At 70.8% G+C, this 56126-nt stretch carries 53 protein-coding genes and 1 pseudogene (2 of these 54 only partly in view); 22 read left to right on the top strand and 32 right to left on the bottom strand.

The genetic code is table 11. The annotated features are described in order from the left end of the window. Both HD557_RS15260 and HD557_RS15265 read left to right on the top strand, forming a co-directional pair. Positions 1 to 425: the 3' portion of a TetR/AcrR family transcriptional regulator gene (locus HD557_RS15260; protein WP_196874495.1), read on the top strand. 181 nt of this gene lie to the left of the window's left edge; 425 of the gene's 606 nt are visible here — the last part of the coding sequence; its start codon lies beyond the left edge, outside the window; the stop codon is at positions 423 to 425. 75 nt (positions 426 to 500) lie between these two features. Next, the gene (locus HD557_RS15265; RefSeq protein ID WP_196874496.1) at positions 501 to 1484 is read left to right on the top strand and encodes a DUF6528 family protein; all 984 of its coding nucleotides are present in this window, start codon (positions 501 to 503) and stop codon (positions 1482 to 1484) included. On the opposite strand, the gene HD557_RS15270 is transcribed toward HD557_RS15265, so the two are convergent. Genes HD557_RS15270 through HD557_RS15295 form a run of 6 tightly spaced genes read right to left on the bottom strand, consistent with a single transcriptional unit; the run spans position 1472 to position 6642 of the window. Continuing rightward, positions 1472 to 1978 (bottom strand): hypothetical protein, encoded by a 507-nt coding sequence (locus HD557_RS15270; RefSeq protein ID WP_196874497.1) that lies wholly within the window; start codon positions 1976 to 1978, stop codon positions 1472 to 1474. The genes HD557_RS15265 and HD557_RS15270 overlap by 13 nt on opposite strands. Next, a complete protein-coding gene (gene folP, locus HD557_RS15275; RefSeq protein ID WP_008361535.1) occupies positions 1975 to 2835 on the bottom strand; it encodes a dihydropteroate synthase in 861 nt (286 codons plus the stop codon). The genes HD557_RS15270 and folP overlap by 4 nt, the downstream gene beginning before the upstream one ends. Next, positions 2835 to 3749, bottom strand: a complete 915-nt coding sequence (locus tag HD557_RS15280; protein ID WP_040756235.1) for a glucosyl-3-phosphoglycerate synthase — start codon at positions 3747 to 3749, stop codon at positions 2835 to 2837. Before HD557_RS15280 ends, folP begins: the two co-directional genes overlap by 1 nt. 36 nt (positions 3750 to 3785) lie before the next feature. After that, the gene (locus HD557_RS15285; protein ID WP_196874498.1) at positions 3786 to 4298 is read right to left on the bottom strand and encodes a DUF3830 family protein; all 513 of its coding nucleotides are present in this window, start codon (positions 4296 to 4298) and stop codon (positions 3786 to 3788) included. Further along, positions 4295 to 5716, bottom strand: a complete 1422-nt coding sequence (locus HD557_RS15290) for an amidase (RefSeq protein WP_196874499.1) — start codon at positions 5714 to 5716, stop codon at positions 4295 to 4297. Before HD557_RS15290 ends, HD557_RS15285 begins: the two co-directional genes overlap by 4 nt. Further along, positions 5713 to 6642: a D-2-hydroxyacid dehydrogenase gene (locus HD557_RS15295; protein ID WP_231380306.1), complete on the bottom strand. Its 930-nt coding sequence runs from the start codon at positions 6640 to 6642 to the stop codon at positions 5713 to 5715. The genes HD557_RS15290 and HD557_RS15295 overlap by 4 nt, the downstream gene beginning before the upstream one ends. A 161-nt stretch (positions 6643 to 6803) precedes the next feature. Here HD557_RS15295 and HD557_RS15300 point away from each other — a divergent pair, with 161 nt between their 5' ends. From HD557_RS15300 to HD557_RS15315, 4 genes are all read left to right on the top strand, one after another. After that, a complete protein-coding gene (locus tag HD557_RS15300) occupies positions 6804 to 7514 on the top strand; it encodes a maleate cis-trans isomerase family protein (RefSeq protein WP_196874501.1) in 711 nt (236 codons plus the stop codon). Beyond that, positions 7496 to 8230: a maleate cis-trans isomerase family protein gene (locus HD557_RS15305; RefSeq protein ID WP_307785629.1), complete on the top strand. Its 735-nt coding sequence runs from the start codon at positions 7496 to 7498 to the stop codon at positions 8228 to 8230. The genes HD557_RS15300 and HD557_RS15305 overlap by 19 nt, the downstream gene beginning before the upstream one ends. Positions 8231 to 8399: 169 nt before the next feature. Continuing rightward, positions 8400 to 9764, top strand: a complete 1365-nt coding sequence (locus tag HD557_RS15310) for an MFS transporter (protein ID WP_196874503.1) — start codon at positions 8400 to 8402, stop codon at positions 9762 to 9764. A 164-nt stretch (positions 9765 to 9928) separates the two neighbouring features. Beyond that, entirely contained in the window at positions 9929 to 10585 is a 657-nt protein-coding gene (locus tag HD557_RS15315; protein ID WP_196874504.1) for a GntR family transcriptional regulator, read from the top strand. Positions 10586 to 10601: 16 nt separating this feature from the next. Here the strand turns inward: HD557_RS15315 and HD557_RS15320 are convergent, their stop codons facing one another. After that, complete coding sequence (locus HD557_RS15320; protein WP_196874505.1) at positions 10602 to 12068, bottom strand: NAD-dependent succinate-semialdehyde dehydrogenase; 1467 nt, start codon at positions 12066 to 12068, stop codon at positions 10602 to 10604. A gap of 107 nt (positions 12069 to 12175) precedes the next feature. Here HD557_RS15320 and HD557_RS15325 point away from each other — a divergent pair, with 107 nt between their 5' ends. From HD557_RS15325 to HD557_RS15335, 3 genes are read left to right on the top strand one after another with little or no spacing between them, the layout of a single operon-like run. Next, positions 12176 to 13429 (top strand): aspartate aminotransferase family protein, encoded by a 1254-nt coding sequence (locus HD557_RS15325; protein WP_196874506.1) that lies wholly within the window; start codon positions 12176 to 12178, stop codon positions 13427 to 13429. A gap of 18 nt (positions 13430 to 13447) precedes the next feature. Beyond that, complete coding sequence (locus HD557_RS15330; RefSeq protein WP_196874507.1) at positions 13448 to 13639, top strand: hypothetical protein; 192 nt, start codon at positions 13448 to 13450, stop codon at positions 13637 to 13639. 43 nt (positions 13640 to 13682) lie between these two features. Continuing rightward, complete coding sequence (locus HD557_RS15335; RefSeq protein ID WP_196874508.1) at positions 13683 to 14330, top strand: GNAT family N-acetyltransferase; 648 nt, start codon at positions 13683 to 13685, stop codon at positions 14328 to 14330. 7 nt (positions 14331 to 14337) lie between these two features. Here HD557_RS15335 and HD557_RS15340 read toward each other — a convergent pair whose 3' ends face one another. Both HD557_RS15340 and HD557_RS15345 read right to left on the bottom strand, forming a co-directional pair. Beyond that, positions 14338 to 15090: a DoxX family protein gene (locus tag HD557_RS15340; RefSeq protein WP_196874509.1), complete on the bottom strand. Its 753-nt coding sequence runs from the start codon at positions 15088 to 15090 to the stop codon at positions 14338 to 14340. Positions 15091 to 15121: 31 nt separating this feature from the next. Continuing rightward, the gene (locus HD557_RS15345) at positions 15122 to 16234 is read right to left on the bottom strand and encodes an FAD-dependent oxidoreductase (RefSeq protein WP_196874510.1); all 1113 of its coding nucleotides are present in this window, start codon (positions 16232 to 16234) and stop codon (positions 15122 to 15124) included. Positions 16235 to 16346: 112 nt separating this feature from the next. Between HD557_RS15345 and HD557_RS15350 the strand changes: the two genes are divergently transcribed. Continuing rightward, complete coding sequence (locus HD557_RS15350; RefSeq protein ID WP_196874511.1) at positions 16347 to 17630, top strand: endo-1,4-beta-xylanase; 1284 nt, start codon at positions 16347 to 16349, stop codon at positions 17628 to 17630. Here HD557_RS15350 and HD557_RS15355 read toward each other — a convergent pair. After that, entirely contained in the window at positions 17620 to 18312 is a 693-nt protein-coding gene (locus HD557_RS15355; protein ID WP_307785630.1) for a polysaccharide deacetylase family protein, read from the bottom strand. The genes HD557_RS15350 and HD557_RS15355 overlap by 11 nt on opposite strands. 110 nt (positions 18313 to 18422) lie before the next feature. On the opposite strand from HD557_RS15355, the gene HD557_RS15360 reads away from it, so the two are divergent. After that, positions 18423 to 18839 (top strand): hypothetical protein, encoded by a 417-nt coding sequence (locus HD557_RS15360; RefSeq protein WP_196874513.1) that lies wholly within the window; start codon positions 18423 to 18425, stop codon positions 18837 to 18839. 34 nt (positions 18840 to 18873) lie between these two features. Further along, positions 18874 to 19260, top strand: a complete 387-nt coding sequence (locus HD557_RS15365; RefSeq protein ID WP_008361565.1) for a nuclear transport factor 2 family protein — start codon at positions 18874 to 18876, stop codon at positions 19258 to 19260. Positions 19261 to 19264: 4 nt separating this feature from the next. Here HD557_RS15365 and HD557_RS15370 read toward each other — a convergent pair whose 3' ends face one another. The 11 genes and pseudogenes from HD557_RS15370 to HD557_RS15415 form a co-directional block, all read right to left on the bottom strand. Continuing rightward, positions 19265 to 19576: a hypothetical protein gene (locus tag HD557_RS15370; protein ID WP_231380307.1), complete on the bottom strand. Its 312-nt coding sequence runs from the start codon at positions 19574 to 19576 to the stop codon at positions 19265 to 19267. A 35-nt stretch (positions 19577 to 19611) separates the two neighbouring features. Next, entirely contained in the window at positions 19612 to 20871 is a 1260-nt protein-coding gene (locus HD557_RS15375; protein ID WP_196874514.1) for an extracellular catalytic domain type 1 short-chain-length polyhydroxyalkanoate depolymerase, read from the bottom strand. A gap of 131 nt (positions 20872 to 21002) precedes the next feature. Next, entirely contained in the window at positions 21003 to 21626 is a 624-nt protein-coding gene (locus tag HD557_RS15380; RefSeq protein ID WP_196874515.1) for a flavin reductase family protein, read from the bottom strand. 55 nt (positions 21627 to 21681) lie between these two features. Beyond that, the gene (locus HD557_RS15385; RefSeq protein ID WP_196874516.1) at positions 21682 to 22956 is read right to left on the bottom strand and encodes an HNH endonuclease signature motif containing protein; all 1275 of its coding nucleotides are present in this window, start codon (positions 22954 to 22956) and stop codon (positions 21682 to 21684) included. A 754-nt stretch (positions 22957 to 23710) separates the two neighbouring features. Next, positions 23711 to 24697: a hypothetical protein gene (locus tag HD557_RS15390; protein WP_196874517.1), complete on the bottom strand. Its 987-nt coding sequence runs from the start codon at positions 24695 to 24697 to the stop codon at positions 23711 to 23713. Between the two features lie 35 nt (positions 24698 to 24732). Further along, positions 24733 to 25116 (bottom strand): DUF6508 domain-containing protein, encoded by a 384-nt coding sequence (locus HD557_RS28270; protein ID WP_307785745.1) that lies wholly within the window; start codon positions 25114 to 25116, stop codon positions 24733 to 24735. A gap of 72 nt (positions 25117 to 25188) precedes the next feature. Further along, positions 25189 to 25665: pseudogene (locus HD557_RS28275) on the bottom strand (O-acetyl-ADP-ribose deacetylase); the annotation flags it as partial. Continuing rightward, positions 25662 to 28136: an AMP-binding protein gene (locus HD557_RS15400; RefSeq protein WP_196874519.1), complete on the bottom strand. Its 2475-nt coding sequence runs from the start codon at positions 28134 to 28136 to the stop codon at positions 25662 to 25664. The gene HD557_RS15400 and the pseudogene HD557_RS28275, both read right to left, overlap by 4 nt. Continuing rightward, positions 28133 to 29170, bottom strand: coding sequence for an ABC transporter ATP-binding protein (locus HD557_RS15405; protein WP_196874520.1), 1038 nt, complete (start codon positions 29168 to 29170; stop codon positions 28133 to 28135). The genes HD557_RS15400 and HD557_RS15405 overlap by 4 nt, the downstream gene beginning before the upstream one ends. Beyond that, on the bottom strand, positions 29167 to 30693 hold the full coding sequence (locus HD557_RS15410; protein WP_231380308.1) for an ABC transporter permease: 1527 nt from the start codon (positions 30691 to 30693) through the stop codon (positions 29167 to 29169). Before HD557_RS15410 ends, HD557_RS15405 begins: the two co-directional genes overlap by 4 nt. 20 nt (positions 30694 to 30713) lie before the next feature. Then, positions 30714 to 31724 (bottom strand): iron ABC transporter substrate-binding protein, encoded by a 1011-nt coding sequence (locus tag HD557_RS15415; protein ID WP_196874521.1) that lies wholly within the window; start codon positions 31722 to 31724, stop codon positions 30714 to 30716. A 200-nt stretch (positions 31725 to 31924) separates the two neighbouring features. On the opposite strand from HD557_RS15415, the gene HD557_RS15420 reads away from it, so the two are divergent. Next, positions 31925 to 33316, top strand: coding sequence for a purine-cytosine permease family protein (locus HD557_RS15420; RefSeq protein ID WP_196874522.1), 1392 nt, complete (start codon positions 31925 to 31927; stop codon positions 33314 to 33316). A gap of 33 nt (positions 33317 to 33349) precedes the next feature. Here HD557_RS15420 and HD557_RS15425 read toward each other — a convergent pair whose 3' ends face one another. From HD557_RS15425 to HD557_RS15445, 5 genes are read right to left on the bottom strand one after another with little or no spacing between them, the layout of a single operon-like run. Beyond that, a complete protein-coding gene (locus HD557_RS15425; RefSeq protein ID WP_196874523.1) occupies positions 33350 to 34267 on the bottom strand; it encodes a LysR family transcriptional regulator in 918 nt (305 codons plus the stop codon). Positions 34268 to 34287: 20 nt separating this feature from the next. Then, entirely contained in the window at positions 34288 to 35727 is a 1440-nt protein-coding gene (locus tag HD557_RS15430) for an aspartate ammonia-lyase (RefSeq protein ID WP_196874524.1), read from the bottom strand. Continuing rightward, positions 35724 to 36887, bottom strand: a complete 1164-nt coding sequence (locus HD557_RS15435; RefSeq protein ID WP_196874525.1) for a M20 family metallopeptidase — start codon at positions 36885 to 36887, stop codon at positions 35724 to 35726. Before HD557_RS15435 ends, HD557_RS15430 begins: the two co-directional genes overlap by 4 nt. Continuing rightward, positions 36887 to 37555 carry a DUF1028 domain-containing protein gene (locus tag HD557_RS15440; protein ID WP_196874526.1) on the bottom strand — a complete coding sequence of 223 codons (669 nt, stop codon included), beginning with the start codon at positions 37553 to 37555 and terminating at the stop codon, positions 36887 to 36889. The genes HD557_RS15435 and HD557_RS15440 overlap by 1 nt, the downstream gene beginning before the upstream one ends. Then, complete coding sequence (locus tag HD557_RS15445; RefSeq protein WP_196874527.1) at positions 37552 to 38001, bottom strand: RidA family protein; 450 nt, start codon at positions 37999 to 38001, stop codon at positions 37552 to 37554. The genes HD557_RS15440 and HD557_RS15445 overlap by 4 nt, the downstream gene beginning before the upstream one ends. 169 nt (positions 38002 to 38170) lie before the next feature. Here HD557_RS15445 and HD557_RS15450 point away from each other — a divergent pair, with 169 nt between their 5' ends. Together HD557_RS15450 and HD557_RS15455 are read left to right on the top strand one after the other, a co-directional pair. Next, positions 38171 to 39430: a flavin-containing monooxygenase gene (locus HD557_RS15450; RefSeq protein ID WP_196874528.1), complete on the top strand. Its 1260-nt coding sequence runs from the start codon at positions 38171 to 38173 to the stop codon at positions 39428 to 39430. 101 nt (positions 39431 to 39531) lie between these two features. Continuing rightward, entirely contained in the window at positions 39532 to 40470 is a 939-nt protein-coding gene (locus HD557_RS15455) for a helix-turn-helix domain-containing protein (protein ID WP_008361596.1), read from the top strand. Positions 40471 to 40768: 298 nt separating this feature from the next. On the opposite strand, the gene HD557_RS15460 is transcribed toward HD557_RS15455, so the two are convergent. Beyond that, positions 40769 to 41584 (bottom strand): alpha/beta fold hydrolase, encoded by an 816-nt coding sequence (locus tag HD557_RS15460; RefSeq protein ID WP_196874529.1) that lies wholly within the window; start codon positions 41582 to 41584, stop codon positions 40769 to 40771. Positions 41585 to 41651: 67 nt separating this feature from the next. On the opposite strand from HD557_RS15460, the gene HD557_RS15465 reads away from it, so the two are divergent. The 5 genes from HD557_RS15465 to HD557_RS15485 all read left to right on the top strand — a co-directional run bounded on the left by HD557_RS15465 (position 41652) and on the right by HD557_RS15485 (position 47797). Beyond that, positions 41652 to 44408 carry an AAA family ATPase gene (locus HD557_RS15465; RefSeq protein WP_196874530.1) on the top strand — a complete coding sequence of 919 codons (2757 nt, stop codon included), beginning with the start codon at positions 41652 to 41654 and terminating at the stop codon, positions 44406 to 44408. An 82-nt stretch (positions 44409 to 44490) separates the two neighbouring features. Continuing rightward, positions 44491 to 45315: an alpha/beta fold hydrolase gene (locus tag HD557_RS15470; protein ID WP_196874531.1), complete on the top strand. Its 825-nt coding sequence runs from the start codon at positions 44491 to 44493 to the stop codon at positions 45313 to 45315. A 24-nt stretch (positions 45316 to 45339) separates the two neighbouring features. Beyond that, on the top strand, positions 45340 to 46167 hold the full coding sequence (locus HD557_RS15475) for an alpha/beta hydrolase (RefSeq protein ID WP_196874532.1): 828 nt from the start codon (positions 45340 to 45342) through the stop codon (positions 46165 to 46167). Next, positions 46152 to 46922: an MBL fold metallo-hydrolase gene (locus HD557_RS15480; RefSeq protein WP_196874533.1), complete on the top strand. Its 771-nt coding sequence runs from the start codon at positions 46152 to 46154 to the stop codon at positions 46920 to 46922. Before HD557_RS15475 ends, HD557_RS15480 begins: the two co-directional genes overlap by 16 nt. A gap of 68 nt (positions 46923 to 46990) precedes the next feature. Continuing rightward, positions 46991 to 47797: an endonuclease/exonuclease/phosphatase family protein gene (locus tag HD557_RS15485; protein WP_196874534.1), complete on the top strand. Its 807-nt coding sequence runs from the start codon at positions 46991 to 46993 to the stop codon at positions 47795 to 47797. On the opposite strand, the gene HD557_RS15490 is transcribed toward HD557_RS15485, so the two are convergent. The 3 genes from HD557_RS15490 to HD557_RS15500 are packed head-to-tail and all read right to left on the bottom strand — an operon-like array spanning position 47781 to position 52876. Then, positions 47781 to 49850: an oxidoreductase gene (locus HD557_RS15490; protein WP_196874535.1), complete on the bottom strand. Its 2070-nt coding sequence runs from the start codon at positions 49848 to 49850 to the stop codon at positions 47781 to 47783. The genes HD557_RS15485 and HD557_RS15490 overlap by 17 nt on opposite strands. After that, positions 49847 to 51361: an APC family permease gene (locus tag HD557_RS15495; RefSeq protein WP_008361607.1), complete on the bottom strand. Its 1515-nt coding sequence runs from the start codon at positions 51359 to 51361 to the stop codon at positions 49847 to 49849. The genes HD557_RS15490 and HD557_RS15495 overlap by 4 nt, the downstream gene beginning before the upstream one ends. Positions 51362 to 51391: 30 nt before the next feature. Next, entirely contained in the window at positions 51392 to 52876 is a 1485-nt protein-coding gene (locus HD557_RS15500) for an aldehyde dehydrogenase family protein (protein WP_307785631.1), read from the bottom strand. Positions 52877 to 52975: 99 nt separating this feature from the next. Between HD557_RS15500 and HD557_RS15505 the strand changes: the two genes are divergently transcribed. Next, positions 52976 to 53629, top strand: coding sequence for a TetR/AcrR family transcriptional regulator (locus HD557_RS15505; protein WP_196874536.1), 654 nt, complete (start codon positions 52976 to 52978; stop codon positions 53627 to 53629). A 3-nt stretch (positions 53630 to 53632) separates the two neighbouring features. Here HD557_RS15505 and HD557_RS15510 read toward each other — a convergent pair whose 3' ends face one another. Both HD557_RS15510 and HD557_RS15515 read right to left on the bottom strand, forming a co-directional pair. After that, positions 53633 to 54259: a hypothetical protein gene (locus tag HD557_RS15510; RefSeq protein WP_196874537.1), complete on the bottom strand. Its 627-nt coding sequence runs from the start codon at positions 54257 to 54259 to the stop codon at positions 53633 to 53635. An 84-nt stretch (positions 54260 to 54343) separates the two neighbouring features. Next, on the bottom strand, positions 54344 to 55546 hold the full coding sequence (locus HD557_RS15515; RefSeq protein ID WP_196874538.1) for an MFS transporter: 1203 nt from the start codon (positions 55544 to 55546) through the stop codon (positions 54344 to 54346). A 24-nt stretch (positions 55547 to 55570) separates the two neighbouring features. On the opposite strand from HD557_RS15515, the gene HD557_RS15520 reads away from it, so the two are divergent. Then, on the top strand, positions 55571 to 56126 hold the 5' portion of the coding sequence (locus HD557_RS15520) for a FadR/GntR family transcriptional regulator (protein ID WP_196874539.1). 125 nt of this gene lie beyond the right edge of the window; the window shows 556 of its 681 coding nt (coding positions 1-556); the start codon lies at positions 55571 to 55573; its stop codon lies beyond the right edge, outside the window.

Here is a 56126-nt window from a genome sequence, read left to right on the forward strand (position 1 = left end):
CGATCGCCGAGTCAGGCCTGACGACCATCGCCGAGGCGATCACCCGGTTCACCCCCGACCCGGATTCCGGCTCGACCGCTCCCCCGCCCGAGGTGGCGATCGAGGCGGCGACCCAGCACCTCCTCGACATCTCGGCGGAGCTCGGCGTCGACCTCCCCAAGATCGCCCTGCAGACCTGGGCCGAGGCCGCGCGCGACCCCGAGGTGCGCGACCTGATGGCTCCCGAGGCCCGGCGGATCCGGGGCGCCTGGCGCACCTACGCCGAGGCCGCCATCGAGGCCGGCCGGTTCCGCGAGGACGCCGATCCCGAGCGCATCGCGATGGTGCTCACCGGCCTGCTGCCCGGCTTCATCCTGCAGCGGCTGATGCTGGGCGACGTCACCCCGAAGACGTACGCGGCAGGGCTTACCGACCTGCTCCGCTAGGCGCCCGCGGGAGTTCATCCCGCGCTCATGTGACCTCGCTTCCCTGAATGGACCAGCCATTCTCAGGGAGAGTCCATGCGCCTGTCAGTCCCCCATCTGCCAGTCCTCACCGTCGTCTTCACCGCCATCACCCTGATCAGCTCGTTCGCCCCGGCTCCGGCCGTCGCGCAACCGGTGAGCGCCGGGCCGTACGACATCGTGGTCACCGATCAGGCCAGCGACCGGATCATCGTCCTCGACCCCGACGACGCCGACTGGACCAGCGGCGCCGAGAAGTGGGCCTGGCGGCCGACAGCCGCCGAGGGCTTTGGCGACCTCACCGACAACTGGGGCCTGCCCGACGAGGCCAAGCTCCGCCACCACGACGGACGTCGATACCTGCTGACCACCGACTCCTACGGACTGGCCGCGGTGGTCCCCTACCCCAGCGGCCGCGGGTCCTACTGGGCCGCTGATGTCGGCCGCGCCGACAACGCGCACAGCATCGAGCTGCTGCCGGGCGGCAACGTGGCCGTCACGGCGAGCACGGGCGGCTGGGTCCGGGTCTACACCGCCTCGCAGGGGCGGCGCTCCGCGGCGTACGCCCAGCTTCCGCTCGCCGGAGCCCACGGCGCGGTCTGGGACCCGGCCACCCGGCTGTTGTGGACCCTCGGCGACCACGAGCTGGTGGGACTGAGGATCGGCGGGACGCGTGCCGATCCGACCATCTCGCGGGCGATCGCTCATCCGCTGCCGACCGACTGGGGTCATGACCTCCAGCTGGTCCCGCATCGTCCCGACCGGCTCTGGGTCACCACAGGCACCCGCGTCTACCAGGTGGACAAGGCCACCGGGACCTTCCACAGCGACTACGCCGGCGCGGAGACGATCGATGTGGCAGGGGTCAAGTCGGTCACCACCAACCCGGCGACCGGGCAGGTGATCACCACCCGGAGCGAGCCGGGCAACCCGTGTTCGTGGTGCACCTCGACCGTGCGGCTGCATCGCCCGACCGACTCCCGCACGCTTCCGGGCGGACAGATCTACAAGGCGCGCTGGTGGGTGGACTACGCCGGGTGAGCAGCCCAGCGGGCCACCCAGTAGCGCACGCCGTAGGGGTCGTCGTCGTAGTCGACCGCCACCGTCGCGACGCCACGCATCAGATCGGCGGCCTCCACGATCGGGCCGACGTCGGCCCACAGCTCGTCGGCCAGGCCGAGATCGAGCGCGGCCAGCGCCTCGGCGTCGGGCGTCGTCAACGCCTTGCCCAGGGCGTCGTCGAACTCGGCGGCCCGCGGGTCGAGGTGGCCGGGCGCTTTCTCGGTGCGGCGGGCCGAGCCGTTGCCGACGATGAGGTACGCCGCCTCCTGGTCGGTCACCGGAGCCGTGCCGACCTCGGCCAGCAGGGCGGCGGCGACCCGGGCGCCCTGCGCACCGGCGATCACGCGTACGTCCTCACCCAGCCAGGCCACCGCGGCCAGGCAGGCTGAGCGGAGCTCGTCGACGGGGTCGTCGAGCGAGGCGTACTCCGGCAGCAGGGCCAGGCATCCCGGAACCAGCGCCACTCGCGTCACTGCAGCCCCCTGATCGCTCGCGCCGGACGGCGGCGCCCGGCGATCGTCCAGACCATGTCGACGGTCTGCCGGGTCTCGACGACCTGGTGGACCCGGTAGATGCGGGCCCCGGCCAGCGCGCAGACCGACGTCGCGGCCAGGGTGCCGAGGAGACGCTCCCCGACCGGCAGGTCGAGGGTCTCCCCCACGAAGTCCTTGTTGGAGAGGGAGACCAGCACCGGCCAGCCGGTCTCGACCATCTCCCCCAGCCGTCGGGTGATCTCGAGGGAGTGGAAGGTGTTCTTGCCGAAGTCGTGGGCCGGGTCGATCACGATCGAGTCCTTGGCGACGCCGGCGTCGAGGGCACGCTGGGCGTAGGCGAGGGTGTCGTCGATCGCCGCTCGCACCACGTCGTCGTACTCGATCCGGTAGGGCCGCGTCCGCGGCGTCACGCCGCCGGTGTGGGTGCACACGATCGCGGCGCCGTGGGCGGCGGCGACGTCGACGAGCTCCGGGTCGGCACCGCCCCAGGCGTCGTTGATCAGGTCGGCACCGGCCGCGCACACCGCGTCGCCGACCTCGGCGCGCCAGGTGTCGACCGAGATCACCAGCGCCGGGAACTCCTCGCGCACCCGGGCCACGAAGTCGACGACTCGGGACTTCTCCTCCGCGGCGCCGATCTCGGCCCCGGGGGCCGCCTTGATCCCGCCGATGTCGACGATCTCCGCGCCCTGGGAGGCGACCAGGCGTACGCGATCGAAGGCCGCGTCCTCGGCCCAGGTCGCTCCCTTGTCGAAGAACGAGTCCGGCGTGCGGTTGACGATCGCCATCATCAGCGCGTCGTCATCACCGAATTCGTGTCGTCCGAGGCGCAGCATCAGGCGACCATACCGCCCGGGCCGTCACTCAGTGGCGGCCGCTCCAGCAGGCTCACGCTCCGGTCGAGCACCTTGGTGGAGCCGTCGATCGGGATGTACTGCCGCATCTCCACGTCGTCGCCCGCCGGGCCGGTGCCGAGGCGCCGCGACATCATGCCCACGATCTGCGTGGCCATCAGGCCGAGGTCGAAGAGATCCTGGTGGCTGTGGTCGCGCTGGCCGAGATCGACCTGCGCGATCGCGTCCATCCCGCGGGTGTCCAGGGTGTCGACGAGCGCGGCGAGCTCGACGCCGTAGCCGGTCGGGACCCGGAGCCGCTCGAACAGCGAGCGGCGGATCGACCACTCCCCCGCCAGCGGCTGGATCAGGTCGCGCAGCGGCCGGCGATGCAGGGCCAGCAAGGGGCGCGCGACGAGCTCGGTGACCCGGCCGCCGTCGAGACCGTGCTCGCCGGGGCGCCGGTAGAAGCCCTTGACCAGCTCGATCGTCGGATTGTTGACAAGGGGGCCGACCAGGCCGCGTACGAAATGGGTGTCCCAGTCGGTCAGGTCGGCGTCCATGAAGACGATGAGCTCGCCGGTGGTCACGAACTGCGACTTCCACATCGCCTCGCCCTTGCCGGGGTAGGAGCCGAGATCGGGCCGGATCGCGGCCGAGGCGTAGACGTCGGCACCCGCGTCCGAGGCGATCCGCGCGGTGTCGTCGGAGGAGTCGGAGTCGATGACGACGAGCTCGTCGACCAGGTCCGAGGTCTCCATCAGGCTGGTGCGCAGCGTGGTGACCAGGTCGCCGACGGTCGCGGCCTCGTTGCGCGCCGGGACCACGAGACTGACCCGCTGCCCCTGCTTGGCCTCGACGAGCTCGGCCAGGGACCAGTCGTCCCAGTGATGGGTGTTGCGCTCCAACCAAGACATGCTCAAACCCTATAGACCCGAGCCTTGTCGAGGACCCTACGGAGTGTCCTCGTGGGAGCGGGTGAAGGTGAGGATCTCGTCGGTGGCGCCGTTCATCCAGACGTCCTGGCAGGCCTGCGCCATCTCCTCGAGGCCGTCGATCACGGTGCCGAAGACGTTGCCCGGCACCCACCCCTGGTCGCCGTTGATGAGGAGGTTGTTGCGGCCGTAGAAGAGGGCGAGGTCGACGATCTCGGTCAGCTCTGCCGGGCCGCGGTCCTCCGGGTAGCCGTAGGACGGGTTGCCGAGGTCGTCGGAGGAGAAGGCGAAGTAGCACAGGTCGCCTGGGATCGGGGTGACCGTGGTGTTCTCCTTGCCGGGCTCCTTCGCGGCGAAGGCGGGCACCAGGTGGTAGATCTCGTTGCGGGCGTACTTGCCGTGGAAGACCTGTCCGCTGAGCGGCAGCGCGTCCCACACGGCGCCGGCGGTACGTGGCGCCTCCTCGTCGAGAAGACGGGCGAGGCAGGAGACTCCGCGGCGCTCCAGGGTGACGGTGATGTATCGGCTCATCGGGCTCCTCGTGGATTGTCGACAGGTCGGGCGAACTGCTCACCGCTGGCCCGCTCGTACGCCCGCGCCGCACGCAGCACCCGGGCGTCGTCATGGCGGGCGCCGACGATCTGGAGGCCGACCGGCAGACCCGCCTCGGTGGTCCCGCACGGCACGCTCGCCGCCGGCTGCTGGGTCATGTTGAAGGGGTAGGTGTAGGGCGTCCAGCTCGGCCACCACGGCGAGGGCCACCCCTGCGGCGCCTGCAGCCCGCGCTCGAAGGCGGTGATCGGCATGGTCGGGGTGACCAGCAGGTCGTACGTCTCGTGGAACCGCCCCATGAGCCGGCCGAGGTCCATCCGGACGGCGGTCGCGTCGAGGTAGTCGGCCGCGGAGCCGCGGCCCTTGGTCTCGATGCCTTCGCGCAGCAGCGGGTCGATCCGGTCGATCGCGCCAGCCGGGTAGGCGTCGACGACCTTGGCCGCGCCGCAGAACCAGAGCACGTCGAAGGCCTCGACCGGGTCGGCGAAGCCGGGGTCCACCTCCTCGACATGAGCGCCCTCGGATGCCAGCACGGTGACGGCTGTGCGGACGAGCTGCTCGACCTCCGGGTCGTTCTTCACGTACCCGAGCGTGGGCGAGAACCCGATCCGCAGCCCGTCGACACCCTCGTCGAGCCCCGCCAGGAAGGAGGTCCTCGGCGTGGGCATGGCCGACCAGTCGCGGGAGTCGAAGCCGGCGATCACGTCGAGCAGCGCCGCGGCGTCGGTCACGGTCCTGGTCATCGGGCCGGCGTGGGAAAGGGTGCCGAACGGGCTGGCGGGATAGAGCGGCACCAGACCGTAGGTCGGCTTGATCGTCACGGTGCCCGTGAACGATGCCGGGATCCGGACCGAACCGCCGCCGTCGGTGCCGAGCGCCCAGGGGCCCATGCCGAGGCCGACCGCCGTGGCGGCGCCACCGCTGGAGCCGCCCGAGGTCAGGTCGGGGCCCCACGGGTTGCCGGTGGAGCCGTGGCGCAGCGAGTCGGTCACGCCCTTCCAGGCGAACTCCGGAGTCGTCGTCTTCCCGATGATCACGGCACCGGCCTCACGCAGCCGCGCGACCGCGGGCGCGTCCTCCGGCCAGGGACCGGCCTCGTCGATGAGCCAGGTGCCGCGGATTGTCGGCAATCCTGCAGTCCACAAGATGTCCTTGACCGAGGTCGGTACGCCGTCGGCACTGCCGAGCGGACGCCCGGCACGCCACCGCTCGGTCGACCCGGTCGCCTGCGCCAGCGCACCGTCCGGGTCGACCCGGACGAACGCGTTCACCGCCGGGTCGCGCTCCGCGATCGTGTCGAGCACCGCCCGGGTCGCGTCGAGCGGGGTGAAGGCACCCGACCGGTAGCCGGCGACGAGCTCGGCGGCGGTCAGGGCGCTGAGGCCGGGCTCGGTCATGCCCGCCCCCCTTCCTGGCCGACGACGAAGCCGTGGCGCTTGTCGACGATGTTCAGCAGCGGCTCACCGCGCAGCCAGCGCTGGGCGTTGTCGACGAACTGACGCGCAAGTGCCTCCCGCCAGCCCTCGTAGTCGCCGGACATGTGCGCCGAGACCGCGACTCCCGGCATCGTCCACAGCGGGCTCTCGGCCGGGAGCGGCTCGACCTCGAAGACGTCGAGGGACGCCGCCTCGAGCGGGCCGTCGCGGAGCGCGGAGACGAGCGCTTCCTCGTCGACGATCGGCCCGCGGCCGACGTTGACGAAATGGCTGCCCGGTTTCATCGCCGCGAGCACGTCCTTGCTGATCAGCCCTCGGGTCTCGGCGGTCAGCGGCGCCGTCACCACGACATGGTCGGCCCAGTCGACATGGGCGGCCAGGTCGGCGCTCGCGACGACCTCGCCGAAGTCGGGATCACCGCTTCGGGCGGTGCGGCCGGCGCCGCGTACGTCCATCCCGACCGCCCGGAGCAGCCGGGCCGTCTCGCGGCCGATCGCACCGGTGCCGACCACGAGCGCGGTCTCGACGCTGATCAAGCGGGTCTCGCGGCGATGCCAGGTTCTGGTCGCCTGCAGGTCGTGGCTGTGATGGAGATCCTTGGCCACGGCCAGGATCGAGCCGAGCACGAACTCGGCCATCGCCCGGTCGAAGATGCCGCGGGCGTTGGTGACCACGACGTCGGAGTCCACCAGCTCGGGGAAGAGCAGCTTGTCGACGCCGGCGGCGGCGACGTGGATCCAGCGCAGCGAGCCGGCGCTCGGCCAGGCGTCGCGGACGGCTTCGGAGAAGTAGTCCCACAGCAGCAGCGCCTCGGCACCGTGGAGCGCGTCGGCGAGGCCGGCGGCATCGGTGTAGGTGACCTGGGCGGTGGCCTCGATGCTCTCCATTCCGGCTGGTCTGCTGCCGTCGGGCGGGCAGAGGATCGTGATCGGCGGGCGCCGGGCCATCTCCAAGAGAATCCTCCGTCGAGTTCGACACACCGCGGCAACAATCCGAGACTACGCTAGGAGGCCAGATTGCAGATTGTCAACAATCCTAGCGAGGTGCGATGTCCCCGACGGTACGCATCGCCGTGGTCGTTCCCCATGACATGGTGCTCGACCACGAGCTGTGGCGGTGGGCCCCGCCCGACACCAGCCTGCTCTTCACCCGCACGCCCTACACCGACCGTGCGGTCACCCTCGAGATGGCCGAGGAGATCAGCGAGACCACGGTCGTCGAGCAGGCCGTGCGCGACCTGTCGGCTGCCCAGCCCCACGCCTACGTCTACGCCTGCACCTCCGGCAGCTTCGTCCACGGCCGGCACGGCGAGCGCCGGCTGACCGCCGCGATGCACCGCGCCGGCGGCGCTCCCGCGGTCACCACCTCCGGCGCCGTGCTCGAGTCGCTCGCCACCCTGAACGTCTCCCGGGTCGCGGTCGCCACCCCCTACGACGCCGCGCTCGCCGCCCGGTTCGGCAGCTTCCTGGCCGAGGCCGGCATCACCGTCGTGAGCGCGGGCGACCTCGGGCTGGGCCACCACATCTGGGAGGTTCCCTACGAGACGACGCTCGAGCTGGTGCGGGCTGCGGACTCCCACGCGGCCGAGGCGGTCGTCGTCTCGTGCACCAACCTGGCGACGTACGACATCATCGGCCGGCTCGAGGCAGAGCTCGGCAAGCCGGTGGTCTCGGCCAACCGGGCGACCATGGAGGTCGCGCTCCGGATGGTCGGACGCACTCCGCCGAGCACGGAGAACCTGTGGGGGCACGCCTCATGACCCGCCCGCCGGTCGTCGGGCTGCTCTATCCGGGCTATGCGGCCGAGGACGACTTCCCGGCGCTCGAGAACGCGCTGGGTGGTGCGATCCGGCTCCCGCTGGTCCACACCTCCATCGACCGGGACGAGCACAGCGTGGAGGCGCTCCTCGACACCGGCTCTCCGGACAGGCTCGCCGAGGGTGCCGACGCGATCGCCGTCCACTCCCCCGACGCGGTGATGTGGGCCTGCACGTCGGGCAGCTTCGTCTACGGCGGCGACGGTGCGGCGAGCCAGGCCGCCGCGATCGCCGAGCGCCTCGGCGTCCCGGCCTCCTCGACGTCGATCGCGTTCGTCGAGGCGGCCCGGGCCCTGGGGCTCGGGAAGGTCGCCGTCGCGGCGTCCTACCCAGCGGACCTGGCCGGGCACTTCCGCTCCTTTCTCGCGGCCGGAGGGATCGAGGTGGTCTCGTTCGGCGCCAGCGGGATCTTCACCGCCGTCGACGTCGGTCGTCTCGGGCCCGAGGCGGTCGTCGGGATGACCGTGGCCGTCGACGTCCCCGACGCCGAGGCCGTCCTCGTTCCCGACACCGCGATGCACACGCTGACCTGCATCGATGCGCTGGAGCAGGCACTCGGCAAACCGGTGCTGACAGCCAACCAGGTGACCGTCTGGGAAGGCCTTCGACTCGCCCGGGCGTCCCGCCCCCTGCCGGGGCTCGGCACCCTCTTCAGGTAACGTCGCGGCTTTCCATAAACCTTCGTAACGCCCTGCGCCGCCGCCGGTGCGCTCTAGCCAGAGCACGTGGACAGCGCTAACGTGACGAGAATTGTTGACAAACCTACTGTCGACACTGCGGGTCAAAAGCGGTCCCCAGCCATCAATCACACCGAATAGGTGAGAAGAAATGTCCGGAACCCCCACCATCCCCTCCCACGAGGCACAACCCGACAAATCGAAGCTCCGAAGAGCCATCACGGGCTCAGCGGTCGGCAATGCGACCGAATGGTTCGACTACGGCGCCTTCGCCTACGTCGCGACAGAGATCACCGCCAACTTCTTCCCGGAGTACGGCTTCGCCGGCACCGCTCTGACGTTCGCGATCTCGTTCATCCTGCGACCGCTCGGCGGCCTCTTCTGGGGTCCGCTCGGCGACCGCATCGGACGCCAGCGCGTCCTCGCGATGACGATCATCCTGATGGCGGCCGCCACGTTCCTGGTCGGCTGCCTGCCGACGTACGACTCGGTCGGCATCTGGGCCGTGGTCCTGCTCGTGCTGCTCCGGGTGATCCAGGGATTCTCGACCGGCGGCGAGTACGGCGGCGCAGCGACCTACATGGCCGAGTGCGCCCCCGACAAGAAGCGCGGCTTCTACGGGAGCTTCCTGGAGTTCGGCACGATCGTCGGCTTCACCGCGGCCATCGCTGTCGTCTTCATCACCGAGAAGAGCATCGGCCAGGAAGCGATGACCGAGTGGGGCTGGCGCATCCCGTTCCTGATCGGTGGTCCGATCGGCCTGATCGGCCTCTACATCCGGACCCGGCTCGAGGAGACCCCGGTCTTCCAGGAGCTCGAGACGCAGGACGCCGTCGAGGGCGGTGCCGGGGCCGCGCTGAAGGACCTCTTCGCGCTGTTCTGGAAGCCGATCCTCACCCTGATCGGCCTGGTCGCCGCGCTCAACATCGCCAACTACACCCTGCTCGCCTACATGGCGACCTACCTGCAGGAGGAGGCCGGCTTCACCAGCTCCGACGCCGACCTGCTGGTCATCTTCGGACAGATCGCGATGCTGGTCTTCCTGCCGATCGCCGGAGCGCTCTCGGACTGGGTCGGCCGCAAGCCGTTGTGGGGCGGCTCCTTCATCGGGCTCATCGTGCTGTCGGTCCCGATGTTCCTCCTGATCGGCCAGGGCTTCTGGCCGGCGGTCCTCGGGTTCACGGTGCTGGGCATCGTCTACGTCGCCCAGCTGGCGACCATCTCGGCGACCTTCCCGGCGATGTTCCCCTCGCAGGTGCGCTACGGCGGCATGGCGATCGGCTACAACGTCTCCACCGCCGCCTTCGGCGGCACGGCGCTGTACGTCAACAACGCGCTGATCGGGGCCACCGGCGATGTGCTGATGCCGGCGTACTACATGATCGCCGGATCGGTGGTCGGTCTGATCGCGCTGTTCTTCGTCGTCGAGACCGCCGGAAAGTCGATCCGCGGCACCGAGATCCCGGGCACGCCGGAGTCCGAGGCGGAGCTCGCCGAGCTCGACAAGGTCGTCTGAGCGTCGACTGCCGACGAGCGTGCCGGGCGCGTCACACGCCCGGCACGCTCACGGTCGATCCCCCCACCGGCACCGCGGCCACATGCAATGATTGTCAACAATCAAACTCTTTTCTCGGTGACCCATCGGAGACCACGTTGACAGCGACATCGAGCTTCGAACCCGTGCACAGAGAGTCGACGGCCTCGGTCATCGCTCGCCAGCTGCGCACGGCGATCATGGAGCGCACCCTCCAGCCGGGGGCGCAGCTGAGCGAGACCGCGCTCTCGGCCCAGTTCGGCGTCAGCCGCGGGCCGCTGCGCGAGGCCATGCAGCGACTCGTCCAGGAGGGTCTGCTCCGCAGCGAGCCCAACCGCGGACTCTTCGTGATCGAGCTCGACGAAGCCGACATCCGAGACATCTACCTGGCCCGGGCCGCCGTCGAGGGTGCCGCCGCCACGATGATCGCCCGGGCGCGGGTCCCCGCGGCGCTGCGCGAGCTCCGTGCGGCCTGCGAGGCGATGACCAAGTCCCTCGAGCTGGGCGACCCAGCGGCGCTGAGCGACGCCGACTTCCACTTCCACGACGTGCTGGTGCAGTGCTCCGGGAGCCGGCGCCTGGCCCGCATGCACCAGACCCTGATCGTCGAGACGAGGATGTGCCTGACCGCGCTGGAGGGCACCTACCAGCAGCCGCTCGAGCTGGTCGAGGAACACAACCAGATCGTCGACGCCATCGAGGCCGGCGACGTGAAGCTGACCCTCAAGCGCGTCGAGCTGCACATGGACGAGGCGCTACGACGCCTTATCCATGCCGACGACAACGACCCGGGCTACGTCTAGACCCGCGGTTCACGCCTCACATCGCGATCCCGACGTACTTGGTCTCGAGGAACTCCTCGATCCCGGTACGCCCGCCCTCCCGCCCCAGTCCCGACGCCTTGACGCCGCCGAAGGGCGCAGCGGGGTTGGAGACCACGCCCTGGTTGAGCCCGACCATGCCGGACTCGAGCGCCTCGGCGACCCGCAGACCGCGGCGCAGGTCGTTGGTGAAGACGTAGTTCACCAGACCGTACTCGGTGTCGTTGACCGCCGCGACCACCTCGTCCTCGGTGTCGAACGGGGTCAGCGGTGCGACCGGTCCGAAGATCTCCTCGCTGGCCATCCGGGCCGACACCGGCACCCCGGTCAGCACGGTCGGCGGGTAGAAGTAGCCCGGCCCCTCCGGGGCGGCGCCTCCGGTCAGCACCCGCGCACCACCGGCCACCGCGTCGTCCACGAGGGTCTGCACCTTCTCCCTGGCCGTCTCGTCGATGAGCGGCCCGACGCGTACGCCCTCCTCGACCCCGCGGCCGACGGGCAGCTCGGACATCGCCTTGGCGAGCCGCTCGCCGAACTCGTCGATGACCGAGCGCTGCACGAAGATCCGGTTGGCGGCCGTGCAGGCCTCCCCCGTGTTGCGCATCTTCGCGGCCAGCGCGCCTGCGACCGCCTCGTCGATGTCGGCGTCCTCGAAGACGACGAAGCCGGCGTTGCCGCCGAGCTCCATGGAGGTACGCAGCACCTTCTCCGCGCTCTGCGCGAGCAGCACCCGCCCGACCGCCGTGGAGCCGGTGAAGGAGAGCTTGCGGATCACCCCGGAGCGCAGCAGTGGCTCGGTCAGCTCGCCCGGCCGGGTGGTCGGCAGGATGTTGACGACCCCGTCGGGCACGCCGGCCTCGCGCAGGATCTCCCCCAGCGCGAGCATCGAGAGCGGCGTCTGCGCGGCTGGCTTGATGATGCTGGTGCAGCCGGCCGCGATCGCCGGCCCGAGCTTGCGCGTCCCCATCGCCATCGGGAAGTTCCACGGCGTGATCAGCAGCGCCGGACCGACCGGCTGCTTGGTGATCAGGAACCTGGAGCCGCCGGCCGGCGCGGTCTGGTAGCCACCCTCGATCCGCACCGCCTCCTCGGCGAAGTGTCGGAAGAACTCCGCGGCGTACGCGATCTCGCCCTTCGCCTCTGCCAGCGGCTTGCCCATCTCGAGCGTCATCAGCAGCGCGAGGTCATCGATGCGCTCGTGGAGGAGGTCGAAGGCGGCCATGAGCATGTCCGCCCGAGCGCGCGGCGCGGTCGCGGCGAACTCCTTCTGCGCGCCCGCAGCGGCGTCGAGAGCACGCCGGCCGTCCTCGGGGGTCGCGTCGGCGACGGCGCAGAGCACCTCTCCGGTCGATGGGTCGAGCACGTCGAAGGTCTCGCCGCCGCTCGCATCCACCCACTGACCTGCGACAAGGAGCCCCTTGGGCACCTCTGCCACGACCCGTGCCTCGTTCGGTTCTCCACCCATGCCGCATCAGCCTCCAAGGTCAGCATCCGGCCGTCCGGCTGACAGCCATCCAACGCTGGCCTAGTGTAGTAGCGGGTCGGATTGTCAACAATCGACAGGAGTCCACCATGGCCACGCTCTCCCCCGTCCTCAAGCAGGCAACCCCGGTCGTGGCGGCTCGCGGTGAAGGCGTCCAGCTCTTCGACGAGGACGGCCGTCGCTATCTCGACTTCACCGCCGGCATCGGCGTGACCAGCACCGGACACAGTCATCCGAAGGTGGTCGAGGCGACCCAGCGCCAGATCGCCAACCTGATCCACGGGCAGTACACGACGGTCCGGCACCGACCGCTCCTCGACCTGGTCGACCGGCTCGGCTCCGTGCTCCCCGCCGGCCTCGACAGCCTGTTCTTCGCCAACTCCGGCTCGGAGGCGGCGGAGGCCGCGATCCGCCTGGCCCGCCAGGCCACCGGCCGGCCCAACATCATCGTCTTCCACGGCGGCTTCCACGGCCGCACCGTCGCAGCCGCCTCCATGACCACCTCGGGCACCAAGTTCCGCGCCGGCTTCAGCCCGCTGATGGCGGGCGTCGTGGTCTCCCCCTTCCCCGACGCGCCCCACTTCGGCTGGCCGCAGGAGCAGGCGACCGAGTTCGCGCTGCGCCAGCTCGACTACACGCTGCAGACGCAGAGCGCCCCGGCCGACACCGCCGCGTTCCTCGTCGAGCCCGTGCTCGGCGAGGGCGGCTACGTGCCCGCCGACCGGGCCTTCCTCGACGGTCTGCGCGAGCGCGCCGACCGGCACGGGATCCTGCTCGTCATCGACGAGGTCCAGACCGGCTTCGGCCGCACCGGCGAGTTCTGGGGACACGACCACTTCGGCGGGCGTCCCGACATCATCATGACCGCCAAGGGCCTGGCCTCCGGCTTCCCGCTGTCCGTGATCGCGGCGAGCGAGGAGCTGATGTCGAAGGCGTGGCCGGGCTCGCAGGGCGGCACCTACGGCGCCAACGCCGTCGCCTGCGCGGCGGCCCTGGCGACCCTCGACGTCATCGAGGAGGAGGGCCTGGTGAAGAACGCCGCCGAGCGCGGCGCCGAGCTCCGCTCCGCCCTGGAGCAGATCGCGAGCAAGCACGAGGCGATCACCGACGTACGCGGCCTCGGGCTGATGCTCGGCAACGAGTTCCGCACGCCCGACGGCGAGCCCGACGGCGCGACCGCCGCCGCGGCCCAGCAGGAGGCCGCCAGGCGTGGTCTGCTGCTGCTCACCTGTGGCGCCTGGGGCCAGGTCGTGCGGTTCATCCCGGCCCTCGTGGTGGACTCCCCCGCCATCGACGAGGCCGCCGGCCTCTGGGCCCAGTCCGTCGACGCCGTCCTCGGCTGACCTCACAGCGGACTCGCGATGACCGACGACCTCGAGCGACTGCTCCGCTGGGAGCAGGCCGGCGCGACCTGGGAGGCGATCTGGCCACGTGCCGGCGAGGTCACCATCGTGCTGTGCACCTGCGACAGCGGCGAGGAGGTCGACCGCTACACCTCGACGGCCGCCGACCTCCTCGACTACGTCCGGGACCCGGGCCGCGCCGAGCGGTGATAACCGGTTGCCCGCGGCATCGGCCCCTCTCGATGATGGCCCGATGACGCTGACGGAGGTGTGGCCGCTGTTCGGCCTGGTGATCCGGACCCCGCGGCTGGAGCTGCGGCTGCCGACCGACGACGAGCTCGCTCGCCTGGCCGCGGTCGCGGCGGACGGCGTGCACGAGCCGGGAGACCGGCCCTTCCAGACCCCGTGGGCCGAGCGGCCTCCGCTGGAGCGGGCGCGCCACGTGCTGCGCGGCGCCTGGGGGAGCCGCGGCGAGTGGCAGCCGGGCGACTGGAGCCTCGGCCTGACCGTCTTCCTCGACGGGCAGCCGATCGGGGTCGTGTGGCTCTCGGCCACCGAGTTCGCCGAGCGGCGCGAGGTGAGCACCGCCTCCTGGCTGGGCCTTCCCCACCACCGCCACGGCTTCGGCACCGAGGCCCGTCTCGGCGCGCTCACCCTGGCCTTCGACCACCTCGGCGCCGCGTACGCCACCTCCGAGGCCTTCCCCGACAACGCCGCCTCCGTCGGGGTGTCCACCAAGCTCGGCTACGAGCCCGACGGCATCTCCCGTGACGTACGCGACGGCGAGGTGCTGGTCTCCCACCGCCTCCGGCTCGGCCGGGAGCGGTGGGAGCGCAACGACCGCGGCGGCGTCGAGGTCAGCGGCGTGGAGCCGTGCCTGCCCCTGTTCGGTGCGGCCTAGACACGGCTCAGCGCAGGAAGCAGAAGCCGAACACGGCCACGCACAGGACCAGCGACAGCGTGGCGTTGAGGAAGAGGTTGCGGCCGATGTCCCGGGCCCGGATGTGTGCGGCGACGGCACACACGAAGTAGACGATCAGGGCCGCACTGGTCAGGGCCCCGACGTACGGCACCCACAGCCCGGCGACCAGGCCGACCGTGGCCGCGACCTTGACCCACGGCATCACCGGCCACAGCGCCCTCGGCAGCCCGACGTCGGTGAAGCAACGGGCGATGAACCCGACCGGCTTGAAGCACATCACCGCGTCGCCGATCTGGAACACCGCGAGCAGCACGACCGGCCACCACGGCTCCGGAACGTCACGGACGTACGCCGCCACGACCCCGCCGAGATCGTCCTGCCCCGCCGCGTACATCGCGGTGACGACGAGCGTGGCCGACGCCAGCGCAAGACCCACGGCGGCACGACCCAGACTCCGGTCGCCCACCCGCAGGTGCGCCCCGATCGCGAGCACGAAGAAGACCACGAACCCGGCGGCCGCGACGATCCCGACCGCCGGCACCGCCACCCCGACCAGCAGACCGAGGAAGCCCAGCGCGTAGGACACCCCGATCGGGAAGCTCAACCATTCCATGGGCACCGAGAACCGTTGCGCCTCGGTCACGGGTATCCGGTGGCCGGTCAGGTTGAGCACCGCCCCGCCGAGGGCGGCGATCGAGGCGATAAGGGTCAGGGCGAGATAGGTAGCCGTCATGGCCATCCAGACACCGCTCGCCCCGCGTCTGTGACGCCTACCTGCTCAGCAGCCCCGCGATCGCGCCCAGCCCGGCGAGGCCGGTGTCGCGGGCCGCGACGACCGGCCCGTTCTCGACCTGGCCGAGCACGCCGACCAGCCGGGAGGCACGTATCAGCCGCTGCGTCGCCGGGCGCCGGATGCGGTCGTAGGCCACCAGCGCACTCTCGATGCGAGCATGGCCGGCGAGCTGCGCGGCGAGGACGGCGGCGTCCTCGATCGCGGCGCAGGCGCCCTGGCCGAGGTTGGGCGTGGTCGCGTGCGCGGCGTCGCCGAGCAGTACGACGCGACCGTGGTCGAACCGCTTCAGCGGGAGCCGCAGGTCGCAGATGTCGCCACGGATGACCGCGCTCGGCGGTGTCGCGGCGAGCAGCCGCGGGATCGGCTCGTGCCAGTGGCCGACCAGCGCGGTGACGTCGGCGTGATGATCGCCGCCGGTCTCCCCGGCGGGCCGGTTGGCGGTCGCGAACCAGTAGGTCCGGCCGTCCACCAGCGGGACGTGGCCGAACCGCACCCCGGTCCCCCAGGTCTCCCCGCCCGTACTCGAGGCGGCGCCCGACACCGGCTCCGCGGTCACGCCGCGATAGGCGGTGTAGCCGGCATGCCGTACGTCCTCGCGCTGGTGCAGCTCGTTCCGGATCACGCTGCGGATGCCGTCGGCGGCGACCACCAGGTCGGCCGGACCGCGGGGGTCGAGCTCGTCGAGGCCGGCCAGGCCGGTGACGGTGACCCCGGTGCGCACCTCGGCTCCTTCGTGCTCCGCCAGCGTCGCCACCAGGGCCTCGTGCAGCCGTGCTCGGTGCACCATGACCGGGGTGCGCGCGACGGCGTCGGCGCGCACCTTCGCCAGCCAGCGCCCGTCGGGGCGGCGCAAGCCCGCCTGGATCGCCGGGCGGGTCCCGTCGACGAGGCGGTCGGCGACCCCGAGGTCGGTCAGGATGCCCCACGCCCGCGGCCAGATCGAGAGACCGGCCCCGACCTCGGCGAGCTCCGGGGCCCGCTCCAGCACGGTCACCTGCCACCCGGTCCGCGCCAGCGCGAGCGCGACGGTGAGCCCTCCGATCCCCGCGCCGACCACCAGGGCACTCCGACTGCTCGTCGATCCACTCACGATGCGCAATCTAGCCGACCGGTGCCGTCCTCCACCCGAGCAGACCCTTGCGCTCTTCAATCGTTGTCGATAACGATTTACACCCGCGTAACCTCACCCCCGAAGGTCTCCTGTGAACCAGCTGCTCTCCCCCGATCCGACCCTCCGTCACCGCTCCCACGAGGCGATGCTGACGCTGCTCCGTCCCGACGGCAGCGCCTACGCCGACACCGAGGTGGTCGTCGAGCAGACCCGCCACGCCTTCGCCTTCGGCAACATCGGCTTCGACTTCATCGGTCTGGCCAACGCCGACACGGCCGAGTCTCCCGGTGCGGTCTTCGGCGGCGCCGACCCCGAGACCGCCGAGCGGCTCGTGGACCTCTGGCTGGGGTTGTTCAACACGGCGACGCTCCCGTTCTACTGGTCCGGTTTCGAGCCCGTGCGAGGCGAGCCCGAGACCGAGCGCCTGCTCACCGCGGCGCGCTGGTTTCGCGACCGCGGAGTGTCCCTCAAGGGGCATCCGCTGGCCTGGCACACCCTCTCCCCTGCCTGGCTCCTCGACGCGCCGACCGCGGAGGTCGAGGAGGTGCTCCGTGCCCGGATCCGCCGCGAGGTCACCGCGTTCGGCGGGCTGGTCGACACCTGGGACGCGGTCAACGAGCTGGTGATCATGCCGGTCTTCGACAACGAGGACCGCCAGAACGCCATCACCCGGCTGTGCCGGCAGCTCGGCCGCATCCCGATGGCACGCCTGGCCTTCGAGGAGGCGCGGGCAGCCGACCCCGGCGTACGTCTCGTCCTCAACGACTTCGACATGTCCACGGCCTACGAGTGCCTCATCGAGGGCGTGCTCGAGGCAGGGATCCGAGTCGACGCGATCGGCCTGCAGAGCCACATGCACCAGGGCTACTGGGGTGAGGAGCGGACCCTGGAGGTCCTCGAGCGGTTCGCCCGCTTCGGCCTCCCTCTGCACCTCAGCGAGACGACGCTCCTCTCCGGCGACCTGATGCCGGCCGAGATCGAGGACCTCAACGACCACCAGGTGCCCAGCTGGCCCTCGACCCCCGAGGGCGAGGAGCGTCAGGCCGACGAGCTCGTACGCCACTACCGCACCCTGCTCTCGCACCCGTCGGTCGAGGCGGTCACCTACTGGGGCCTCACCGATCTCGGGTCCTGGCTCGGCGCGCCCGCGGGGCTGGTGCGTGCCGACGGCACCCCGAAACCGGCGTACGACGCGCTCCACCGCCTGGTGAAGCAGGAGTGGTGGCTGGGGCCGACGCACCTGCGCACCGATTCCGAGGGGCGGGTGAAGGTGCGCGGCTGGGCGGGCGACTACCGGGTCGGCATCGAGGACTCGACCGCCGCGTTCGAGCTCACGCCGGACAGCTCGCGAACCGAGCTGACCGTCACGCCGTGACGCCGCCCTGCGGCAGGGTGAAGGTGAATCCCTCGGCGAGCTTCTCGGGGAGCACCGTCTCGACCGCGCGGACGGTGTTCTCGCGGTTGCCGCCACCGTCGTGGGCCAGGGCCACCGCGCCGGGCTGGATCGCCGCGCGGAGGTTGTTCGTCAGGGTCTCCTCGGAGAGGTCGTTGCCGTCCCAGTCGAAGACCACGTTGCCCAGCCCGAGCGGCTGCATGCCGAGGGCTGCGGCGACCTCTCCGGTGATGCCCCAGCTGCCGTTCGGAGCCCGGAAGTAGGGCACCTGCTGGGTCGGGTCACCCAGCACCTCTCGGATCGTGGCGAGGGTGGCCTCGAGATCCCGCTCGACCTCGGCATGGGACCAGCTGCCCATGTCGGCGTAGGAGGTGGAGTGGTTGCACAGCGTGTGGCCCTCGGCGACGATGCGCCTCAGGATCTCGGCGCCGCCGTGGGCGGTGATGTTCTGGCCGATGACGCAGAACACCGCGGTGACCTCGTGAGCTGCCAGAACGTCCAGCAAGCGATCGGTCTCGCCGGGGTTGGGACCGTCGTCGAAGGTGAGGGCGGCCACCTTGCCCGTGCCCCTGGCAGCGGCGAGCGGCATCGTCGTCGGACGGACCGCGCCTCCCGGCACGAACCCGGGGTCCCGGCCGGTCTGCCGGTCGCTGCTCGACTCCACCGTCGCGACCCTGTCGTTCCTCTCGGCGGCTGTCAAGCGCCGAGCCGTTCCCGCGGATCTGAGTACCGGCGCTCATGCGCCTCGCGCCTTCGATCCAGGATCCTGAAGACATGAAGCTCTTCGTACGGCTGACCGTGATGGTCGGCGGCAGCATCCTGTTCTCGATCGCAACAGACATCCTCTTCCGCGCGGAGGACGCCACCATCGGCGCCGGCCTGCTCTACTTCGCACTGCTGCTCGCCGTCTCCGGGCTCTGGGGCCTGTGGGACGGATACCACGCGAAGCGTCTCGTGCCCGTGTTCGTGCGGTGGGCAGTGATCGCCGGCGCGGTCGGCCTCAGCGGTCCGTTCCGGATCTGGTTCGAGGAGGGTCGCGACTTCGGCGTGCTGTGGAGCGACTTCTGGAACCTGACCCCGTTCCTCACCGGTCTCGTCCTCGCCCCCGCCGCGGTGGGCATCGGCATCGGCTACGCGCTCGGCGGCGGCGGGACGGTGGGGAACAGCGCGCCGCAACGCCCCTCCCTCTAGGCTCTCTTGCACCACCGACCCAGGAGGAGCCCGAATGACCACCTTCCGTGAGGCGATCGAGGCCAAGGACATGGACGCCGTCGAGTCGATGCTGGCCGACGACGTCGTGTTCACCAGCCCGGTCGCGTTCAAGCCCTACCCCGGCCGGGCGATCACCGCCGCGATCCTGCGCGCGGTGGTGAAGGTGTTCGAGGACTTCACCTACGTACGCGAGATCCACGACGGCGCCCACCACGCTTATGAGTTCACCGCCAAGGTCGATGGCCTCGACCTCAACGGCTGCGACTTCCTCACCTACGACGAGGAGGGGAAGATCGTCGACTTCAAGGTGATGGTGCGCCCGCTGCGTGCCGCTGAGGCCCTCGCCGCCCGGATGGGCGCGCAGTTCGAGGAGATCAAGGCCGCGGCGTCGAACGGCTGAGCCGTCAGCCGGACGACCGCGCGTCCCGCCGCTCCTGCTGCCGCTGCTGGGCCTCGGGCAGGAACTTCAGGCACGGTGCGTCCGCCTCGGGGTGCTTCTGGGTGAGGTGGAAGATCCATCGGTCCATCGCCGCCATGAAGCCGTTGTCCTCACCGGCGCGATAGGTCGCCCACTTGATCCGGTCCCGGACGACACACTCCGTGCAGGTGACCTTGTAGACGAACTGCTGCTGCTCGTCGAGATCGATCCTCACCGTGGCCAGGGGCCCGGCCTGCGAGGCTGCCTTCCTCTCACGAGCCGACTTGCTCGCTGTCATGCTGCACCTCGTTCCGTCGGGACACGAAGCCTACGTCAGCAGGTCGTCACCACGTCGAAGCGGCCGCCCGCCGACTCCTGGAGGGTCGTCACGGTGGCGTCGCCCTGGCCCATGTAGTCCTCCGAGACATCGGCGTAGTACGGGTTGTAGGGGTTGGTCCCGTAGGAGTGCGCCCGCCCGGCGGCCTGGTGCTGGGCGTTGGTCGCCGAGCCGCAGTAGAGGCCGGGCTCGGTCGGCGGGTCGGTGGGCTCCTCCGTGGGCGGGTCCGTCGGCTCGGTGCTCCGATCGACGCGGCGGTTGTTGTCGAAGAAGAAGTCCGTGACGTACGCCGGGTAGTCGATCGAGTTCGTCGTGATGTAGGAGCCACCGGGGCCACCGCCGGCCGGCCAGTTGTGGCCCATCCCGGTGTTCTGGATCAGCGATACCCGCGGGCCGCTGCCGTCCGACCACAGCGTCCCGGAACCGGCGGTGTTGTTGCCGGCCAGCCCCGACAGCGAGAACGAGGACTGCGAGGAGGCACCGTAGATCCCGGCCATGACCTGCGCGTTCAGGGTGTTGTAGCCGGGCGCGACGGTCGTGTCGTTGGAGCCGTAGATCACCGAGGTGACCTGGCTGCCGAAACCCGACGAGGCCGAGCCGGCGAAGGTCCGGCAGGTGTTGGTGACCTGCGACTGGGTGACCGCCACGGACCCGATCTGCCCCGAGGTCGTCCCGACCGACGGCCCGGCGTTGATCCCGATCCCGGCGAAGACGTCGGGCGCGAGGCACCCCATCACCATCGTCTCGCCGCCGCCGGAGGACAGCCCGGAGAGGTAGACCTGGTCGGGGTCGATGTCGAGCGCCGGATCCGCGAGCAGGTCGCTGACCAGCTGGAGGAGGTTGTCGTCGTGCCGGCTCGGCGAGGTCCGGGAGTGGTTGCTGTCGTAGTAGTCCCAGCAGCCGAGGATGACGCCGCCGTTCGGCGCCGCGGGGACCGCGACGACCATGCCGCGGGCGTCGGCGGTCGCGGTCCAGTTGCCGCCGTCGCGCAGGTTGGCCGATGTCTGGACGCAGCCGTGCAGATTGACCATGAGCGCACGCCCGGTGCCGAGCGTCGGAGAGGTGCTGGGGACGTACAGCTGGGTGGTCATCCCTCCCGCGGTCCGGGCCGTCCACGTGCCGGCGGCCGCCGCAGGCTCTGCGGAGGGCGCGACCGCGATCGCCGTACCGCCGGTGAGCACCAGCCCGAGGCCCGCGAGCGCCGCACCGATCCGTCGTTGCCGGAACCTGGGTGAGATCCGTGACCCGAGACGCATGACCGATCCTCCTGAGCGAGACCCGCCCGCCGCTTACCGGCGGGCAGATCGACGGTAGATGTGACGCTCGCCACAGGTCTATGTCGACCGGAACCACATTCCGCCGCCCGGATGTATCGATCCGGCGCCGGTCAGCGGTAGAGCTCCTCGTCGATGCTCGCCAACCGCGACGGATGCACCCGCTCCCCCAGCCCGTAGAACTGCTGGAAGCTCATCACCAGCGGCCGCCACCGATCCGGGTCGATCCGGTTGGGATGACCCTCGAGGCGTACGTCAGGCATGACCCGCACCGCCGTCACCGCCACCTCCACGGCGAGCAGCTTCGGCTCCCCGAGCTCGTGGATCGCCGAGATCGTCCCCTCGATGTGCACCGGGCACTCGGCGACCGACGTCGGCAGCACCGTGTCCGATCCGTACGCCGTCAACCCGGCGTGCCCGTACTTGTCGGCCACGTGCACGTACCCACGCTCCGCCTTCGCCGCCGACATCGCCGCACTGCCCGTCGTCAGCGCCAGCCGGTCCACCTGGGTCACCAGGTCGACGCTGGGAAGATTGAGGACGATCTCGGGCCGCTCCCTCAGGTTGCGCGCCGTCTGCGACGAGGCCCCCATCCCGAGGACCGCCGTACGTCCCAGCCAGAACACCGACGACATCGGCATCAGGTTCGTGCTGCCGTCCTCGTTGAGCGTCGAAAGCACCACCACCGGCGTCCCGAAGTAGAGGATGGCCGGATCGATGTCCACATGCGTGCTCATGCCCAGAACCTAGGGCGAGCCACCGGACACTTCCGGCGGGTATCCGACGGAGCACTCAGGGGCGGCGGGTGAAGCGGATGGTGCCGTCCGGCAACCGTTCATGAACATAGGCGGGGTTGTGGGCCAGGCGGTGGTGATGTGGGCACAGGAGGGCGCCGTCCTTGAGATTCGTCGTGCCGCCGGTGGCCCAGGGGTCGAGGTGGTGGGCGTCGCACCATTCGGGTGGCATGTCACAGCCATCTGCTTGGCAGCACTTGTGCTGTAGGCGTAGCGCTTTGCGTTGGATGGGCTGGAAGAGCCTGCTGGCCCGTCCGACGTCGAGGATCTCGCCGTCTCCGCCCAGCACCCAGGGGATGATGGTGGCGTTGCATGCCATCTTGCGGGCCTCCGCCGCACTGATGGTGGCGCCGTTGGTCTCGTCGTAGCCCAGGGTCGCGATCCCGAGGTCTTTGCGGAGCTCCTCGAGGGAGATCACCACGTTGATGGTGGTCGCGTCACCACCGTGCCGGGGTAGGGCGGCCGGGTCGACGGTCTCCAAGAGCCGGGCGAAGCCTTGGCCCATCAACCGTCCCCACGGGGGCAACGGAGCACCTTTGTCGAGGAGTTGTTGTTTGCGGGGCTGGGCGTAGGCCTCGACCAGCCGTTTGAACCGCATCCCGACCGAGGTCGGCAGAACACCGTCGAACCCGATGGTGCCGTCGTGGTTGTCCCAGATCCGGAGCGCGGTCTTCTGCTGGGCGCGTTCTTCCTCGGCCAACAGTGCTTTGGCTTCGGCGTCCTCGAACCTGGCCGGGTCGATCTCGGCCAGGATGCGCTTGCCTACGATGCGGAGCTCGTTGGCGGTCAGCCGGGTGGCGTAGTCGACCAGCAGCTTCTCGGCCAACGCAACGTCTTCGGTGCTGGCGACCGGATCTGCCTCGATCGCGTCGAGGGCTTTCGTGATCACCCGGGCCTTGTCCTGGGACACCTCACCAGCAGCGAGACCGGCCGCGACACGCTCGTACTTCGCGACGCCAGCAGCGAGTTTCACCTGGGCCCGCGCGACGGCCTTGTCGACCAACAGCTCGGTCCGCAACCACCCCGACGCGTCCTTGGCGCCGGTCTCTTCGGCAATGTCGCCGGCAGAAGCGAGGACCCGCAGCTTCACCGCGGCCTGCTGGGCCTGGAGCTTCTCGAGTCGTTCGAGCAGGTCCTTCTTCTGCCCGGTCCGCCAATAGACAGGGTCGCTGGACAGCAGCTCTCGAAGGGAGGATTCGATGGTGCTCAGGGCGGCGTCGATCGCGTCACCGGGGTTGGTACCCCAGTGGTCGATCTCGCGGCCGAGACTCATCGCGTCCCTCCCTTCAGAGGTGTGCTGTGATAGGTCTGATTCTACTCGCAAAGCACCCACGGGGCCACCTATTTATCCAGGTCAGACTGCTTTTTCGCGGTCAGCGAACGGCCTCGTTCCTGTGGATGATAAGTGGCCCGAAGGGCCACCATCCCTCCCCCAAGCAGTCCGATCCCGTACAAGAATCTCGCTGCGCCACACCCGGGCCGCCACCCCGATAGCCAGCCAAATCTTTTCTCGATCTGGTCCGGAGTCCAGGACCGCCGAAGGCGGCCGGCGAAGCCGGCGCCCGCAGGGCGTCCTTGACGCCGGACCAGATCGAGAAGACCCTCAAGAACGGGTTGGCGGCCCACACCAACCACGAAGAACGGTTACGCACAGGGTGGTCTCGACAAGCTCGACCACCGGGGCATCACTGGTCCGTGACACACCATGTCGCGCGGCCGGCGAAGCCGGCGGCCGAAGGCCGTCCTTTACTCCGGGGCCCGGCGAGAAGACCCTCAGAAAAGGGTCGGCGGCCCACCCCAACCACGAAGAAACGATCACGCACGCGTGGTCTCGACAAGCTCGACCACCGGGGCATCACTGGTCCGTGACACACCATGTCGCGCGCCCGGCGAAGCCGGCGCCCGAAGGCCGTCCTTGACGCCGGAGCAGATCGAGAAGACCCTCAAGAACGGGTCGGCGGCCCAGACCAGCACCAAGGAACGGTTACGCACACGGTGGTATCGACAAGCTCGACCACCGAGACAAGTCACTCGCCGCGCGCCCCACAACCAACAGCACCCGCAACCTCAGCGACCATCGCCCGAACGTCCCCCAGAGACAAAGGCCGCGACGAAACCCCAGCAGCCCCGACCGTGGCGACCATGCCACCACCAACCACATCCGGCCCCAGATCACACGCCCAGAAGCCCCGCGCAGCACGCCCGCCACCATCGACGTACGCCCGCCCACCGGCCACCGCGAACGACTCCTTCACCGCGCCGATCCGCCGGTGCTCGACCTCCCAGTCGTCCTGTTCGACCGACGCCGCCGCCACGACGCTGCCGACCTCCCCGCCGACGCTGTCACTGACGACGGCACAGGACCAGCTTCCCCGATCCCCGAGAGGCAGCGGTTCGGGATCGGAGCCCCTGAACAAGTCGGTGCCGAGCACCGACGCGACACGCCCGGTGCTCATCCCGCAGGCGGTCGGCTCGGCGTACGCCTCGAAGGGTCCGTCGAGAGGATCGGCGTCGCAGCCGGCGGCGTACTCGGCAGCCGCCCTGAGCACCTTGCCGAACGCCTTCGCGGATCCTTCGATCTCGGAGGAGGACCAGACGGAGACCGCCGGTAGCCCCGGCCAGTATCGCGAGCACACCCACCTGCCCTCGAAATTGTCGTCGGTGCGCTCGAAGCCGGCGAGCCCGCCGTTGAAGCTCATCCGGTGAGCGCTCGACTCCACCGTCCGGAGCCGCCTCGGCCAGGTCTCCGCATCATCGGCGAGCAGCGTGAACTCGAGCTCGCCGTCGTCAGAGCCTTCTCCGCCGACGACGGCCGAGCAGCGCCTCCCGAAGCCATACCTCTCCACGAATCTGTCCGTGTCGAGCAGGTCCTCGACGAGGTCGGTCCGTACGCCGCAGACCGTCGCCTTCTCATAGTGCGGCGTCAGTCCGCTGCGCCACTTCCAGACGCCACCACCGACCATCAGCAGCACAATCACGACGCCGACAACGACAACGACAACACGAGAGTTCACAACATCCCCTTAGGTCCCGAGACAAGGGCATGATCTCACCGCTCGGTGTCGTACCAGGTACGCAGCCGCGCGACGATCGCGTCGAGGGAGCCGTCCTGGAGGGCACGTCCGAAGACGCCGTCGCTGAACCGCTCGCCGCGGCTGTAGACGGTCGCCAGGCGGGCGGCGTCAGCGGCGGGCAGGTCGGCGAGACGGGCGGGGTCGGAGAGGAGCGGGTTGCCGCTCATCCACTTCATCCAGTCGATGTTGGCGCCTGGCAGCGAGACATAGAGCTGTCGGACCCGGTCGCTGTAGACGGGGTACGGCGCCTGGGTCGCGCCGCTCTCCATCTTCTGGCCGCCTCCCCACGTCCAGTCGCGGTCCTCGGCCGTCAGCCCGTCGGCCGCTTCGAACGTCTCCCGCCACATCTTCTCCGGCATGCTCCGCAGCTCGGCCTCGACCTCGGCGTCCGAGGGATCGAGAGCCGCGTGGGCGCGGTCGAAGGCGTCGTACGCCTTCTGGTCGAAGAGCACCAGGCGCGCCTCCTCGACGGAGGTCGGCGTCCGGGCGAGGGTCCACAGCGAGACGTACGCAGCCTCCTCGAGCGGGTAGCGGTAGACGCCGGTCGAGATCGCCGGGAACGCCACCGTGCGCGCCCCGAGCTCGTCGGCGACCCGGAGCGACTCACGGAAGCACGAGGCCAGCAGGCCGGTGTTGTCCTGGGCGTCGCCGAACACGGGGCCGACCGTGTGGATCACCCACCGTGCGGGCAGGTTCCCCGCCGTCGTCGCGACCGCCTGCCCGACCGGGAGACCACCGCCGAGGTGACCCGCCCGCAGCCGCCGGCACTCCTCGAGGATCGTCGGGCCGCCGCGCCGGTGAATCGCCCCGTCCACCCCTCCGCCGCCCAAGAGCGAGGAGTTGGCGGCGTTCACGACCGCATCGACGTGCTGCTCGGTGATGTCCCCGCGTACGACCGTGATCCTCACGCCGTCAATCTAGCGACCCTGGCGCGAGCGACCCATGCGGCCGGACCGAGTGCGACAGCCACCCCGGCGGCGAGGGAGGCGAGGACACCCAGCCACCCGAGGCCGGCGGCCTCGAGCCCCGGATAGACCTGCCAGTGGGTGAGGTAGATCCACAGCGACGAGGCGGCGAGCACGGCGGTCAGCCGCGCCAGCGGCCACGGCAGCAGCGCAGGCCAGGGGACCAGCAGGACGAGGATGCCGAGGGCGACCGTGGCCTCGCGGACCGGATCTCCGAAGAAGCCGTACGTCGCCACCACGACGAGCCCCGCGACGAGCACCCGCTGCCACGGTCGCTGGGCCTCGGCCGCCGCCCAGCCCAGCGCGACGCACCACAGGACGCAGCCGATCGTGTAGCGCTCGGTCGCACCGGCCTCGAGACCGACCCACAGATACCGGACCGCGAGGGTCACGCCGACCACGCCGACAGCCGCCGAGAACCGGTGACGCCGCTGCCACCGGTCGAGGACGGGCACCAGGAGCAGGAGGGCGAGCCCGGCGAACGACCAGGTGATGACCTCCAGGAACCAGAGCTGCCAGTCGCGGGTCCACTCGTCGCTGCCGAGCGCCTGGTTGAGCCCCAGCGCGGTCGGCCAGTGGTAGCGGTCGCTGACCAGGGCCACCGCGGCGACCCAGAGGCCGGCCGGGAGCGCGACCGCTGCCGCACCCCGGAGCAGCCGACGGGCGCGCAGCACCCGGGTCGGGGCGGTCAGCCCGAAGCGGGCGAGGTTGAAGCCGGCCACCGCGAGCAGGATGTGTGCGCCGCCGAGGAGCGTCCACACGTCGGCGTGGCTGCCGACGATGGCCACGATGGCCACCGCGCGCAGCAGCACCGGGATCTCGACGGGCCGCAGCCAGCGCCGCGGGCTCCGCGCGCTCGCGGCGAGCTCGGTGATGCTCCGGTGCTGCCAGCCGGTGGGCAGGGTGCCGAGCCGCTCGCCGAGCTGGGTCGCGATCTCGACGAAGGAGAGCGAGTCGCCGCCGAGCGAGACGAAGCTGTCGGCCACGGTCGCGTCGGGCCGCCCGAGCACCGCCGCATAGACCGTACGCAGCGCCTCGGCGTCCGCACCCGCCGCCAGCCCAGCGCCTGCCGGCCCGGCGTCCGGCGGCCCGGCCGCGTCGGCCATGCTCGCCCAGGCGTTGAGGGTGGCGTAGTCGACCTTCCCGTTCGGCGTACGCGGCATCTCGTCGATCCGGTGGACCTGGACGGCCGCGCGCGGCAGGGCCACGATGCCCCCGACAAGTGCCGGCAACCCGGCGGCTGACCCAGGATCGGAGGTGAACAGGTGCAGGCGGCCGCCCGGCGCGACGACACGAGCGGCCCCGGGACCGAGCTCGGACTCGATCCGGTCGAGGTCGAGACGCAGCCCGAGCACCTTGCCGAACCGGCTGCGCCGGCCGGTGATCTCCCACAGCCCGTCGTCGGCCTGCCGGCCGAGGTCGCCGGTGCGGAGCTCGGTGAGCTCGGGACCGCGAGCGAGGTCGCCGACGCTCTCGGCGTATCCCATCATCACGTTCGGCCCGGTGTAGACCAGCTCGCCGACGCCCTCCCCCACACCGTCGACGGGATCGAGTCGGAAGTGCCCGCCCGGGATCGGGATGCCGATCGCCTCGGGACGGCTGGCAGCCAGGTCCGGCGGGAGATAGGCCATCCGGGCGGTGGCTTCGGTCTGGCCGTACATCACGACCAGGTCCCAGCCACGAGACTCCCCAAGAGCCGCATAGCGACGGACCGTCTCGGGCGGCATCTTGCCGCCGGCCTGGGTGATGTAGCGCAGCGAGGGCAGCGAGCGCTCGGCGAAGCCCGAGGTGTCGAGCAGGTCGAAGGTGTAGGGCACCCCGGCGAACGAGGTGGCGCCGTTGCGGGCCGCGACGTCCCAGAAGCACTCGTCGGCGACGGAGAGGTCGGTGAGGATCACCGCGGCCCCGGCGCTGAGGTGGGAGTTGAGCACCGAGAGGCCGTAGCAGTAGTGCAGCGGCAGCGAGCTCATCGCCCGGTCGGCGGAGGTGAGCCCGAGGTAGGCCGCGATGCTGGCCGCGTTGGCGGCCAGGTTGCCCCGGGAAAGCCGGACCAGCTTCGGTGACCCGGTCGAGCCCGACGTCGACAGCAGCAGGGCGAGGTCGGGGTGGATCTCGGCCGTGCCGCCGAACGCGGCCTGATAGCGCGTCCGGAGCTCGCCGAGGTCGCTGCCCGGCGGCGTCAGCAGCACCGGCCGGCGAGCGGCGAGCGCGGCCAGATAGCCGATCACCGAGTCCAGGTCGTTGCCCGCCTCGAGCAGCACCACCCCGTGCGCGGGACCGTACGCAGCCACCCGGTCCGTCACCGCCTGCTCCAGCTCGGCATAGGTCAGCGTCGCCTCGGCGGTGATCACCGCCGGGTCCCCCGGCCGCCCGTTCAGGAGCAGATGGGCACCCGTCGCGATCGTCGAGCTCATCGAGCGTCCCCGGCATAGCCGACCAGCGGCCCGACGACCTCGAGCGCGACCGTGGCCCCGATGTCGGGGATCCCGGTGCCGGCGACCCGGGCGGTGACGCGTACGTCATCGCCCAGCCGCACCCGGATGGTGGCATCGTGGCCGAAGAACGAGACCTCCTCCACGACGCCCTTGGTCCCCGAGGTGGCATCGGCCGAGACCTGCACCTGCTCGGAGCGTACGACCAGCGTCACCGGGCCGGCGGGCAGCGGCGCCGCGAGCCTGACCTCGCCGAGCGGCGAGTCGGCCCGTCCGTCGGCGGCGACCTCGCCGGGAAGCAGCGTCGCCGAGCCGAGGAAGGCGGCGACCCCGGGATGCTCCGGGGTCAGGTAGACGTCCACCGCGGAGCCGACCTGCAGGAAGCGCCCGGCGGCCATCACGGCCACCTGGTCGGCCAGCGAGAGCGCCTCGCCCTGGTCGTGGGTGACCAGCAGCGCTGCCGCGCCGGCCGTACGCAGCGCCCGCACGACCGCACGCCCCGACTCCTCCCGCAGCCCGGCGTCGAGCGAGGAGAACGGCTCGTCGAGGAGCACCAGAGCCGGCCGGGGCGCGAGCGCACGGGCCACGGCGACCCGCTGCTGCTGGCCGCCGGAGAGCTCGTGCGGATGCCGGTCGGCCAGCTCCGCGGGCAGCTCGAGCAGCCGGAGCAGCTCGGCCACCCGCGCCTGCCGCTCGGCCCGGGACACCGAGCGGCCCAGCCCGAAGGCGATGTTGCCGCCGACGTCGAGATGCGGGAAGAGCGCGCCCTCCTGCGGGACATACCCGATCCCGCGGCGGCGCGGCGCCAGCCCCGCGACCGAGCGCCCGCCGATGCGGATCTCGCCGGCGCTGGGCGTGATGAACCCGGCCACGCAGCGCAGCAGCGTGGTCTTGCCGCAGCCGGAGGCTCCGAGCACGGCGGTCACGCCGTCCTCGACGGTCAGGTCGAGCCCGTCGAGCACCTGGCGACGGCCGTATCCGGCGCGCAGCCCGCTCACCTGCAGTGCCGCGGTCATCGCGCCTCCCCTCGGGACGAGCGCCCCAGCAGCACCGTCGCCGGGATCGCGAGCAGCACCAGCGCGAGCGCGTAGGGCGCCGCAGCGCCGTAGGCGACCGCGGAGGCCTCGCTCCAGAACTCGGTGGCCAGGGTCGTGGTGCCGATCGGGGCCAGCAGCAGGGTGGCGGTCAGCTCGGTCGAGACCGCGAGCGCGACCAGCGCGGTGGCCGTCGCCAGCCCCGGCAGGAGCAGTGGCAGCGTGACCCGCCGCATCGCCCCGGCCCGGCTCTGGCCCAGGCTCAGCGCGACCTCCTCCAGCCGCGGCGGCACCAGCTCCAGCACCCCGCGCACCGCGACGAGCGCCCGCGGCAGGAACAGGATGACGTACGCCGCCACCAGCAGCGGCAGGGTCTGGTAGACCCCGGGCAGCCAGCCGATCGCGACCGTCACCAGGGCCAGCGCCACCACGACGCCCGGCAGCGCGCTGGTGGTGTACGCCGCCCGCTCGACACCCAGCGACCAGCTGGTCCGGTGGCGCACGGCCTCCCAGACGACCGGAAGCGCTGCGGCCGTCGCGACCAGGCCGGCGACGGCGGCGAGCGCGATGCTGGTGCCGGCCGCCGGGAGCAGCCGGGACAGGTCGAGCTCGGCCGAGGCGCCTCGGGCCAGCCATCGCACCAGGCTGGCCGCGGGGAGACCGACGGCCAGTGCCACGAAGGCTCCGAGTCCCACCACGACGGGCGCGGTCCAGCGCCCGAGTCGCGTCCTGGGCGCCGGGCGCGCGGTTCCGCTGCCGACCCGGGCGCGGTGCGCCGGCCCACGGGCCAGCATCTCCAGGGCGAGCAGCCCGAAGCAGGCCAGCAGCAGCACACTGGCCAGCAGGGTCGCGGCGGGACCGTTGAAGGCCGTGCCGTACTGCTGCAGGATCGCGGTCGTCAGGGTCGGGTAGTTGAGCAGCTGCAGGGCGCCGTACTCGGCCAGCAGGTGCAGCCCGACCAGCAGCGCCCCGCCCAGGACGGCCGGGGCGAGGGTCGGCAGCACCACGAGCCGGAAGACCTCCCGCGGCCGTCGGCCGAGCGACGCCGCGACCTCCTCCAGCGAGGGGTCGAGGCGGCGCAGCGCGGCCACCGTCGGCAGGTAGACCAGCGGGTAGTAGGACAGCGAGACGACGAGCACCGTCCCGGGGTAGGACTGCACCGCATGGGTCGTCGCCACCCACGCGTAGCCGTTGACGAAGGCTGGGATGGCCAGCGGCGCGCACAGCGCCCCGTGCCACCACCCGGCCAGGGGCAGCGAGGTCCGCTCGACCACCCACGCCCCGCAGACCCCGAACACGACGGAGAGCAGGACCCCGGCGACCACCAGCCAACCGGTGTTCCACAGCAGCTCCCCGATCCGCGGCCGGACCAGGAAGTCGTACGCCTCGGAGGGCTCGACCGATGCGGCCGACCACAGGACGTACCCGACTGGGATCAGGCAGGCGGCGACGATCGCGCCGGCCAGCACCGGGACCAGCCACCGCCCGTACCGGACGGTGTCCAACGTGCCGAGATGCAGGCTGCTCAGAGGAAGCCGACTTCCGTCATCATGTCGACCACCGCGGCGCTGTCGAGGTCGGAGACCGACACGGCGGGCGGCGCGAGCTCGGAGAACTTCTTGACCGGCGGGTCGAGCTGGACCTCGGGGTTGAGCGGGTACTCCAGCGCGTAGCTGTCGGCCAGGCCCTGCTGGCCGGTCTTGCCGGTCAGGTAGCCGACGAACTTCTCGGCGTCGGACTTGTGCTCGGCCGAGGCCAGCACACCGGCGCCGGAGACGCTCACGAACGCGCCGGGGTCCTGGTTGCCGAAGAAGTGGAGCTTCGAGTTGTCGCTGACCTCGCCGGACTCGGCCTGGTCGCGGTACCAGTAGTAGTGGTAGATGATCCCGACCGGCACCTCGCCCGCGTTGACCGACTCCAGCACCACGTTGTTGCCGTCGTAGACGGTGCCGTTGGCCTTGATCCCCTCCAGCCATGCCTTGGTTGCCGCTTCGCCCTCGGTGGCCAGGACCCCGGCGACGATCGCCTGGAAGTCGGCACCGGTCGGCGAGAAGGAGACCTTGCCCTTCCACTCCGGCTTGGCCAGGTCGAGCATCGAGGTGGGCAGCTCGGCCTCGGTGATCTCGTCGGTGTTGTAGACCAGCACGGTGGAGCGGGCCACGAACCCGGTCCAGGCGTTGCTCGTCGGCCGGTACTGCTCCGGGATCGGCGCGGTCACGTCGTCCGGCAGGGTGGCCAGCAGGCCCTCGCGCTCGACCGCGGCCATCGCCGGGGAGTTCTCGGTGAGGAAGACGTCGGCCGGCGACTTCTCGCCCTCCGCGACGAGCTGGGCGGCCAGCTCGAGGTCCTTGCCGTTGCGCAGCTCGACGTCGATCCCGGTCTCCTTCTCGAATGCCGGCACCAGCTCTTCCATGAGCTGCTCGTGCTGAGCGTTGTAGACGACGAGGGCGTCGCCGGAGGAGCAGGAGGTGAGCGTTGCCCCGAGGAGGGCAACCGAGACCGAGACCACAACAGCGGAGAGAGGCTTCACGGCCATCCTTTCATTTGGTAAGGCTGACCTTAGAAAGGTTTACCTAAGAATGCGAGCGCCAGGGTGCCATGCAGGCGGCTCGCACCAGCTCGCGGGTCGACCTGCATCGGTTTTGGCGATGCCTTATGCCAAAAGGATTCGTTTGCCAGAGGAATGGAGGGGTCACGACCATGGGTGTTGCGCCTCACACCTTTGGAGAATGAAACATGCCAGACCAACCAGTCGTCGAGAAGCACACCATCGGCTACGTCCCGCCCGAGGACCGCCATGGCAAGGTGCGCGATCTCTTCACCCTGTGGTTCGGGACGAACATCGCTCCCCTGCCCGTCGTCACCGGTGCCGCTGGCGTCACCGTCTTCGGCCTCGACCTCTTCTGGTGCCTCGTCGCCATCGTGGTCGGCCACCTCGTCGGCGGCGTCTTCATGGCGCTGCACTCGGCCCAGGGCCCGCAGATGGGCATCCCCCAGATGATCCAGAGCCGCGGCCAGTTCGGGTCGTACGGCGCCCTGATCGTCGTGGTGATCGCGGCCGTGATGTACCTGGCCTTCTTCGCCTCCAACATCGTCCTCGCCGGCCAGTCGCTGCACGGCATCGCCGAGCCGATCCCGGTCGAGGCCGGCATCGTCATCGGCGCGCTCGGCTCCGGCCTGATCGCGGTGATCGGCTACAAGGTCATCCACTCGCTCAACAAGATCGCGACCTGGGTCCTCGGCATCGGCATCGTGCTCGGCACCGTCGCCATCTTCGTCGCCGGCGTGCCCGCGGGCTTCTGGACGCAGGGCGGCTACAGCACCGCCGGCTTCCTCGCCACCGTCTCGCTGGGTGCGCTGTGGCAGATCGCGTTCGCTCCGTACGTCTCGGACTACTCGCGCTACCTGCCGGCCGGCGTCGGGGTGAAGGCCACCTTCACCGCCACCTACCTCGGCTGCACCCTCGGCTCCATCCTGCCGTTCGCCTTCGGCGCCATCGTTGCGCTGGCGATGAAGCCGGGCATCGAGGTCATGACCGGCGTCCGGGACACCACCGGAGCGTTCGGCACCCCGCTGCTGGTGCTCTTCCTGCTCTCGGTGATCAGCCACAACGCGCTCAACCTCTACGGCACCGTGCTCTCGGTCATCACCTGCGCGCAGACCTTCGTCGCCACCTGGATCCCGACCGCCCGCAGCCGCGTGGTGCTCTCGCTCGTGGTGATGGCTGCCTCGACGTACTTCGCCATCGGCGTCTCCGGCAACTTCATCTCGCACTTCGTCGACATCGTGCTCGCGCTGCTCGTGGTGCTGGTGCCGTGGACCGCGATCAACCTGATCGACTTCTACCTGATCCACCGCGGCAACTACGACCTCGACTCGATCTTCGCCGCCGACGGCGGCATCTACGGCCGCTTCAACGGCCAGGCGATCCTCGCCTACGTCATCGGCATCATCGTCCAGATCCCGTTCATGGCCACGCCGCTCTACACCGGGCCGGTCGCGGACAAGCTCGACGGCGCCGACCTGAGCTGGATCATCGGTCTGGTCGCGACCGCGCCGATCTACTACCTGCTGGCGCGCGGCCGCAAGCTCGCTCCGAGCGAGGTGGCGCTGGCCCCGCAGGCCTGAGCCACCCGGCACTCCCCCGGCGGGAAGGTCGCGTCAGCGGCCTTCCCGCCGCCGTGCTGCACGACCGGAGGAGCGGACGAAGGCCTGGGCGCGGGCGGTGAGGCGCACGCCCTTCATCGAGGCCAGCACGACCTCGAGAGGCTCGACCGGATCACTGATCTCGAGGGTCACGATCTCGGCACCGTCGTACGTCGTGGAGCTGGCCGGACGCTGGTTGAGCACCGACCACCCCTGGCCGTTGGCGACCATCGCACGGATGGTCTCGAAGCCGGCGCTGCGGTGACGGATCTCGGGGCGGAAGCCGGCCGACTCGACCAGCCGCTCGAAGTACTGGCCGCTGTGCGGCAGGTCGAGGAGCACCATCGGCTCCTTCTCGAGCTCGGCGAGCGCGACCTTCTTGCGGCGCGCCAGCCGGTGCCCCTTGCCGACGAGGACGTAGGGCGCCGCGACGCCGACCCGGACGTGGTCGATGTCGTCGTCGAGGTCGTAGCCGTACATGAGCGCCAGCTCGCAGCGGCCCGAGCGCAGCGCGTGCTTGAGCGCCGCGTGCTCGTCCTCGAGGACCGAGACGTGGATGCCCGGGTGGTCCTGCTCGCAGGCGGCCAGCAGCCGCGGCAGCTCGAACGGGCCCAGGGTGGTGAAGCAGCCGATGGTGAGGTCGCCGACGAGCGCCTGGCCGGCGGAGCGGGCGACCTCGACCAGCTCGCTGGTGTGCACCAGATAGCTGCGCAGCTCGCGGTAGAACTCCTCGCCGGCGGCCGTCAGGGTCAGGCCGCGGGCGTGGTGGCGCAGCAGCAGCTGGACGCCGAGCTCCTTCTCGAGCTGCGCGACGGCTGTCGAGACGGCCGACTGCGAGACCACGAGCTGCCGCGACGCGGCGGTCATGGAGCCCAGCTCCGCAGCCGCGGCGAAGTAGCGCAGCTGGGTCAGGGTGAAGGACGGCTCGGCCATGCGGGCCATCCTGCCCGAAGTCACTCTCGTTTCGCCCCGTTGACGCCGCCCGCGTCGAGGTTCGCGAGCGTCTCGGGACGCAGCAGCGCGTCGAGGACGGCCGGGTCGAGTCCGCCCGTCGCGAGCGCGAGGTCTCGCACCGCTCCGGCGCCGGCGAGCGCCGCCTTGGCGATCTCGGCAGACTTCGCGTAGCCGAGCAGCGGGGTCAGCGCGGTGGCGAGACCGGCGTTGGTGGCGGCCGCGGCGGCGAGCTTCGCGGCGTCGACCGTGATCCCATCGACGCACATCTCCCGCAGCGAGTCGAAGGCGGCGGCGGTCCAGGTGAAGCCCTGGAGCAGACCGTGCGCCATCACCGGCTCGAACGCGTTGAGCTGGAGCTGGCCGCCCTCGGCCGCCATCGTGACGGTGAGGTCGTTGCCGATCACCCAGAACGCGACCTGGTTGACCATCTCCGGGATGACCGGGTTGACCTTGCCAGGCATGATGCTCGACCCGGCCTGGCGGGCGGGCAGCCGGAGCTCGCCGAGTCCGGCCTGCGGCCCCGAGCCGAGCAGCCGGAGGTCGTTGCAGATCTTGGAGGCCTTGACGACGATCCGCTTCAGCACGCTGGAGACCTGCACGAACGCGCCGGTGTCGCTGGTGGCCTCGACGAGGTCACCAGCGCCGACCACCGGCAGGCCGGTGATCTCGGCCAGGTGCTGGACGGCGAGCCGCGGGTAGTCGGGGTGGGCGGTGATCCCGGTGCCGATCGCGGTCGCGCCGAGGTTGATCTCGCACAGCAGCACCCGCGAGTCGGCCAGCCGGGCCAGCTCCTCGCGCAGCGTGGTGGCGAAGGCACCGAGCTCCTGGCCGACCGTCATCGGGACGGCGTCCTGGAGCTGCGTACGTCCGATCTTGGGGACGGCGCGGAACTCGGTCGCCTTGCGGGCGAAGGAGTCGGCCAGCGCCTCGGTCGACTCGGCCAGGCGGTCGATCGCGCCGACGAGCGCGAGCCGGACGGCGGTCGGGTAGACGTCGTTGGTCGACTGGCAGCGGTTGACGTGGTCGAGCGGGTGGATCTCGTCGTAGCTGCCGAACGGCAGGCCGAGGATCTCCAGGGCTCGGTTGGCGACGACCTCGTTGGCGTTCATGTTGGTCGAGGTGCCGGCGCCGCCCTGGATCACGTCGACGACGAACTGGTCGTCGAGCGCGCCGTCGCGGACGTCCTGCGCGGCGGCGGCGATGGCGCCGTGGCGGCGGTCGTCGAGGAGGCCGAGCTCGTGGTTGGCCCGGGCCGCGGCGAGCTTGACCGCGCCGAGGGCGGCGACGAGCGAGCGGTGGCTGCCGACGGTCGTGCCGCTGACCGGGAAGTTCCGCAGCGCGCGGGCGGTGTGGACTCCCCAGTAGGCGGTGGCCGGGACCTCGAAGGCGCCGAGCGAGTCGTGCTCGGTGCGGGTGGCCGGGGCGTCGACGGTGGTCATCGTGCGGTCATCTCGACAGGCTCGATACAACGCGCCTCCTCGGCGACGTCGAGCGCGGTCCAGGCCAGCCCGGTGGCGGCGTCGAGGAGCGCCTTCTCGGCGTCCCCGCCGACGCAGTGCGCGGCGAACTCGGGCTGGTGGTTGAGGGCGGTCCCGGAGTTGATCCCGACATAGGGGTGGATCGCCGGAACGACCTGGGAGACGTTGCCCATGTCGGTGGAGGCCCGGTTCATCCGGCGAGCCGGGGTGCCCGGGTCGAAGACCCGGCCGATCTCCTCGGCATTGCGCCGGTACGCCGCCAGCGCGGGCGCGAACGTGCGGAACTCGGCGTACGGCTTGCTCTCCGGCTCGACGGTGAGCGTCGCGCCGGTGGCGAGGGCGCCGGCCTCGAAGCAGCGCCAGACCTTCTCCTCGGTCTCGGCGAGCTGGGCGAGGCTCTCGGCGCGGACGTACCAGCGGCCCTCGGTGCGGGCCGGGATCGCGTTGGGCGCCTCTCCCCCGTTGGTCATCACGCCGTGCACCCGCACCGTCGGCGGCAGCTGCTGGCGGAGCAGGCCGATCGCGACCTGGGCGATGGTGAACGCGTCGGCGGCGTTGACGCCCTGCTCGGGATAGGCGGCGGCGTGGGCGGCCTTGCCGCGATACTCGACGTGCGAGTGCGAGACCGCGAACGGCTCGGCCTCGGCGACATCCACCGGTGCAGGGTGAGCCATCATGGCCAGGTCGAGCCCGGCGAAGGCGCCGCGCTCGAGCAGCTCGATCTTGCCGCCGCCACCCTCCTCGGCGGGGGTGCCGTAGACCTCGATCGTCAGCCCCGCCGCGTCGGCGAGCGGCGCGAGCGCGCGGGCGGCGCCGACGGTGATCGCGGAGATCAGGTTGTGGCCGCAGGCGTGGCCGAGGCCGGGGAGCGCGTCGTACTCCGCGCACAGGCCGAGCCGGAACGGGCCGCTGCCGAGACTCGCCTGGAACGCGGTCTCCAGGCCGAGGTAGGCCGGGGTCACGGTGAACCCGGCCTCCTCGAGCGACTCCGCGACCCAGCGCGAGGAGCGGTGCTCCTCCCAGGCGGTCTCGGGGTGGGCGTGCAGCTGCTCGGAGAGCCGGATCAGGCGGTCGGCGTCGCTGCTGACGGTCGCGGCGGCGTCCTGCTTCGCGGTGGTCATCACTCGTCCCCGGGAACGCCGTAGGACGGTGCGGTGGTGGGGTCGAGGCCTCGGGTCACGTAGTCGTCGCGCTGCGGCAGCCAGACCTTCAGCAGGTCGCGGAGCTCCTCGACCGGGCGCTCGCTCCAGTCGACCCGGAGGTCGGTGACCCGCCAGGCCACGTCGCGTACGACGGACAGGCCCGCCGAGTGCACGGGCCCGGCCTCGCCGCCCGCGGCCAGCCCGGCCTCGAGCCCGGCGAGCAGCCGCTCCTCGAGCTCTCCGGTCGCAGCCTCGAAGCCCGCCACGACGGCGTCGACGACCTGGGTGCCGGACAGCAGGTTGCCGGCGGCGACGACCTGCGGGGCGACGACGTGGTGGTGGACGCCGAGCGAGCCGGACCCGCTGTACGCAGCGCCGGTCCCGTCGAGGCCGAGCACGGTCAGCTGACGGTGCTCGATGTGCTCGCGGCCCTGGGTGACCGCGGCCAGTGCGGCCCGGGCGTCGAGCCCTGAGGCGAGCGCGTCGAGCAGGTCGGTGCCCAGGCGCGGGTCGGTGATGTTCTGCGACGAGGCACCGCCGATGCCGGGGCGCAGGTGGACGCAGCGCGCGGCGACGGCCGGGCTGGAGGAGGTGACGGCCATGCCGACGGCGCCCTTGCCGTCGGTCGCGAGGACGGAGAAGGTCACTTCGACGCCTCCGGGATCACGGCGATCGCGTCGACCTCGACCAGCCACTCCGGGCGGGCCAGGGCGGAGATCACCAGGCCGGTCGAGATCGGGTGCACGCCCTTCGTCCAGCGGCCGATGGTCCGGTAGACGACCTCGCGGTAGCGCGGGTCGACGATGTAGATGGTGAGCTTGACCAGGTGCTCCATCTCGGCACCGGCCTCCTCGAGCAGCATCTTGATGTTGGCCATCGCCTGCTCGGTCTGCGCCTCGACGTCGCCGATGCCGACCGACTCGCTGGTGTCCAGGTTCTGCCCGATCTGGCCGCGCACGTAGACGGTGTTGCCCGCGACGACGGCCTGGCACAGGTCGTTGTCGAGGTTCTGCTCGGGATACGTGACGCTGGTGTTGAACGGGCGGATCCGGGTGTGTCCGCCGACGACGATGCTGCTTCTGTTGGTCTCCACGACGTTCAGTTCACCTCGTCCCGGAGCATGTGTCCAACAGATGTTTCCAACGACTATCGTCAAAGAAACAGATGCAACGACGGCGACCATCGTTGCATCAGTCGATCCGATGGCTAAGGCCAACAACATCTGTTGGACACGACCAAGGGCAGCGTCTCAGGATTTCGGTATGGCAAACGAAGACATCGAGGTCCTCGTCGTCGGCGCAGGTCAGGCCGGGGTGGCGATGAGCGAGCACCTGAGCGACAACGGCGTACCCCACCTCGTGCTGGAACGTGACCGGATCGCCGAGCGCTGGCGCACCATGCGCTGGGACTCGCTCGTCGCGAACGGCCCCGCGTGGCACGACCGGTTCCCGGGCCTGGAGTTCCAGGACGTCGACGCGGACGCGTTCGCCACCAAGGACCAGGTCGCCGCCTACTTCGAGGCGTACGCCGAGAAGATCGCCGCCCCCATCCGGACTGGCGTCGAGGTGACCTCGGTGACCCGCAACGAGGGCCGCCCGGGCTTCCGGGTCGAGACCTCCGAGGGCGTCATCGACGCCCGCTTCGTCGTCGCCGCCACCGGCCCGTTCCAGAAGCCCGTCTACCCGCCGATCGTCCCCGACGGCGCGGTCCGGCTGCAGATGCACTCGAGCGACTACCGCAACCCCGACCAGCTTCCCGCGGGCAACGTCCTGGTCGTCGGTGCCGGCTCCTCCGGTGTGCAGATCGCCGACGAGCTGCAGCGCTCCGGCCGCCAGGTCCACCTCTCCGTCGGCCCGCACGACCGTCCCCCGCGCAGCTACCGCGGCCGCGACTTCTGCTGGTGGCTCGGCGTCCTCAACCTGTGGGACCTGGAGACCCCGCCGGCCGGCGCGGAGCACGTCACGATCGCCGTCAGCGGCGCCCGCGGCGGCCACACCGTCGACTTCCGCACCCTCGAGGCCGGCGGGATCCAGCTCGTCGGCATGACCGACCGGTTCGACGCCGGCACGCTCACCTTCCGCGAGGACCTGGCCGAGAACATCGCCCGGGGCGACGCCAGCTACCTCGCCCTCCTCGACGCCGCCGACGAGTACGTCACCCGCAACGGCATCGACCTGCCCGAGGAGCCCTCGGCCCGCGACCTCGGCCCCGCCCCGTCGGCTGCGACCGCGCCCCTGCTCTCCCTCGACCTGGCCGAGGCCGGCATCACCACGGTGATCTGGGCGACCGGGTTCGCGACCGACTACGGCTGGCTGAAGGTCGACGCGCTCGACGAGAACGGCCGCCCGGCCCACCGCCGCGGCGTCTCCACCGAGCCCGGCGTCTACTTCGTCGGCCTCCCCTGGCTCTCCCGCCGTGGCTCGAGCTTCATCTGGGGTGTCTGGCACGACGCCAAGCACGTCGTCGGCCACATCGCGACGCAGCGGAGCTACGCGGCGTACGACCGTCAGGCGCGTACGTGACGAACGCGCAGCCTGCGTCTGATCGGGGTCGAAACACCTAAGACAGGGGAGAATTCACTCGACCTGCCGGCGTCTCGGAGCGCGATGGCAGCGTTGTCCTCATGCCCGAACTGGACACGAGCACGCTCCCCAGACATGAGCGGGCTGACGCCGTCATCACGCACCTTCGCGAGATCGCACTGGCCTCGAAGGTCATCCTCCAGGACGCGGACCGGGTGTTCATGTCCACGCGCGTCTACGACCTGGGTGAGGTGCAGGTCGTCAACCTGCGTCGATCGGGGCTGAGCCTCGAGGTCACTCGCGAGCGTGACGACTGCCCTCCGATGATCGCGATGATGCTGGGGTCGAACGCACCGGCCACGCATGAGCAGTTCGACCATGCCGTGGAGCAACGCCAGGGTGTCGTCGACATGGTCGAGCTGAACCAGCCTCACAGGTCGATCAACTACACGAGCGGGATCAACTGGTGCTTGAAGTTCCCGGTCGAGGGCCTGGGGCTGTCATCTGCTGCAATTCGTCGAGCCCGGCCCGCCTTGGTCAGCAGCCCGCTTCAGGCGGTGTACGCCAGCCACCTGAAGACGCTCACACAGGCGGCGCCGACGCTGGCCGGGCACCCGGCCACGGAGCAGCTCGGTGACGCGACCATGGCGCTGTCCCGCGCCGTGATCAGCGCTGCCGCGGATGAGGAGGCGAAGGCACGTGATGCACTTCACGAGGCCCTGGTCCCGCGGATCCAGGTCTTCGTCCGCGAGCACCTGCGTGATCCCGATCTGAGCCCGGAGACGATCGCCGCCGCTCACCACATCTCGGTGCGCCTGTTGTACCGCGTGCTGGCCGACGCCGGCCTGCGGCTCGAGCAGTGGGTCATCGACCAGCGTCTCGACGGGGCGCGGCGCGAGCTGGTCTCGGCCACCGGCCGCCACAAGCCCATCGCCGTGATCGCCCATCGATGGGCCTTCGCCACACCCTCGCACTTCACCCGGCGCTTCCGTGCGAAGTACGGCATGACTCCTCGCGAGTGGCGGCACACCCAGCGTTGAGCAGCTGCACGGCGATCACGCGCTGCGTGGGCAAGGCTGCACCGACAGACAAGTCGGCGTGCACGCAGGGACCACCACTGACGTCGCTGTCTTGGGACGATGCCCGTCGAGGAATCTTTGCGCAGATCCGCCGAGCGAGCCCGACCAGGAGTTGATCATGCCAACACTCCCCCTACACGCGGTACGGATCAGCTCACGGTCGACGATGGCTCAGACGCCGATCGCAGCCGTGACCCGCCACCGGGAACATCCCTTCACAGGAGGTGCTCCCGGTGCCAGCGGGTCACGACGCTTCGGCTCAGTCGGCAGCAGCGCTACGAATGAGGGCGGTGACGACGTTGGGGTGGCTGATCATCGCGACGTGCGAGCTGTCGATGGCGATGGTCGTCGAGCCCGCACGCTTGGCCATCGCACGCTCGGCCTCGGGTGGGATGATCCGATCCTGCTTGGCGACGAGATACCAGCTCGGAATCGTCTTCCAGGCAGGCTCGCCAGATGGTGTGACCAGGGCGGACAGAGCCCCGGGCCGCTGGGCGGCCGCCATGAAGCCGGCAGTCCTCACCGGCAGGTCCTGGGCGAAGAGCCGGTGGAACCAGGCGGGATCGATATAGGCGTCCGCGTCGCCCGCCGGTGCCCCGGGGTAGGGCCGCAGGACCAAGTGGTCCGTGACGGTCGTGTGACCTCCGCCGAGGTTGTTGGCCGCGGCGACGCTCTCACCTTCGGCGGGCGCGTACGCAGCGATGTAGACCAGGCTCTTGACGTGCGGGTTGCCGGTCGCGGCATTGGTGATCACCGCGCCGCCGTAGGAGTGACCGACGAGCACGACGTCGCCGGTGATGGTGGACAGGAACTCACGCAGGTACTGGCCGTCGGCGGCCGGCCCACGCAGCGGGTTGGAGAACGCTATGACCGGGTAGCCGCTGGCGGACAGGCGCTCGGACACGACGGCCCAGCCGCTGGAGTCGGCGAAGGCACCGTGCACCAGGACGATGGTCGGCTTGGCTGTCTGGTGAGTGGCGGCACCGGCTGCCGGACCGCCGCTGCCAACGGGAGCGAAGGCGGCGAAGGCCGCGAGCGCGAGTGCAGCTGCCACGCGGGCGAGTCGAGACTTCATGATTTCCTCCTGGGTCGGACGGGACATGACCGATGCTCCGCGGAAGAGAGGTCGGGTGGACCACGTGATGCGCGTAGTCGATGACATGGCGGCCGGCGGTGGCCTGGTGGGTCGGGAGGAGGAACGCCGGCAGCTGGGCTTGCTGCTGAGCCGTGCCCGCAACGGTCAAGGTGGTGCGGTGCTGGTGCTCGGCGAGCCCGGAGTCGGCAAGACAGCGCTGTTGGAGGCGTCGAGCGCGACCGCGGACGCGATGCAGGTGCTTCGCGTCACCGGCTTCGAGTCGGAGTCGACGATCCCGTACGCCGCAGTGCAGCGCCTGTGCATCCCCCTGCGAGGGCACCTCGATGCGCTTCCGAAGCGGCAGCAGGACGCGCTTCGAGTGGCGGCCGGCGTCGCCGAGGGCCCGCCGCCGGACCGTTTCCTGGTCGGGTTGGGGATCCTGGGGCTGCTGACCACGGCGGCTGCCGCGGACGCCGTTCTCTGCGTCGTCGACGATGCGCATCTGCTCGACCAGGAGAGCCTCGATGCGCTGGCCTTCGTGGCGCGCCGGATCGAGTTCGAGCCGGTGGCCATGCTGTTCGCGGCCCGGGACGATGTCGAGATCGGCACCCGCCTCGGTGGCGTCCGGGAGCTTCGGGTTGCCGGACTGACGGCGGATGCCGCCGTCGTGCTGCTGAACCGGTCCATGGCCGAGCCGATGAGTCCGGTCGCCGCCGCGCAGGTCGCCGAGGCGATGAACGGCAACCCGCTTGCGCTGATCGACCTGGCCCACGAGGTCTCCACGAGACAGCTGGAGGACATGGCGCTGAGCGACGACCCGCTCCCCGTCGGATCGCGTCTCGAGGCGCACTACCTGGGCCGGGTACGGGTCGCTGACGAGGCCGTGCAGGACTGGATGCTCCTGGCTGCCGCCGACTCGACCGGGAGCCTCGAGCTCGTCCGGTCGGCGGCGAGCCTGCTCGGGATCGCTGCCGACACCGCGGATCGTGCCGAGGAGGCCGGACTCATCGAGCTCGTCGGCGCCGTCCGGTTCCATCACCCGCTGGTGCGTTCGGCGGTGTACAACGCGGCGACCGGAGCACAGCGGCGCCGCGCGCACGGTGCCCTCGCCCGAGGTGCCGACGGGCTGGGACTGGTGGAGGCCGAAGCCTGGCATGCGTCGCGCGCGACGGTCGGCACCGATCCCGAGGTCGCCGATCGGCTCGAGCACGCCGCAGATCTCGCAGCTTCGCGCGGTGGTCTGGCGTCACGTTCGAGCGTGCTGGCCCGGGCCGCGGAGCTGAGCGCGCCGGGACCGCTGCGCGCCGGCCGTCAGGTCGGTGCGGCAGAGGCTGCCCTGGCGGTCGGGGCCATCCACATCGCCCAGTCACACCTGGCCGCCGTCGACCGAACGGTCACAGCCCCGGTCGTCCTGGGGCGAGTCGCAGTCGTGGAGACCTCGATCGCCCTGTTCACCGCCGACGCCAGTCGGGTGGCCCGCTGCACCGCCGACCTGGTCGCGGCGGCCGAGCAGTTTCGCGGCCGCGAGCCTGATCGAGAGCAGGACGCCTTGCTGCGTGCCTTCCAGCTGTACATGACCGCCGACACCAGGGCGGAGGGCATCACCACCGCCGAGCTGGGTGCGCGCCTGACCGCCGGCGCCGAGGCCGCGAACGGCAGCTACGCGACGATCTTGCGCGGCATGGGTGCGCTGATGCAGCTGCCGTACGCCGACGGCGTACCGCTGGTCCGTACCGCGTACGACGAGATCGCCAAGCTGCCCGACCACCAGCTGATCGGTATGGGCTCGGCGATCGGCTCGCTGGGCATGTACCTGTGGGACGACGCGGGGCGACGCGACCTTCTCACCAGGGCAAGCGCCGCGGCCCGGTCCGCCGGCGCGCTGCAGGACCTCGACACGCTGCTGTGGGTGGAATCGATCGCCGAGCTGTGGGGAGGCAGCGCGCGTAGGTCCGCCGCGGCCGTCGACAACGTCCGCGAGGTCCGCCGGATCATGGGGTACGACGCGGAGAACGTCATCAACGCCGCGGTGATGGCTTGGACCGACTACCCACGTGAAGTCGTGCACGCGATCGCCGACGGAGCCGCGGCCGTGGGTTTCGGTGGGGTCTGGAGCGCGGCGGTCGCCGCCCTCGCGACACGGGACCTGGCCGAAGGCTCCTACGCAGATGCGTACGAGAAGCTCCAACCGCTCGTCGCGGAGCCCTTTCTCCAGACCGGCCCGTCGTACTTCCCGGACTTCGTGGAGGCTGCGGTGCGAAGCGATCGTCCAGCAGCGGCCCGTTCCATCCTCGCCGACCTCGAGGACCGCGCCCGGATCAACGGATCGGCCTGGTGCCGCGGTGTCGCCGCGCGCGCCCGCGGACTCGCCTCCACCGGGCCCGAGGCCGAGGAGCACTTCCAGCTGGCCATCGAGCTGTTGAGCGCGAGCGTGGCACAGGTAGAGCTCGGCAGGGCACATCTGGCGTACGGCGAGTGGCTGCGCCGGACGCGGCGTCGTGCCGACGCCGGCCGGCAGCTGGCGCTCTCCGCGGACATCCTCGAGCAGGCCGGGGCCGCGATGTTCCTGCCGCGGGTCCGGGCAGAGCTGGCAGCGACAGGGGTGACGACCGAAGCCGGGAAGAGGCCCCCACGGCACGAGCTGACGTCGCAGGAGCTGACCATCGCCCAGCTCGCAGGTGACGGTCACACCAACGCCGAGATCGGGGCGCAGCTCTTCATCAGCCCGAACACGGTCGACTATCACCTGCGCAAGGTGTTCCAGAAGCTCGCCATCTCCTCGCGCCGTCAGCTCACCGACCGTCTCGACCGGTTGGAGGACTGAGGACTACGAGGTCCACGTGGTCCACACCCGCCGTCCGCGACCCAGGCTTGAAACACCTGATCGCAACCCAAAGGAGCCTCAGATGCCTCATGTCACCGCCGACGACGGCGCACAGATCTTCTACAAGGACCTCGGGGGCGACGGCACCCCGGTTCTGCTGAGCCACGGATGGCCGCTGAACGCCGACGCCTGGGAGGCGGCGGCGCTGTTCCTGGCCAACCACGGGCACCGGGTGATCGCCCATGACCGCCGTGGCCATGGACGCTCCAGCCAGACCTGGCACGGCAACGAGATGGACACCTACGCCGATGACCTGGCCTGCCTCATCGACAAGCTCGACCTCGACGACCTCACCCTCGTCGGTCACTCCACCGGCGGCGGCGAGATCGTCCACTACGTGGGCCGTCACGGCACCGCTCGCGTCGCGAGGCTGGTGCTCGTCAGCGCCGTCCCGCCCCTGATGCTGCGGACCGACGACAACCCCGACGGCCTGCCGATCGACGTCTTCGACGCCATCCGGGCCGGCGAGACCGCGAACCGGTCGCAGCTCTACCGAGACCTCGCCGACGGGCCGTTCTTCGGGCACAACCGCCGCGGTGACGTCGCCCAGGGCTTCCGGGACGCGTTCTGGCTGCAGAGCATGGCGTGCGGCCACCGAGCGGCGTACGAGTGCATCGCCGCCTTCTCCGCCACCGACTTCCGGCCGGACCTGGAGAAGATCGATGTCCCCACGCTGGTCATCCACGGCGACGACGACCAGATCGTGCCGTTCGAGGTCGGCGGGAAGAGGTCGGCCGAGCTCATCAACGGTGCCGTGCTGAAGGTCTACGAAGGCAGCGGGCACGCACTGCCCGACACCGACCGTGACCGGCTGCACGCCGACCTGCTCGCGTTCATCGACAACTGAGCCACACGACATCAAGGAGACACCATGACCGACCGACCCGACACCATCGTCCTGGTCCACGGACTCTGGATGACGCCGCGCAGCTGGGAAGGCTGGGTGGCGTACTACGAGGCCCAGGGCTTCACCGTGCTGGCACCGGCCTACCCCGGCTTCGAGATCGAGGTCGAGGCGCTGCGGGAGAACCCCGACGTGATCGCCGACCTCACCGTGCCCGCGACCGTCGACCACCTCGCCTCGGTGATCGAGTCGCTCGCAGCGCCCCCGATCATCATGGGCCACTCGTTCGGCGGCACGCTGACCCAGCTGCTGCTGGCGCGTGGACTCGGGTCGGCCGGCGTCGTCATCGACTCCGCTCCCACCGAGGGGGTGCGGGTCAATCCGATCTCGCAGGCCAAGTCCCTGTTCCCGGCCCTGAAGAATCCGGCCAACCGGCACAAGGCGGTCGGCTTCACACCCGAGGAGTTCCACTACGCCTTCACCAACACCCTCACCGAGGAGGAGTCGCTGAAGGTCTGGGAGCGTTACGCCATCGCGGCGCCGGGCGGCTGGGTGTGGGACTACGGGCTCATCGCCAACTTCAAGCCCGGCCATCAGGAGACCTGGGTGGACTTCAAGGCCGACCGCGCTCCGCTGCTGTTCATCGCCGGCGAGAAGGACCACATCATGCCGCCGGCCGTGAACAAGTCGAACGCGAAGCACTACCGTCATTCGCCCGCCACGACCGAGTACGTCGAGCTCGAAGGCCGCGACCACTGGACCTGCGGTGCGCCGGGCTGGGAGGCCGTCGCCGATCGGGCGCTGTCCTGGGCCCTCGAGCACGCACGTACGGATCAGCCGTGGGTTGTCAGCTGACCCACATCGGCGGCCCGACCGTCCTGATCGAGCTCGACGGCTGGCGGATCCTGACCGATCCGACCTTCGACCCACCGGGGCGGCGCTACGAGTTCGGGTTCGGCACGTCGTCGACGAAGACGTCGGGGCCCGCTTTGGCCCCCGCGGAGATAGGACCGATCGACGTGGTGCTGCTCAGCCACGACCACCACGCCGACAACCTCGACGACCGCGGTCGGGAGCTTCTCCAGACCGCGGGCACGGTGGTCACCACCGTCGCCGGCGCCCGCCGCCTGGACTCCTCGAACGTTGCCGGGCTTCGCACCGGTGGGTTGGTCGCCCTCGACGGACCGGGCCGGCCCGCACTGACGGTGCGGGCCACGCCCTGTCGACACGGCCCGCCCCTGAGCAGTCCGATCACCGGACCGGTGGTCGGGTTCGCGCTGAGCCTCGCCGACGTGGGCCAGGTGGCGCTGTGGATGACCGGCGACACGGTGCTGCATCGACCACTGCGCAGGATCGCTCAGCGGCTCGACGTCGACATCCTCCTGATGCACCTGGGTGGCGTGCAGTTCCCGATCACCGGGCCGCTTCGGTACTCCATGAACAGCTCCGACGCCCGCGAGCTCATCCGGCTGACCGGCCCGCGCGTGTCCGTCCCCGTTCACTACGAGGGCTGGTCCCACTTCCGGGAGCCGTCGACGCAGGCTCGAGACCGCCTGCCGGGCGTCACCTGGCTCGAGCCCGGGCAGGCAACCGACGTGGGCCCACCCTGACGGATCCGGAACCCTGCGCTGCCTGTGGCACGCGACCGAGGCTGTACGTCATCTGCGAGACTTCGGGCATGCGCATCGTCTCGGTCAACGCCTGGGGCGGTGCCCGGTACGACGACCTCGCGGCCTGGCTGCCCACCGCCGGCGCGGACGTCGTCTGCCTCCAGGAGGTGACCCGCACCGCGGGTCTGTCCGGCTGGACGTCCTTCGCCGACGGCGAGCGGTCGCTCCCCCAGCGGGCGAACCTGCACGGCGACGTACGTCGCCTGCTGCCGTCGTACGAGGGCCTGTTCCTCGCCAGCGATGCCGGCCCGGTGACCGACGATGCCGGCCGCCGCCACCGGCAGGACTTCGGCCTCGGCACGTACGTCAGCGAGCAGCTGCCCGTCATCGGCATGGCGGGCGCGTTCGTGCACGGCGGATTCGTCGACCACGACGAGTGGACGATCACCGACCGCCCCCGGGCGGTCCAGGCGGTCCGCGTGGTCGACCGCGCAGGCGGGCGGCAGGTGTGCGTCGTACAGCTGCACGGCCTGCGTGACCCGGCCGGCAAGGGCGACACCCCGGCCCGGCGCGAGCAGGCCGAGCGGCTCGCCGCCTTCGTCGAGGCGACCCGGGCGCCCGGCGACCTCGTGGTCGTGGCCGGCGACCTCAACCTGCTGCCGGACAGTGCCACCTTCGACGTGCTGCGCCGGATCGGGCTGCAGGACCTGGTCGGCACGGCCGACACCCGCACGTCGTCCTACCTCAAGCCGGTGCGGCACGCGAGCTACCTGCTCGTCTCGGACCCGGAAGCCGTGGCGGGCTTCCGGGTCCGGACGGAGCCGGAGGTCTCCGACCACCGGATCCTCGAGCTCGACCTCACGCCAGCTGGGTGACCTCCCGCCGGAACGGCACCTCGTCGTTGGAGGGCAGCACGGCGTCGAACTCCTCGGCCGCGCGCCGGCCGGACCACACCGCGGCCGCGATGGTGCCGGGCGCCCAGGAGTCGCCGATGCCGCGTACGGACGCGATCTCGCCGGCGTCGCGACGGGCGAGGAGGTCGAGGTAGAGCTCCTCGCGCGGGAGCCGGGCGGTCACCATGACGACGGCGTCGCAGTCGAGGTCGCGCTCGGCGCCGGCGTAGACGTCCTTGATCCGTACGCCGCCGGTCCCGACGGACACGACCGCGTGGTCGGTCACCCGGGTGATGCCGTTCTCTATCAGGCGGCGCTGGATCCGGTTGATCTCGAAGGTGTTGTTGGTCCACGACGAGACCTGCGAGCCGGTGGTGACGATGGAGACGTCGTAGCCCTTCCGCGCGAGCAGCTCGGCGACGACGCCGCCGAGGTAGTAGTGGTCGTCGTCGTAGACGACGACCTTCCTGCCGTCGGGCAGGCGACCGGCGAAGAGGTCGTCGGGCCCGAGCACCTGCATGCCCTCGTCGATCGGCATCGCGGTCGTGTGGAAGCGCGCGACGCCGTCCGTACGCCAGCTGGCGCCCGTCGCGGTGATGACGTGCTCGAAGCCGAACTCGACGATGTCCGCGGCCGCCATCGGGCTCTCACGGTAGATCTCGACGTTGGGGAGGTCGGCGAGGACGGCCTCGCGGTACTCCTTGACCCGGCCCCAGGCGGACAGTCCCGGCAGCGCGGACTCCGCGGTCACCCGGCCGCCGAGGTCGCGGCCGGCCTCGGCGAGCACCACCTCGTAGCCCCGCAGGCCGAGAGCACGCGCGGCCTCCAGGCCGGAGGGACCGGCGCCGACGATCAGCACCCGGGAGTCGCTCTCCTTGGCGCGGATGTTCTCCGGGTGCCAGCCGCGTCGCCACTCCTCCCCCATGCTCGGGTTCTGGGTGCAGCGGATCGGCGACATGGTGAGGTCGCCGGAGACACAGATGTTGCAGCCGATGCACTCCCGGATCAGGTTCAGCCGGCCGTCGCGGATCTTGTTCGGCAGGAACGGGTCCGCGATCGACGGGCGCGCGGCGCCGATCAGGTCGAGGATGCCGGCCTTGACCTGGCGCACCATCGCGTCCGGCGAGGTGAACCGGCCGACACCGACGACGGGCTTGCTGGTGAGCTTCTTCAGCCCGGCGACGAACTCCTCCTGGCGGCCCTCCGGAGCGAACCGGGAGGTGACCGAGTCGCCCTCCCAGCTGCCCATCGCGAAGTCCCACAGGTCCGGCAGCTCGCCGAGCTCGCGCAGCACGCCCTCGATGTCCTCGCGGGTGATCCCGCCGTCGATCTCCTCCTCGACCGTGATCCGGCAGGCCACGGCGGCGCGGCCGGCGACCTCCTCGATGGTGTCCTCGAGCAGCTCGCGCAGCAGCCTCATCCGGTTCTCCAGCGAGCCGCCGTACGCGTCGGTGCGGTTGTTGTAGCGCCGCGAGAGGAAGTGGTGCGGAGCGCCGTAGCCGTGGGCTCCGTAGACGTAGACGACGTCGTAGCCGGCCTCGAGCGAGCGGCGTACGGCATTGCGGTGCCAGCGGCGCAGGTCCTCGATGTCCTGCAGCGACATCGCCCGGGCCTGGACCGGCGCGATCGTGTCGGGGGCGACCGGAAGGTGAGCGGGCCCGAGCGGGGTCTCCCGGCTGAGCTGGTTCGGCGCGTTCATCCCGTTGTGGGCGAGCTCGATGCCGGCCAGGCCGCCGCCCTCGTGGATCGCGTCGGCGATCCGCTTGAGCGCGGGCAGGTCCTGGTCGTCCCAGATCCGCAGCTCGATGAACGGCGCGATGTCGGAGGTCGCGTGGATCTCGACCTGCTCGGTGCACACCACCGACCAGCCGCCCTCGGCCTTGATCTTGCGCATCGCCGCCTGGGCGCTGGGGTCGCGGTAGCCCATGCCGTTGCAGTGCGGCACCTGGTAGAAGCGGTTCTTCGTGGTGAACGGCCCGATCTGGACCGGCTCGAACAGGATGTCGTACGGGGCAGCCACGGGGGTCTGCGTCATCGGGTGGGCTCCTCGGTCGGGACGGACGGGACGGGCGCGCCGACCTGCGCGCGGACGCGGGCACCGCGGGCGTACCCGACGGCGCACAGCAGGAGCAGGAAGGCGAGGGTGCCGAGCGTGAAGGCCTCGAAGGTCAGCTGGCTGACGCCCCAGTACTCCTCGAAGGGGTATTCCTCGCCGAAGAGGCGCTCGAGCGTGCCCGGGAAGACGGCGACCCAGGAGCCGAGCAGGATCCAGGCGAAGGCCAGCCAGCCGAGCACCGCGAAGCCGCGGTCGGAGACGGGCACCCGGAACGGGCGCGCGCGGTCGGGGTAGCGGGTGCGCAGCCGGATGGCGGCCGGGATCACCAGCAGGTAGCTGAGCAGGAAGGTGGAGATCGAGATGGTGAGCACGACGCCGAAGATCGGGGCGCCGTCGCCGGTGACCTGCATGGCGACGAGCAGGAAGACGGTGGCCACGACGCCGGAGAGCATGTTGACCCGCACCGGGGTGCCGAGACCCTCGTGGAAGCGCCCGAAGAAGCCGCCGAAGAAGGCGCCGTCGGCAGCGGTCATCGCCTGCATCCGGTCGGAGATGATCATCCACGCGGCGCCCTGGCTCATCAGGATGTAGACGAAGACCACGGCGGTGAGCGTGAGCAGCGGCTCGGCCGCTGCGCCGTAGACGGAGTACACGGTGCCGACCGCGTCGAGGAGGCCGCCGATGCCGGTGATGTCGTCGCTGGGGACGACGAGCAGGATCGCGAAGATCGGCACCAGGTAGCAGACCGCGGCGGTCGCGCAGGAGCGGAAGATCGAGACCGGTACGTCGCGGGCCGGGTTCTCCATCTCGCCGGCGGCGCTGTTGGAGGACTCGAAGCCGAGGTAGGCGAAGAGCAGGATCGGGACCGAGCCGAACAGGCCGAGCAGGGTCGGGCTGAAGTCCCCGCCGCTGAGGCCGACGACACCGTTCTTCGCGGCGTAGATGACCGTGGTCAGCACGAAGAAGGCGAGCAGGCCGACCTTGAGGATCGCGCCGCTGGTCGGCAGCCACTTGCCCTTGGCCAGGCTGGCGATCGCCGCGACCACGGTGATCCAGATGAAGACGATCTTGAAGACGTAGTCACCGATCGAGCCGTGCTCGAGCGGCGTGATGTAGACGCTGACGGTCTCGGCGGCCAGGAAGGCCATCGAGCCGCCGACCCACACCGGCTGGGTGATCCAGGTGAGGATCGCCGCCACGGCGGCGGCCGGTCGACCGAAGGCGTCCCGGACCCAGGTGTAGGCCCCGCCCTCCTCGCTGAACGCCGCACCGGTCTCGGCGAAGATCAGGCCGTACGGCACGAGGAAGAAGATCGCGAGCACGAGCGCCCACGTGAACGCCTCGGCGCCGTAGAGCGAGACCTGCCCGAGGGTCTCGAGGCCGACGACGGCGGCGATGAGCAGGAAGACGATGTCGAAGCGTCGCAGCGTCTTGCGGAGATGTGACTGTTGCTCGGCCGCGAGCGCGGTCGGCTGGTTGGTCTGCGTCATGGTGTGTCCCTGGCTGTGTGGGGCTGGCGGTCAGTGGTTGATCCAGACGGTCTTGAGACCGACGTACTTGTCGAGGGCGTGGAGCGAGAGGTCGCGTCCGAAGCCGGAGCCCTTGAACCCGCCGAACGGGGTCCAGGCGCTGAAGGCGTCGACGCCGTTCACGGTCACGGTGCCGGCGTGGATCCGCTCGGCGAGCCGATGGGCGCGGCTCAGGCTGCCGGTCGCGACCGAGGCGGCCAGGCCGTACGCGGTGTCGTTGGCGAGCGCGACGGCCTCGTCCTCGGTGTCGAAGGCGGTCACCGCCAGGACCGGCCCGAAGACCTCCTCGCGGGCGAGGACGGAGGCCGGGTCGACGCCGTCGAAGACGGTCGGCTGGACGTAGCAGTCGCTGCCGCCGCGGGTGACCCGCTCGCCACCGGTCACCAGGCGCGCGTCCGAGGTCTTGGCCTCGTCGACGAAATGCATGATGCGGTCGGTCTGCTCGGGCGAGACGATCGCGCCCATCCCGGCGGCCGGGTCGAGCGGGTCGCCCGGGGCGTACGCCTCGGCCTCCTTCGCGACGAGGTCGATGAACTCCTCGTGGATCTCGCGCTGGACCAGCACCCGGGAGTGCGCCGAGCAGACCGCGCCCTGGTTGAACCAGATGCCGAAGGCGGTCTGCTTCGCGGTGGTGGCGAGGTCCTCGGCGTCGGCGAAGACGACGTGCGGGCTCTTGCCGCCGCACTCGAGCCAGACCTGCTTGAGGTTGGACTGGCCGGCGTACTGCAGGAAGTACGCGCCGACCTCGGTCGAGCCGGTGAAGGCGAGCACGTTGACGTCCGGGTGCAGGCCGAGGGCCTTGCCGGTCGTCTCCCCCAGGCCGGGGACGACGTTGAGGACGCCGTCGGGGATCCCGGCCTCGGCGGCGAGCTCGGCGATCCGCAGCGCCGAGGACGGCGACTGCTCGGCGGGCTTGAGGACGACGCTGTTGCCGGCCGCCATCGCCGGCGCGACCTTCCAGGCGAGCATGTCGACCGGGTAGTTCCACGGGACGACGGCACCGACGACCCCGAGCGGGACGCGGCGGATCAGCGCGGTCGTGCCCGGCGGGGTCGGCGCGACCTCGTCGTTGATCTTGTCGATCGCCTCGGCGTAGTAGCGGAACAGGTTCACCGAGAACGGCAGGTCCAGGTCGTAGGCGTCCACCACCCGCTTGCCCATGTCGAGCGAGTCCAGGACCGCGAGCTCGGCGGCATGCTCGGCAAGAAGATCGGCGAAGCGGAGCATCCGCTCGCGCCGGAACGCGACTCCGGACCGCGACCAGCCCCCGTCCTCGTACGCAGCCCGCGCCGCCCGCACGGCGGCGTCGACCCCGGCGGCGCCGGCGTCGGCGACCTCGGCGAGCAGTGCGCCGGACGCGGGGTTCCGGTTCTCGAAGGAGCCCTCCGCGGTGTCGACGGAACGGCCACCGATGAACGCTCGCGTCCGGGGGCGGACCTCGGCGGCGATCTGGCGCCAGTCCTGGTGGGTTCGCACAGGCAAGTCCTTTCTTTGCGCTTCACCGCAAATATGAAGCGCGCCACATCAGGTGTCAATCATTCGCCCGCAGATTTCACATACGCGTTACGGTTGAGCATGGCTCGACGCAAGGACCAGGCCGCTCGGCGCGAACACCTGACCGCGGCAACACTGACCGTGATCGCCGCTCATGGCTTGGCCGGCGCCACGATGAAGAACATCGCCGCCGAGGCCGGCATCTCGCCGCGGCTGATCGCCTATTACTACCCCGAGCTCGACGGCCTCATCGAGGCCGCTCACCAGGCCGCGACCGACCGCTACTACTGGTCGCGCCAGCGCGCGATCGAGGGCGACCTGTCCCCCGCCGAGAAGCTCGGCCGCCTGATGTACTCAGGCCTTCCCCGAGGTGAGGACCTCCTGCTGAGCCAGGTCCTCGACGAGATCTCGGTCAACGCGAGCCGCAGCCCGATGCACGCGACCCTGATGACCCTGCTCTTCGACCGCGAGGTCTCGCTCTACACCGCCGTGCTCGAGGTCGGCCGCGCCACCGGCGCCTTCACACTGACCGACTCGGCCGAGGCGATCGCCCGCAACTTCGTCGCCCTCGAGGACGCCTTCGGCCTCCATCTGCTCGCCCACAACTCTTCACTCAGCCTGGAGCGGGCCGAGCAGCAGCTGGCGAGCTACGCCCACTCCGCCCTCGGCGTCCGGGTCACTCCGATCGACCCGTCTTTGCCGAAGGACGCAAAGAATCCGCCGGCAGCGAGGTAGCGGTCAGACCGTCGCCACCTGAGCCGGGCGCGCCGTCCGCGACAGGACCTCGACGCCCCAGCAGACCAGGCAGCCGACGAGCGGGATGAGCACGCTCGACACCATCATGAAGAGGTCGGTCACGAAGGTGTCGCCGACCATCGACTCCCAGACCCTCCCCGACCACGTGATCCACACGATCATCAGCACCGCGGGGACGACCAGCCCGACCAGCCACAGGAATCCCTGACGCCGCGCGATGCCCCACGCAGCCACCAGGCAGAGCACCGTGACCACCATCTGGAGCCGGATCACCCACAGCCACCACTCACCGTGCGGCAGATCGAACGACCCACGCGCCTGGAGGAAGTTCGCCACCAGCCAGAACGAGTCGAAGAACCACGGCACGATCAGAAGGAGCGGCGCGGTCATCCGACGGACGAACGTTCGTCCGCGCCAGACCAGCACCGCTGCGTACGTCAGGTAGACCAGCGTGAACAGCACACCCTGGAACGCGTAGATCTCGGGATAGCCGATCTCCCACTGGAGCCGGCTCAGCAGCATCAGCCGCAGGGCCTCCGCCACCGCGACGATCCCTGCCGCCACCACCGAAAGTCCGACCCGATTCGTCCGCTCCGCGGTTGTCGTCATGTCCGGCAGTATTGCGGGTTCGCCGACCTACGCGTTGGTAACGGACCGCCGTGTCGGTCATTCGCGACCCGGCGAGCCGGCCGCTCAGTCCTCGGCGCGGTCTCCGATGACGACCGGCCGGCCGGCGACGTACCCGGCGAAGATCTGGACCACCGCGATGCCCAGCAGCAGCACGATGGGGACCGACCACGATCCGGTGGACTCGCGCAGCAGCCCGACGACGAACGGGCCACCGGCCGCGAGCAGGTAGCCGATGCTCTGCCCCATCGAGGAGAGCGCGGTGGTGCCGGCGGTGGTCGCGGTGCGGATGCTGAACAGGGTGAGGACCACCGGGAAGACCGCGCCGCCGACGCCGATCAGCACCGCCCAGACCCAGGCGCCGGCGACCGGGGCGAGCCAGAGGCCGGCGAACCCGATCGCGAGCAGCGCGGTCAGGACCGCGACCAGGTGGCCCTGCGACGATGCCCGGATCGCGAGCGACGGGGCCAGGAAGAAGACCGGTACGCCGACGAGGATGCTCACCGCGAGCAGCAGCCCCGCCGTCGCGTGGTCGAAGCCGGCATCGGCATAGATGCTGGGCAGCCAGCTCATCACGACGTACGCGAACAGCGACTGGGTGGCGAAGAGGACGGTCACGGCCCACGCCACGGGCTCGCGCCACAGCGAGACCCGGGTCGCGCCACCGCGGCGGTGACCGTGGTCGCGCAGGTGCGGCAGCCAGGCGAGCAGAGCCAGGCCGGCGAGCAGCGCCCAGACGCCGAGACCGACCCGCCAGCTTCCGGCCGCCTCGGCGATCGGCACCGTGACCCCGGCGGCGATCGCCGCGCCCAGCGACATGATCGCGCTGTAGGCACCGGTGACCGCGCCGACCCGGTTCGGGAAGCCCTCCTTGACCACGGCCGGCAGCAGCACGTTGGCGAGCGCGATGCCCGCGCAGGCGACGAAGGTGCCGGTGAGCAGGAGCCAGGGGTCGCCGATCGCCCGGACCAGCAGCCCGGCCACCAGCAGACCGAGCGCGACCCCGATGCCGCGATGCACCCCGAGCCGCCGCGCGAGCGTCATCCCGGTCGCGCCGACGACGGCGAAGCACAGCACGGGCAGCGAGGTCAGGAACGACCTGGTCCCGGCCGAGAGGCCGTCGAGCCCGTCGAGCAGCGCACCGAGGGACGTGATGCCGCCACGCAGGTTCGCCGCCACCAGCAGGACCGCGACCAGGAGCCACACCGTCGTCCGCAGCGACGTGCTCGACGATGGAGACTCGGGGCGGGACTGGAGTCGGGAGGTCACGCCCCCTAGGATGCCAGACATCGGATGATTGGACGAAAGGACGGCACGGTGCCGCTCTCCACCACCACGCCTCGCTCCCTGGTCGACCAGGCGATCGACGGCATGCGCGAGCTGCTCGCCGACGGCGAGTGGGCCGTCGGCGCTCGCATCCCGCCCGAGCCCGAGCTCGCGGCGGCACTCGGCGTCAGCCGCAACACCGTGCGCGAGGCGGTGCGGGCGCTGGCCCACACCGGCGTGCTGGAGGTGCGACGCGGGGACGGGACGTACGTCGCCGCCGCCAACGAGGTCGCCGCGATGATGCGGCGCCAGGTCGGCCGGGTCGACCTGCGGCACGTCCTCGAGGTCCGCCACGCGATCGAGACCCGGGCCGCGGCGCTGGCCGCCGAGCGTCGCTCCGACGACGACCTGCGGGCCCTGACCGCCGTCATGGCCCGGCGCACCGCCGCGGTCGCGGCCGGCGACGCCGCTGCCTTCGCGGAGGCCGACGCGGAGTTCCATCTCGGCGTGGTCACCGCCACCCACAACCCCTTCCTCATCGAGCTCTACGCGGGCTTCGAGGACACCCTGCGCGCGACCATCC

This window comes from Nocardioides luteus (assembly GCF_015752315.1).
GTDB lineage: Bacteria > Actinomycetota > Actinomycetes > Propionibacteriales > Nocardioidaceae > Nocardioides.

Bases quoted from the DNA above. Each gene is read 5' to 3' on its own strand.
- HD557_RS15265 (WP_196874496.1), top strand. From the start codon at position 501: ATGCGCCTGTCAGTCCCCCATCTGCCAGTCCTCACCGTCGTCTTCACC.
- folP (WP_008361535.1), bottom strand. From the start codon at position 2,835: ATGCTGCGCCTCGGACGACACGAATTCGGTGATGACGACGCGCTGATG.
- HD557_RS15280 (WP_040756235.1), bottom strand. From the start codon at position 3,749: ATGTCTTGGTTGGAGCGCAACACCCATCACTGGGACGACTGGTCCCTG.
- HD557_RS15285 (WP_196874498.1), bottom strand. From the start codon at position 4,298: ATGAGCCGATACATCACCGTCACCCTGGAGCGCCGCGGAGTCTCCTGC.
- HD557_RS15290 (WP_196874499.1), bottom strand. From the start codon at position 5,716: ATGACCGAGCCCGGCCTCAGCGCCCTGACCGCCGCCGAGCTCGTCGCC.
- HD557_RS15295 (WP_231380306.1), bottom strand. From the start codon at position 6,642: ATGGAGAGCATCGAGGCCACCGCCCAGGTCACCTACACCGATGCCGCC.
- HD557_RS15300 (WP_196874501.1), top strand. From the start codon at position 6,804: ATGTCCCCGACGGTACGCATCGCCGTGGTCGTTCCCCATGACATGGTG.
- HD557_RS15310 (WP_196874503.1), top strand. From the start codon at position 8,400: ATGTCCGGAACCCCCACCATCCCCTCCCACGAGGCACAACCCGACAAA.
- HD557_RS15320 (WP_196874505.1), bottom strand. From the start codon at position 12,068: ATGGGTGGAGAACCGAACGAGGCACGGGTCGTGGCAGAGGTGCCCAAG.
- HD557_RS15325 (WP_196874506.1), top strand. From the start codon at position 12,176: ATGGCCACGCTCTCCCCCGTCCTCAAGCAGGCAACCCCGGTCGTGGCG.
- HD557_RS15330 (WP_196874507.1), top strand. From the start codon at position 13,448: ATGACCGACGACCTCGAGCGACTGCTCCGCTGGGAGCAGGCCGGCGCG.
- HD557_RS15335 (WP_196874508.1), top strand. From the start codon at position 13,683: ATGACGCTGACGGAGGTGTGGCCGCTGTTCGGCCTGGTGATCCGGACC.
- HD557_RS15340 (WP_196874509.1), bottom strand. From the start codon at position 15,090: ATGGCCATGACGGCTACCTATCTCGCCCTGACCCTTATCGCCTCGATC.
- HD557_RS15360 (WP_196874513.1), top strand. From the start codon at position 18,423: ATGAAGCTCTTCGTACGGCTGACCGTGATGGTCGGCGGCAGCATCCTG.
- HD557_RS15365 (WP_008361565.1), top strand. From the start codon at position 18,874: ATGACCACCTTCCGTGAGGCGATCGAGGCCAAGGACATGGACGCCGTC.
- HD557_RS15370 (WP_231380307.1), bottom strand. From the start codon at position 19,576: ATGACAGCGAGCAAGTCGGCTCGTGAGAGGAAGGCAGCCTCGCAGGCC.
- HD557_RS15375 (WP_196874514.1), bottom strand. From the start codon at position 20,871: ATGCGTCTCGGGTCACGGATCTCACCCAGGTTCCGGCAACGACGGATC.
- HD557_RS15380 (WP_196874515.1), bottom strand. From the start codon at position 21,626: ATGAGCACGCATGTGGACATCGATCCGGCCATCCTCTACTTCGGGACG.
- HD557_RS15385 (WP_196874516.1), bottom strand. From the start codon at position 22,956: ATGAGTCTCGGCCGCGAGATCGACCACTGGGGTACCAACCCCGGTGAC.
- HD557_RS28270 (WP_307785745.1), bottom strand. From the start codon at position 25,116: ATGCCGGAGAAGATGTGGCGGGAGACGTTCGAAGCGGCCGACGGGCTG.
- HD557_RS15400 (WP_196874519.1), bottom strand. From the start codon at position 28,136: ATGAGCTCGACGATCGCGACGGGTGCCCATCTGCTCCTGAACGGGCGG.
- HD557_RS15405 (WP_196874520.1), bottom strand. From the start codon at position 29,170: ATGACCGCGGCACTGCAGGTGAGCGGGCTGCGCGCCGGATACGGCCGT.
- HD557_RS15415 (WP_196874521.1), bottom strand. From the start codon at position 31,724: ATGGCCGTGAAGCCTCTCTCCGCTGTTGTGGTCTCGGTCTCGGTTGCC.
- HD557_RS15420 (WP_196874522.1), top strand. From the start codon at position 31,925: ATGCCAGACCAACCAGTCGTCGAGAAGCACACCATCGGCTACGTCCCG.
- HD557_RS15425 (WP_196874523.1), bottom strand. From the start codon at position 34,267: ATGGCCGAGCCGTCCTTCACCCTGACCCAGCTGCGCTACTTCGCCGCG.
- HD557_RS15430 (WP_196874524.1), bottom strand. From the start codon at position 35,727: ATGACCACCGTCGACGCCCCGGCCACCCGCACCGAGCACGACTCGCTC.
- HD557_RS15435 (WP_196874525.1), bottom strand. From the start codon at position 36,887: ATGACCACCGCGAAGCAGGACGCCGCCGCGACCGTCAGCAGCGACGCC.
- HD557_RS15450 (WP_196874528.1), top strand. From the start codon at position 38,171: ATGGCAAACGAAGACATCGAGGTCCTCGTCGTCGGCGCAGGTCAGGCC.
- HD557_RS15455 (WP_008361596.1), top strand. From the start codon at position 39,532: ATGCCCGAACTGGACACGAGCACGCTCCCCAGACATGAGCGGGCTGAC.
- HD557_RS15460 (WP_196874529.1), bottom strand. From the start codon at position 41,584: ATGAAGTCTCGACTCGCCCGCGTGGCAGCTGCACTCGCGCTCGCGGCC.
- HD557_RS15465 (WP_196874530.1), top strand. From the start codon at position 41,652: ATGCGCGTAGTCGATGACATGGCGGCCGGCGGTGGCCTGGTGGGTCGG.
- HD557_RS15470 (WP_196874531.1), top strand. From the start codon at position 44,491: ATGCCTCATGTCACCGCCGACGACGGCGCACAGATCTTCTACAAGGAC.
- HD557_RS15475 (WP_196874532.1), top strand. From the start codon at position 45,340: ATGACCGACCGACCCGACACCATCGTCCTGGTCCACGGACTCTGGATG.
- HD557_RS15485 (WP_196874534.1), top strand. From the start codon at position 46,991: ATGCGCATCGTCTCGGTCAACGCCTGGGGCGGTGCCCGGTACGACGAC.
- HD557_RS15490 (WP_196874535.1), bottom strand. From the start codon at position 49,850: ATGACGCAGACCCCCGTGGCTGCCCCGTACGACATCCTGTTCGAGCCG.
- HD557_RS15495 (WP_008361607.1), bottom strand. From the start codon at position 51,361: ATGACGCAGACCAACCAGCCGACCGCGCTCGCGGCCGAGCAACAGTCA.
- HD557_RS15505 (WP_196874536.1), top strand. From the start codon at position 52,976: ATGGCTCGACGCAAGGACCAGGCCGCTCGGCGCGAACACCTGACCGCG.
- HD557_RS15510 (WP_196874537.1), bottom strand. From the start codon at position 54,259: ATGACGACAACCGCGGAGCGGACGAATCGGGTCGGACTTTCGGTGGTG.